Origin of the sequence: Fluviibacterium sp. S390, from assembly GCF_049800695.1 — a bacterium.
Taxonomy (GTDB): Bacteria; Pseudomonadota; Alphaproteobacteria; order Rhodobacterales; family Rhodobacteraceae; genus Meridianimarinicoccus.
The window spans coordinates 1-55,738 of the sequence record NZ_JBNAFN010000008.1 but is presented as its reverse complement, the minus strand read 5'-3'; the positions used below and the strand labels follow the sequence as shown (position 1 = coordinate 55,738).

The window sequence follows — 55,738 nt, the reverse complement described above, 5'->3', positions numbered from 1 at the left end:
GTTGATATCCAGATCGCTCAGCGGGTTGAAGAAGGCCACATCGACGTTCTGGTAGCGCACATCGAAATCTAGGGAATTGTCGCCGACAACGCGAAGATAGCCAAGATTGAACCGCCAGTCGTCGGCTTCGACATCATTTCCGAAGGTCGGCAGATCGGTTGCGCGGACATTGACCGCGCCGTCAAAGGTGAATTCGTCGGTCAGGGTCCGGCGTTCGATTCCGTAGCCCAGGATGTTGTTCCAGATCAGCGCGTTGCCGAGCGAATCCTCACGCAGGTCGTAGTTGTCGTTGAATTCCAGGTTGGTATTGTAGCTGGCCGTCTGCCGCCGTCCCGGCGCGCCCAGCGACAGGCGGCTGAACCCCGGCCGGGCACCCGTCAGGAAGAACTGGCGGAATGGCTGGTTCCGGTTCACGTTGCGAACCGCCGAATTGTTGATCGGGTTGGTCCCCGTGGAGAGGGCCGAAGTCGCGGTCTGGGCGGGAGTCGTCGACTGGGCTGCGGCGGTTACCGCCGCCACGCCCAGTCCCGTTGCCAGCCCCAGAGCGATGGCTGGGCGCATGCGTTTCACGGAAAGTCTTCCTCTCACTCGAACAGGCGGCGTTCGGGCACCAGGATGACGTCGCCGTCGCGCAGGCGGGCGTTGCCGGAAATCGCGGCGCCCTTGCCGGCTTCTTTCAGGTTGAAGGTATAGACCAGTTCCTGACCGGTTTTCGGATCGGTGCGGCGCAGCTGAACCCGTTTGGTTGCGGCGAAGTTGGTGAAACCGCCGGTCACAGCCAGCGCCTGCAGGAAGTTCAGGTCACTGTCGATGGTTTTCTCGCCGGGCTGGTTCACCTCGCCCAGAACGTAGATCTTGATCGACGACCCCGACGAACCGGCGACGGGCGGCGAGTTCAGCTGGGCGATCGACACGAAGACGGTGGGCTTGGTTGCGAAATTCGGGGCCAGGGCGGTGGCGAGGCTGCTTTGAACCTGGGTCACGGTGCGGCCAGAGGCGCGGATCGTCCCGGCGAAGGGAAAGGTGATGTTGCCGTCAGGCAGAACCATCGCGGTACGGTTCAGACTGGCGTCCTCCAGAACCTCGACGTTTACACGGTCCCCCACCTGCAATGTGTAGTTTTGCGCCGCGCTTGCGGTCGCCATCATCACGAATGCAATGATCCCGATCAGAAATCTCATGGCTCGCTGCCTCTCAGAAAGTTGTCGCCCTGGGGGCCGTTTGGGTGCAGCAAGCCACAGGGTCGGCAGGGGGGAAAGGCTTTTGTTGCCGCAGCGCCAATTCACCCGGCAATCGTCATTTGCGTGCAACAGGTTGACCGGCGTCCTTCGCGCAAATCCGGCACCTATCCCGCGTGGAAAAAATCATAGATGGTTTCCGCCAGCGCGTCTGAAATCCCGTCAACGGCCTTCAGATCGGAAAGATTTGCGCGTGTCACCGCTTTTGCCGACCCGAAGTGCGCCAGCAGCGCCCGCTTGCGCGCCCCGCCGACACCGGGCACATCGTCCAGCGGATTTGCGCTCATCGACTTGGCACGCTTGGCGCGATGGGTGCCGATGGCAAAGCGGTGCGCCTCGTCGCGCAGGCGCTGGATGAAATACAGCACCGGATCATTGTGGCGCAGTGCGAAGGGGCGCTGGCCGGGGCGGTGGAACTCTTCCTTGCCGGCATCGCGGTCGACGCCCTTGGCAACCCCGACCATGGCGATGTCGGGCACGCCCAGTTCTTCCAGCACCTTCTGCACGGCGCTGACCTGTCCCGGACCGCCGTCGATCAGCAGCAGGTCGGGCCAGCTGCCGCTCTGCCGGTCGGGATCTTCCTTGATGAGCCGCGACAGCCGGCGGGTCAGCACCTCGGTCATCATGCCGAAATCGTCGCCGGGGGTCAGCTCCTCGCCCTTGATGTTGAACTTGCGATAGGCGCTTTTCTCGAACCCGTCGGGACCGGCAACGATCATGCCGCCGACGGCATTGGTGCCCTGGATATGCGAGTTGTCATAGACCTCGACCCGTTGCGGTGGGGTGTCGAGGCCGAACGCCTCGGCCAGACCGCGCAACAGTTTGCCCTGCGTGGCGGTGTCGGCCATCTTGCGCGCCAGGCTCTCGCGGGCATTGCGGGCGGCACCGGACACCAGTTCGGCCTTCTCGCCACGTTTGGGTACGTCGATGGCCACCTTGCGCCCGGCCTTCTGGCTCAACGCCTCGGCCATCAGGTCGGGATCGTCGATGGGATGGGACAGGATCAGGCGGCGCGGTGGCTGCTTGCCGTCATAGAACTGCCCCAGAAACGCCTGCAGCACCTCGGACGCCTCGGCTTCGGCCACGCGCGGATAGAAATCCTTGTTGCCCCAGTTCTGGTTGGCGCGGATGAAGAACACCTGCACGCAGGCCTGCCCACCTTCCATGTGCAGGGCGACCACGTCGGCCTCGGGCACGCCGCGCGGGTTGATGCCCTGCGCGGTCTGCACCTGCGTCAGCGCCTTGATGCGGTCGCGCAGGATGGCGGCGCGTTCGAATTCCATGGCCTCGGCGGCTTCCGCCATCTGTGCGGCCAACGTTTCCTGCACCTTGGTCGAGCGTCCCGACAGGAAGCGTTCGGCATCGGCCACCAGCCCGGCATAGTCCTGTTCGCTGATCTCGCCGGTGCAGGGCGCCGCACAGCGCTTGATCTGATGAAGCAGGCAGGGGCGGGTCCGGCTGGAATACATCGCGTCCGAGCAGTTGCGCAGCAAAAACACTTTCTGCAACTGGTTCAGGGTCCGGTTCACCGCGCCGGCGCTGGCAAAGGGGCCATAGTAACTGCCCTTGACCGACTTGCGGCCGCGATGCTTGCGGATCTGCGGGAAGGGATGATCCTTGGTGACCAGGATATTCGGAAAGCTCTTGTCGTCGCGCAGCAGCACGTTGTAGCGCGGCTTGAGCTGCTTGATGAGGTTCTGTTCCAGCAACAGCGCCTCGGTCTCGGTGCGCGTGGTCAGGAACATCATCGACGCGGTTTCCGAGATCATGCGTTCGATCCGGCGGCTGTGTCCGGACGGGCGGGCATAATTCGAAACCCGCGCCTTCAGGTTGTGCGCCTTGCCCACATAGAGCACCCGGCTTTCCGCATCCAGCATCCGGTAGACGCCGGGCGAGCTGTCCAGCGTTTTCAGGTATTCCTGAATGCAATCATGGCCGGTTTTGGCGGGGGCGGGGGGCGGTGTTTCGGGCATGGATCCATCAACTCGATTCCCTCATGTCGCTGCAACCATTCGCGGTCGATCACAAGGGCGAACATGTCCACGGTTTCTGTGGATAACTCTGTTGGCAAGTTTCGGGGTATCCGGTTTTTCCCTTGTCAGGACGGCACTTCCCCGGTTTGCCTAAAAATTAGGCTGTTTTCCAAGTCATTGATTTCGCAGCTTAAAAAGTTCAACCAGAGTATAAGTGCATGAGAAGCTTAACGTTTTCGTGACAAGGATGTGACGGCCCGTGTGCGGTGCAAAACTTGCATTTGAGAATGGTCATTCAACCCCTTCTACATCCGGCGTTTTCCATGCCAGATGCTGGCCGCCATCGACGCAGAGGATCTGTCCCGTGACTGCCTTGGCCGTCAGGAAATACATCAACGCTCCGGTGATATCTTCGGAATTGGCCCCGCGATGCAGCGGGGTCAGGGCGCGTTGGCGGGCGAAATCTTCGGCCGACTGACGCCCCCCCCGCAGGGTCGGGCCGGGGCCGATGCCATTCACCCGTATTTTGGGCGCCAACCCCATGGCGGCGGTGCGCGTGAAGGCCCACAGACCCATCTTGGCGATGGTGTAGGTGCTGAACTCGGGGGTCAGCTTGTGCACGCGCTGGTCGATCATGTTGACCACCAGGCCGCGCGCGACGGGCTCGCCCTGCGCATCTGTGTCGGGCGGTGGCACCTGGCGGGCAAAGGCCTGGGTCAGGACGTATGGCGCGCGCAGGTTGCTTTCCAGATGCCGGTCCCAGCTGTCGCGGGTCGCGGTGTCCAGATCGTCGTGTTCGAAGATCGAGGCGTTGTTCACCAGAACCGTCAGCGGCGCGCCAAGCGCTGCAGAAGCGCGGCCGATCAGCGGTACGGTCTGCGCCTCGTCCAGCAGGTCCGCGCCCAGAGCGACGGCCTTGCGTCCCTTGGCCACAATCTCGGCGACCACCTTCTCGGCGGGACCGCGCGATGTGCCATAGTGGACCGCAACGTCATGTCCGGCGTCGGCCAGGGCCAGGGCCATGGCGCGTCCAAGGCGCTTGCCCGCTCCGGTGACAAGTGCAGCTTCGGCCATGGTGATCTCCTTCGGGTCAGACGAGCAGAATGCTCAGGTAGCCCAGATATATCACGGTCAAGAGCACACCCCAGCCACGCGTCAGGTTCCATTTCAGGAACACGAACGGTGCGATCAGCACAGAGGCCGCCAGCATCACCCACAGGTCCAGGCTCAGGAACTCGGGGTCGACCGGGATGGCGCCGAACAGGCTGGCCACGCCGATGATGCCCAGAAGGTTGAAGATGTTCGACCCGATGACATTGCCAAGCGCCACATCCGCCTTGTTGCGGAACGCGGCCATGACGGTGGTGGCCAGCTCGGGCAGCGAAGTGCCGATGGCGATCAGGGTCAGGCCGATCACGGTTTCGCTGATGCCGAAGCGGCGGGCGATGTTGATGCCACCGTCAACCAGCAGATCGGCACCCAGCGGCAGACCGATCAGGCCCAGCACCAGCAGCAGCGCGATGCGCCAGCCCGGCAGGCTGGGATCGGCGCCTTCCAGTTCCTCGGGATCTTCGGTGACAAGGGCGGCGGCATTGCGGTGATTGTGGGCGCGGCGCCCCTGATCCACCAGCATGAACGTCAGGCCCGCCAACAGCAGCACGCCGTGCATCCAGGTCAGCGGCCCTGCGAAACACAGCGCTATGAACACGATCGAGGCCAAGAGCATCAGAAGATAGCTGTGCCGCGTGTCGCAGCCCGAGGTGGCCAGCCCCTTCATCATCGCCGGTATCCCCAGCACCAGGAGGATGTTGGCGGTGTTCGAGCCGACCACGTTGCCAAGTGCGATCCCTGGCGCATCGTCCAGCACCGCGTTGATCGAGATCAGCAGTTCGGGCGCCGAAGTTCCGAAGGCGACGATGGTCAGGCTGACGATCAGGGCCGGAACGCCCAGACGCAGGCTGAGGTTGACCGCACCCTTCACCAGCGCGTCGCCGGCCAGCAACAGGATCACCAGGCCAAGCGCGACAAATACCCAATCCATCATGAAGATTTCTTGTCCTTGCAGGGGCAGGGGCCCTTGCCGATCCGGTAGGCACCGCACTTGGGGCACTTGCGCGCCTCAAGCTTGCGCTGTCCGGGCAGGCGCAGGCGACCGAACATGGCCAGAACCGCCATGCCGATCAGGAAGAAAGTGACGATCTTGACCAACATCAGAGCCCGAAGCGGGCAAACTGCGCGCGCTCCTCGATGCCGTGCAGCGCGCCTTCGACGGCCTGCACCCCGAACCGGCGCAGCAGGCCCTTCTTGGGTCCGTACTTCTGGAACTTCACCTTGGGACCGAAGCGTTCCTTCATCTTCGGAACCAGATGGCCGATGCCGTCCGCCAGCCCCACGGCGATGGCACGCTGGCCCAGCCAGACGTTGCCGTTGAACAGATCTTGATCAAGATCCAGCTTCGCGCCGCGCCGCGCCTTTACGTGATCGATAAAGGCCGTGTGGATGTCTTCTAGGATGACATTCAGCCGGGCGACGTCGTCTTCCTTTTCGGGGCGGAAGGGGTCCAGCATGCTCTTCGACGTGCCCGCGGTATGAACCCGCCGCTCGACCCCGTGTCGGGCGATGAACTCATGTGCCCCGAAGGAAGACGAGATCACGCCGATGGAGCCGACCACCGAACTGGGATCGACCCAGATTTCGTCCGCCGCGGCCGCCAGCCAATAGCCGCCCGAGGCGGCGACATCCTCGACGAAGGCAAAGACCGGAATGTCCTTTTCCTCGGCCAGCCGCCGGATGCGTGCGCCGATCAGCGAGGATTGGACCGGGCTGCCGCCGGGTGAATTGATCGACAGGGCCACGGCCACGGGCTTGTGCTTGGCAAAGGCGCGTTCCAGCAGCGGCGCGAGGGTTTCGTCGCTCAGGCCAGAGGTGCCGGAGCCGGCGCCGTTGATGATGCCGGACAGCCGGACGACGGCCACGCGCGGAGGGCGGTTCAGAAAGGGCACAAATTTCTTCATGCTCAGCACATAGAGTGCGCCCTGCCGAACAACAAGTTGTCCGCGCCTTCAATACGCAAAGGCCCCGGCAGTTTGCCGGGGCCCGTGTCCTGCTGCGCACAGATTGTGCACAGCGTCGCAGCGCGACCCTACCACAAGGCGACAAGGCCGCTGGCGGTGGTGCCCGACGACAGGATCTTGGTGGCGCGCATGGGCAGCATCGATCCGGCGGGCACGGCCGAGAAGGTCAGTTGCGCGCCCGACACCAGTTCGGCCCGGATGTCGCCGCCGCCGCCCACATAGACGGCGCGGCAGACATGGCCCAAGGGGTTGGAATCATGCGGTGCCACCATGGCCCCATCGATCGCGGGCGAGGTCAGGCCAGGGGCGGTATCAGCGAAAAGGTCAGCCATTGGGATCTCCGTTGTTGGCCACAGGGGGCCGGGGTCAGCGTGCAAGGTGTTGAACCGCCGGTGGCATCGGGCGCAGACTGTGCCAGAAGGGTAAGGCCACAAGCGGATGACGTCTTTATGCGGAACAACTGTCGGAAGATCGGTTTAACCTTCTGTAAAGCCACCGTGCGTTGCGCGGTTGCGCTGGTCTGTCTGGCGGGCGGCGCCGGGACGGGGATGGCGCAGGTCGCGGCCCCCGTGGCCGATGGCATTGCTCCTGTCACCTCGGCCAACACGCGCCGGCAGGCGCTGCGCGACCAGTGGCTGGTGGACCTGTTGCCCGATCCCGCCATGGCCGCCCTGCCCATCGTCGATCCGACCCGCAGCGACCCGGTGGCCGGGCAATTGCGACGGCTCTATGCACAGGGCAAGGCGGCGGGTCTGGCCGGGGTGCTGTATGACAATCGCGACCGTGGGCATTCGGCGCTGGCACCCGGCGCTTTTCCACAGATGGCCCGCGTGGTCTACGATCAGGCCTTCCTGACCCAGATGCTGGATCACGGGCTGGCGGGGCGGATGACATTCTCGCTTCCGGTGATCGGCAATTCCTCGACCGCCTTCACCAAGGGGCCGCTGGAACGGTCCATCGGGCGCATGGCGACCGGCAGCCAGGCCGACGCCAGCCGCGCCAACACGCTGTATCTGTCCAACCATTTCTACGTCTATCCCGAGCATCGCGATCACGATGTTGACAAGGGCGACCGGATGTTTGCCATGACGCCGCATTTCGCGTTGTCGCAGGGGTCGTCGCGCACCGACCGCCCGGTGATGGAAGCGGTGGCCGAGGCGCTGGCCGCCCTGCAACCGGAAACCCGCGCGCGGGCCGAGGCCATGGGACTGCTGGCGCCAACCGCCCAGATGATCCTGCGGCGCAGCTTGTCCGGCGTGCGCTCGGATGCCGACTATCTGACGGCGCGCGCGCATCCCACTGCGTTTGCGGGCAATCTGCTGCGGCCGTCGGTGATGGTGGCGCTGGCCAATTCCATCGCCCCGGATGCGCTGCCGCCGGTGGTGAAGCTCAGTGTGGTTCGGGATTTTTCGGGCGTGCCGGGCCGCGATTTCCTGGCTGGCAACCTGGGTGAAGTTTTGTTCACCACGTCCACGGCCATCGGGCGGGCATGGCGCGGGCTGTCCAGCCGTCGTGACATCACGCTGGATGTGACGGGCACCGAAGATCCTTCCGGGCGCGAGCTGACGTTCCATTGGGTGGTGGTAAAGGGCGATCCGGAAAAGGTGCGAATCCTTCCCGAGGATGCGCGCGGTGGCCGCGTGACCATCGAGATGGATTGGCATGATCCGGCAACGGTGGCGCCACCCACGACGCCGCGTCCTTCCCGAATCGAGGTCGCGGTGATTGCCGACAACGGCGTACATCTCTCGGCGCCGTCGTTCTTCTCGGTCAGCCTGCCGCTGTTCCAGAACCGCGACTATGCGCAGCCCGGCGATCCCGTCCCGCGATCCATGAATTACCGCACCGATCCCGGCGATCCCTATGCCGATCCGCTGATCTGGCCCAAGGCGGCCTGGACCGACAGTTTCGAGGCGGGAGCGTCTGGCGGTTGGGTGCTGCGCCGCGACCACGGTGGCGGCGCCGTCCTGACCCTGCGCAAATCAGGGCTGGGCTATGTCACGGCGAACGGCCCCGTCACGCATGTCGCGCGAAAGTCCCAGAAAGGGCCGCTGGTTCTGGTGACGGTCCGCGCCGATGGCACGGATCAGTAATAGGCGTTGTCGTAGCCGTAACCGCCTGCCGTGTAGCGCACCTTGTTCATCACCACGCCCAGCACGTTGGTCACGGCGGCAATCTGGGTTTCCGCCACGTCGATCTCCTCGATCGAGGTCACCTCGGCGGCGACGACCATCAGGCTGCAATCCACGTATTCCAGGAACCCGACGGTGTCGTCGGACGCCAGAACAGGCGGCGCATCGAACAGGATGATGTCGGGGGCATAGGTCTCTTCGACCTTCTTCAGCGCCTCCCGCGCCTTGCTGCTTTGCAGCAGTTCGGAGGAGTTCGCGGCGGGCACCTGGTTGGTGGCGAAGGCGAGGTTACTGCCATAGGCCACCATGTGGTATTCCGCCGGCTCTTGCCCGCTGAGCACGCGGGCGAAGGCCATGTTTTCCTTGATTCCCAGCACCCGCGCCATTTCCGGGCGGCGCATGTCGGTTTCGATGACCAGGATCCGCAGGTCGGTTTGCCGGGCCAGCGAGAACGCCAGATTCGCGGTCACGGTGGTCTTGCCGCAACGGGGCGTGGGCGAGGTCACCAGGATGCGATGCCAGTTGTTGGCCTTGGCCTGTTGCAGGATCTTGGTCCGCATCATGTCGATCTCGGCGGCCTGCTTGCCGCCGAAGAAGGACACAAGCCGGTTGGTGCGGTACAGTTCTTCGTTCGGGGCCAGTTGCGGCAGGGCGCGCCAGGCCGAAAGGACGGCGTCATCGACAGGGGCGGGTTTAACCGTGTCTCGCGTCTGCGCCTGGTCCGGGGCGGTCTCTGCAACCGGCGCGGCCTTGTCCTTCGGCGGCGTCTGCTGTGTGCCGATGGTTTCGTTGCGCCGTTCGCGTGCCCGGTTGAGGGCGTCTTGAAGTCGTTCCATTGCCAAGCCTTTGTTCAGAGCCCCGCCAGCACCCGCGTACGGGCACACAAGTGCGTCGCGATCAGATCATCGAATAGCCGACCCGGTTCAGAAACGGTTCCAGAATCGTTTCCAGGGGGACGACCAGCGTGTGGATGGCGTACATGCCAAGGGGGATGAAGATGATAAAGAAGGCAATTGCGCCGAATACCATCATACGTTTGACGAAGATTTCACGGTCGGTCCGGATATAGGGCAGCACCGCAATCGGGGTGATTCCCAGCTTGTTGGTCAGTTCCACCGGACGCCGGATCGACTTGTTCAGCAGTTCCATCAGCAGGATGATGCCCAGACCCGTGGCCATGCCGGCGCCGACGCCGCCTGCCATGATGAGCGGACGGTTCGGACTGGACGGACGGTCGGGGCGGATGGCCTGTTCGATCACCGAAATGCGCTGACCCTTGGCGAGCAGTTCTATCCGTTCGCCGGTGGCGGCCTTGGACAGGCGTGCAACGGCGGTGTTGTACTGGCCCTGCGTGTTGTTGAAGTCGCGCTGTAGCTTGGACAGGCCGACACCGTTGGCAGGGGCTTCGAGGATCAAGGCCTCGATCCCGGCAATCTCGGCGTTCAGTTCCTCGATTTCCGACCGCAGAAGTTCAACTTGCGAATCGAGGTCCGACAGCTGGGCGCGGAACTGCGCTTCCTGCTGGGACATCTTCTGATCTTCGACCTCATCGGCCAGACCGCTGGCCGTCACGGCTTCGGCGGCGACCTGATCTTCAATCTGCTTGACCTTGGCCGCCAGCATGGTGAGCTTGGGGTTGGTCTTCGAATAGATCAGTTCGGCATCCGACAGGGCCTGGCGTGCCGCTTCGAGCTGTTGCTGCCGGGGAGTCATCTGACCACCAGCCCCTGCGCCGGCAACGCCGCCGGTCAGGCGGAACAGATCTTCCAGCCGTTTCTTCTGATCTTCCAGAACCACGATCTGACGCGCGCGCGTATCGATCCCGGTGTTCAGGCTGGCAAGGCGATTGCGCAGGTATTCCAGGTGCTGGGGCAGGGCCAGACCGGCCTGGGCTTCGTATTCCAGAAGACGGGCGCTTTGGGTGTCCAGCTCGGTCCCGAGCCGATCCACTTCCTGTTCAAAGAACTCCAGGGTGTCGCCCGCCTGTTCGGTGCGGATCTCGACGTTTTCCTGAAGCACCAGGGTCACGAATTCGTTCGTGACTTCCGCAACCTTGGCCGGTGAATCGCCGCGATAAGTGATCGTCAGAAGCGTCGTGGCGGGTGCGTTTCGACGTGAGGACGGTTTGACTGTATTGGTGGCCCGGAAGGTGGTGCGGTTGCGCATATCCGTCACGATTGCAGTCGCGGTCGGCGCGCTGCCCTGATCGCTGTCCGCGTACAGCCCCAGACGGTTGGCCATGTCGAGCAGGTTGGCGCGAGTCAGAAGACGCTGTTCGATGATCTGAAGCTGTTCGGCCGCTTGTACCTGCACGGTAGAGGCGGCCAGAGCGGCCGGGATCTGTTCGGCTTCCACCAGCAGCGTCGCGCGGGCCTCGTATTCGGCGGGCAGCAACATCGCGATCGAGAAGCCGATCGAGGAGAACAGCGCCGTGATCAGGATGAAGTACGGGCTGCGGCGCATGAAAACGCGCAGGTAATATTTTAGGTCAAGCTTCATGCCTGATCTCCTTCCAGGCTCGAAGCACCAAAGAAGACGCCGTCTTTCAGCACGCTTTCAATGGTTTCTTCGGTCACCACATGTTCCTCTGCCGAGAAGGCATAGACCAATCCCAGATCGCAGATCTGGTTGACGAGGCGGGGGATGCCCCGCGAAAGTTCATAGATGCGATGGATCGCGCTGGGGCTGAATTCCTGCCCGCTGCCGCCCGCCACCCGCAGCCGGTGCGCGATGTAAGCGCCGACGTTGTCCTCGGACATGGCTGACAGGTGGAAACTGGATCCGACCCGCTGCACGAACTGCTTGAGTTCGGGACGCATGATCAGGCTGCGCAATTCCGGCTGCCCCACCAGGACAAGCTGCACCAGTTCGTCCTTGTTCGAGTTGATGTTGGTGAGCATTCGCAGCTCTTCCAACGTGTTCACGTTCAGGTTCTGGGCTTCGTCGATGATCAGAATCACCCGATGCCCGTTGGCATAGGACTCCAGCAGGAAATCCTGCAACTGCTGGAACAACTGCACGTAGGAGGCGTGCGGATCAAACTTCTGCCCGACCGAATGCAGCACCCACTGCAGCAATTCGCCCCGGTCGCCCTGCGCGTTCGAGATCAGGCCGATCAGCACGTCCTCGGGCAGCGTCTTGAGCAGATGTTGCAGCAGGGTCGTCTTGCCGGCCCCGATCTCTCCCGTCACCACGGTGATCGGAGAGCGCGTGAGGATGCCGTATTCCAGCATCGTATAGGCCAGTCGGTGCGACTTCGACCAGAACAGGAAGTCAGGATCGGGGACAAGCGTGAACGGACGCTCGTGAAACCCGAAGAACGTATTGTAAATATCTACTGGAGCAGTTGTATTCATAATCCCGCAGCCCGACCTGAAGTACCAGCAACCCGGCGTTGAGTTCCCGCCCTTCGGGCACACACACAAGCACACTTAACCTCACAGGGTCTTATGCGCAAACTCAAGCCGTATGAAGGATTAATCGCGGAAGAGTTCAAAAAGTCGCAAATATTCCAAGCGATGCATGTCGCTTTCCTGGCCGACCGCGGTCGGCTGTTCGGCCTCTGCCGGCCGATGAACTTGCCTGATGCATCAATCAAATGCTTGGCAAACAGGCGGTTGATCCGATTCCGGGCGAAAATTCGCCTCCCGATTGTGTGATTCTTGACACGGTTTGCGGTCCCGTGTTCCGCTTTAGGTAGTGTAACCAACTGTTTACCATGTGATTTCCAGTTTTCGTGAAATATGGGCCAAAAGCTGCTAAATATTGAAAGGATTGTCTTGGGCATGATAGGGGTCATGTTGTGCGCCTCACGGGGGAAAGACCGCTGGGCCACAACCTGTATGAGTGGTGAATAGAGTTAAATGAGGGTGAACGGTAGTGACGGCACATTTCCCGAACTCGTCAGACGTGATTAAAGGAATTGTGGATTACACGCCTCGGAAGAGCTTCTACCGCTCTTTCTTCAAGCGTGTGTTCGATATTCTGTTCGTGCTGGCGGCCTCGATCGTGGCGGTCCCTGTCACCGTGCTTCTTGCCCTGATGATCATGTCCGATGGCGGTTCTCCGTTTTTCGTACAGCGGCGCGTCGGCAAGGATGGCAAGATCTTCAACATGGTCAAGCTGCGCTCGATGGTGGTGGATGCCGACCGCAAGCTTGCCGCGTTCCTGTCGCAGAACGAAGAAGCCCGCGACGAGTGGAACCGCAACCAGAAGCTGAAGTCAGATCCCCGCATCACCTTCGTCGGACGGATCATCCGCAAGACATCGCTGGATGAACTGCCGCAGTTCTGGAACGTTCTGCTGGGCGACATGAGCGTCGTTGGACCGCGCCCGATGCTGCCGTCGCAACGGGATCTCTATCCGGGCCAGGCCTATTACGCGCTCAAGCCCGGCGTGACCGGTCTGTGGCAGGTGGGCGATCGCAACAACACGTCCTTCGCGGCGCGTGCCAGGTATGACGCCGACTATTATCGGATTGTTAGCCTGAAGACGGATATCTGTGTCGTGCTGAAGACCGTTCGCGTGGTCCTCCGCGGCACCGGGCATTGACCGCGCGCCCCTGCGCTGTTTGACGCAACCAGCCGCGGATTTCTCCGCGGCTCTTTTTATTCGGGGCCCAGAAGGATTACATACCAAAATATGCTGCAACGACAGGGATCCAGAATGCGCAACGCTTCCCGGCTTCTATCCGCCGTACTTTTGACCTCAGCGCTGGCTTTGTCCGCTTGTGACTCGGTCGAGGACAAGGCCGAAAAGAAATATGAGAATGCCGTGGAACTGGCGAATGCGGGAGAGGTTGCCAAGGCCTTGGTCGAGCTTCAGACGGTGTTCAAGCTTGACGGAGAGCATCGTGACGCCCGGATGATGTACGCCCGGCTGAAGCGTGATGAAGGTGACATTGAACAGGCCTTCGGACATTTCCTGCTGGTGACCGAACAGTATCCCGAGGATTTCGAGGCGCATTTTGAAATTGCCAAGCTGGCGGTGGACCTGAGCGCGTGGCCCGAGGCCGAGAAACACGCCCGTGCCGCGGCCGAGATCGACCCGGACTATCCGGATCTCCAGCCCCTGCTGGTGGCGGTGGACTACAGCGCCGCGTCGCGCAACGAAGACGAAGCCGCGCAGGTTGCCGCCTATGAACGTGCCCGCGAGGTTCTGGCCGCCCAGCCCGACTCGTTGGTCGGCTGGCAGATCGTGGTGGATCGCCTTGTGCGCGAGGGCAAGACCACCGAGGCGCTGGAAGCCCTGGACGAAGCGCTGGCGCATCGCCCCGACAACACCCAGTTCCATCAGCTCAAGCTGAACCTTCTGGCCCAGATCGAGGATTTCGACGGTCTTGGCGTGCAGTTGCAGGAGATGGTCGAACGGTTCCCGGAAAACCGCGAAGTACGGACCGCGCTGGTGCGCTGGTACATCGCCAATGAGGATCCGGACGGGGCCGAGGTGTTCGTGCGCGATCTGGTTGCCCAGGCGGGCGACGAGATCCCGCCGCGCATCGCGCTGGTGCAATTCCTGACCCAGGTGCGCGGCGGCGAAGCGGCGCTGGCCGAACTGGACAACCTGATCGAGGAAGGTCTGGCCGACGCCACCTTCCGCCTGATCAAGGCCAGTGTTCTGTTCGACATGGGGCAGCGTGACACTGCCATCGAACAGGTCGAGACCCTGAGCCAGCAACATACCGACGGCGGGGACGAGGCGCTCAACATCAAGACCACCCTGGCGCGGATGCTTCAGGCCGAAGGTGACAAGGCCCGGGCCGAGGAACTGGTCAACGAAGTGCTGGCGCAGGATCCGGGCGACACAAATGCCCTGAAACTGCGCGCGGCCTGGCTGATCGAGGACGACCAGGTGCGGGATGCGGTTCTGGCCCTGCGCACGGCGCTGGATCAGGCGCCGCGTGATCCGGAAACCATCACGCTGCTGGCCAGTGCCTATGAGCGTGGCGGCAACCGGGAACTGATGGCCGAAAGCCTGGCGCTGGCATTCGAGGCGTCGGGCGCGGCCCCGGCCGAGGCGCTGCGCTATGCCCAGCACCTCATCACCAACGAGAAATACCTGACGGCCGAAGATGTCCTGATCCAGGCCCTGCGCCTGGCGCCGGACAGCGTGCCGCTTCTGCGCTCCCTGTCCGAGGTCTACCTTGGCATGAACGACCTGCCGCGCGCCGAGCAGGTGGTCACCGCGCTGCGCAATGTGAACACGGATGACGCCGTGGCCCTGGCCAATGGCTTGCAGGCCGCGGTGCTGCAGCGCATGGCGCGCACCGACGAGAGTATCACGTTGATGCAGAACATGATCGAGGAGGGGCAGTCGAACTTGTCGGCCCAGACCGCGATCGTGCGCACGCGCCTGGCCAACGGCGAGTTGGAAGAAGCCCGCGCCTATATGAACCAGGTTCTGGCCACGACGCCCGAAGACAGCCCGAACTACCTTGGCGTTCAGTTCCTCAACGCGGCCCTGACCGCCACCGAGGGGCAATACGACGAGGCCCGCGCAATGTATCGCGACATCCTGGCCACCGACAATGCCATCGAACCGGTCTGGCGCGCGCTGGTGGCAACCGCGGTGCGGCAAGGGGCCCAGGACGACGCCGCCCAGATCGTGGACGAGGCGCTGGCGATTCTGCCCGAGTCGGCAAACCTGTGGTGGATCAAGGCCGGGCTGGTGGAGCGGGGCGGCGAGATCGACGAGGCCATCGGCATCTACGAAGACCTCTATGCCAAGGACTCCAGCTCGACGATCATTGCCAACAACCTGGCCAGCCTGATCACGACCTACCGAAACGACGACGAAAGCCTGCAACGCGCCTTCGTGATCGCCCGCCGCCTGCGCGGCTCGACCATCCCGGCGTTCCAGGACACTTACGGCTGGATCGCCTACCGCCTGGGCAACTATGACGAGGCGCTGGAGCATCTGGAACCTGCCGCCGTGCGTCTGACCGGCGATCCCACGGTGCAATACCATCTGGCCAAGACCTATATGGCCGTTGATCGTCCGGGTGATGCGCGCCCCTATCTGGAAAGGGCGGTTGAACTTTGGGATGGTTCGGAGTTGGATCTTGCAACGCAGGCGCGGCAGGAGCTTGCGGCCCTGACCAACGCGCCCGCGTCGGAGTGAACGGAAACCCATCGGCAGGGGCCGCGCTTGCGCTGGCCCCCTTGCCCCTGACGCGCCCCGCCCCGGCGGGCCGGAGGATCCAGACGTGACGTGGAACATCCCCAATATCCTGACCGTGATGCGCCTGTTCGCGGCCCCCTGCGTGGCGCTGATCTTCATGGTTCTGCCACGGCCGATGGCGGATTGGGCCGCACTGGTGATCTTCGTTCTGGCCGCCGTTACCGACTGGTTCGACGGCTATCTCGCGCGAAAGCTGAACCAGCAGACCCGCTTTGGCGCCATGCTGGACCCGATCGCCGACAAGGCCATGGTCATCATCTCGATCTGCGTGATCCTGGCATTGTCGGGCCTGGATCCCTGGCTGACCCTGCCTGCGGTCGTCATCCTGTTTCGCGAAGTGTTCGTGTCCGGCCTGCGCGAGTTCCTGGGGTCCGATGCCAGCCTGTTGCAGGTCACCAAGCTGGCCAAGTGGAAAACCACCGCGCAGATGGTGGCGATCCCGCTGCTGCTGTTGAGCCTTGGCTTGCAAGAGGTTCATTTCTGGTTGTACCGATCCATGGATCCGGCGGATTACGGCGCGTTGCTGGCGCAGGGACCGCAAGACTGGAATGCCACGTGGCGCGTGGTGCAGGGCGGCTGGCTGAGCGGGTTGAGTGGCCTTGTGATGTTCTATGTCGCGGCCTTTCTGACCGGGCTGACCGGGCTGGATTACTACCGCAAGTCATTGCGGTTCCTTGAAGATGAGGCTGGTGACGATGCAGCTTGAGGTGCTCTATTTCGCCTGGGTGCGCGAACGGATCGGCGTGCCGCGTGAAACCGTGCAGACCGAGGCACGCACCGTGGCCGACCTGGTGGCTGAACTGACCACCCGGGAAGAACGTTACGCCGCCGCTTTCGCCGACCTTTCCACCGTGCGCGTGGCGCTGGACCAGACCCTGTCGGGGTTTGAGGCCGAGCTTTCCGGCGTGCGCGAGGTCGCCTTCTTCCCGCCGATGACCGGGGGCTGAAAATGGATGTCCTGATCCAGTCCGAGGTGTTCGACGCCGGGGCCGAACTGAACCGTTTCTGCCAGCGCGCCGCAAACAACGGGGCCGGGGCCGTGGTCAGCTTTACCGGATTGGTCCGCGATCTGGCCGACAGCCCGCTGTCGCGCATGGAGATCGAACATTATCCCGGCATGACCGAACGCGCGATCGAGGCGATCCGCGCCGAGGCGGTCACCCGCTGGTCCCTGTCCGGGGCGCTGGTGATCCACCGCCACGGCCAGCTTGCGGCCGGCGATCCGATCATGATGGTGGCCACCGCCGCCCCGCATCGGGTGGATGCTTTCGCGGCAGCCGAGTTTCTGATGGATTATCTGAAATCCCGCGCGCCCTTCTGGAAGAAGGAAGTCACCGCGCAGGGGGCGTCCTGGGTTGACAGCAAGGCCGAGGATGAGGCCGCGCTGGATCGCTGGGCGTAAGCCCGCTTTGCGTGCGCCGCGTGTTCAATGCGTGCCCATGTTCTGTTTCGAGATGAAGGCGCGCAATTCCTCGGTCTCGTGGCGGGCCGTCTGAAGCCCCTCCATCGCCGCTTTCAACTCGGCCTCGGTCTCTTTCAGACGACCGTGCAGCCGCACTTCTTCCTCTTTCAATTCGGCCCGCGCCGCATCGCGGGCTTCCTCGGCGTCGTGCAGCGCCTCGGCCATGCTGTCCAACTCGCCCAGGGCGGCTTTCGACACGTGCGACAGGCGGCTGACCACCCAATGGGTCACGAATCCCAGGCAGAAGGCCCCGAACAGCAGGATTGCCGTGGCGATGATGAATTCAGTTCTGTCCATCTGTCTGCTCCGTTTCTGCCGCGGGCGCGTCGGGATCGGCCTGCGCGGTCTCATCGCTGGGGGCGTCGTCCGGGGCAAAGGGCCCGAACAGGGGATAGCGCAGGCTGAACTCGATCCGGCGGTTGGCCTCGCGTCCATCGGCGGTGTCATTGTCGGCCACCGGGTTCTCTTCGCCATAGCCGATCGCGCTGAGGTTGCTGGCCCGGACCCGCTCGGCAATCAGGGCGTTGAACACCGCGTCGGCGCGCGCCTGGCTGAGGGCGGTGTTCATTTCGTCCCGGCCCTGGCTGTCGGTGTAGCCGCCGATTTCCATTTCCACGTCGTCGCAGTCGCGCAGGACGGCGGCGATCCGGCGCACGATGCGCAGGCCGTCAACGTCCAGCTCGGTCGAGCCCGGCGCGAAAGTGATCTTGGTATTGGCCTGGATCTCGTTGATCCGCGCCAGGCAGTCCTCGGCGGAGGGCAGCGAGGCGACGGGATCCAGTTCCTCGACATAGGCAATATCCAGCAGCATCGGCATCGACGGGCCCAGCAGCGCGGTCAGATTGGTGGCCAGTGTGCCGGGCAGGGCCGGATCGCCGGTGGTGCCCTTCAGGGTCAGCATGTCCGGGGTGATGCTCAGGCGCCCGGTTTCCAGCGCTGCAAAGGCATCCAGCCCGGCCAACACCCGCGCCGACCAACCTTCGGGCAGGCCGGATTGCTGGCGCAGCGAGACATGCAGCATGTCGCGGGGGAACCGCGCCGCGACCAGCGTTTCGACCACGTTGCGGGCGTGGCGATCCACCGTGCTGCCCCGGATGATGGCCTGCCCTTCCGGGCTGAGTGTGGCCGAGAACACGGCTTCGGCAGCGGCGACCCCCTGAGCGACCCCTGGCACCGGGGCCACTGTCAGTTGGTAGGTGTCGGGCAGGTCGGCTTCGAAGGCGGCAAGGGCATGGTCCAGCGGTTGCGGCAGAACCTCGGCGCCCGGCGTGATCGAGATGCTGAGATCCGAGATCGTCAGAATGCCCGCACCGATCTGGGTCAGCGTGTCGATGCCGTGTGCTGTGACGCGATCCCATTGCGTATCCGGTGCGCCCATCGCGACCGCGCAGGTGTTGTCATCGATCTGCGCCCCGGCGTTGCGGGCTGCGGCCTCGATCTGCTGGCGCCCCTTTGCGGAACTGGCCGAGCAGGCTTCGAACCGGGGGCCAGCGTCGTCGATGCGGAACCGGGTCACGAAGGGCGATACCACCGGCGGCGGCACCGAGAAATCGGACACCAAAACGATCTGATCGCCGATCTGACTGGCCAAGCCTTCTTCAAGGTACGTCTTGGTCTCGGCATCCGGGGCCAGCCCGGTGACGGTCATCGCCTCGGCCGAAAGCTCTACCCGCGCGTTGTTCAGGCCGCGCACCACGGCGACGCCGGCCTTCACGGCTGTCTCCCACCCCTCGGGCGGGGCATCGGGGCTGGTGGACAGAAGGCCCGACACCGTAGTCACACCTTCGATTTCAGCCAGCGTGTCCAGCAGCATCGCCTTGGCCGCGCCGCCGCCGGGGATCAGCCCCAGCGCCGTCACCTTGGCGCCGTTGCGCATCAGTTCGAACCGGTATTCCGGGGGCGGCGGCGCGTCGGGGTCGGCTACGCTCATCCCGTCGCGCAGGTTGACGGGGTTCACCACCGCGCCCGCCGCGCGCAGGGCGCGGAATCGCTCGGCTTCGTCCGGGGCTTCGCCGCCCAGCCGCGCCTGCAACCCGTCGATCTCGACCGTGACCCAGTCGAAGCCGCCATTGGCCAGCGCGGTTTCCAGTGCCGTACCCGCGCGCTCTTCCACCAGTTCGACCGCATGTTGGGCCACCACCACGCAGGCCCCGGCGCCGAGGCCGAGCGTTACGAGGTTGAGGGCAAGGATCGCAATGGGACGCATGAGGACTTCCGACCGTCAGGGAGGCTCCGTGTCTTTACGAAGCCACGCGCGCGAGATCAATCAAAGCAAAAGGGCTAACGCAAAGGCAGCGGCAGGAATCAGCCCGGTGTCGCGGTTGCTGCGGAACAGCGACAGGCAGTTGTCGGCGTCTTCGGTCTGCAAGCGGCGCAGCTGCCAAAGCTGATGCGCGGCAAAGCCCGGCACCGCCAGAAACGCCAGGGCACCTGCCGCCGTCAGCCCCTGACCGGCAAAGGCCGCCCAGATTGCCAGCGCCATCAGTGCCACCGACCCCCACAGGAAAAGGGTCAACCAGCGATGGGTGTTGCTGCCGAACAGCCGGGCCGTGGATTTCACCCCGATCAGCGCGTCGTCTTCCTTGTCCTGATGGGCATAGATGGTGTCGTAGAACAGGGTCCAGACCAGCCCGGACAGGTACAACAGCACCGCCGGCCACCCCAGCCGCCCGTCATGCGCCGTCCAGGCCAGCAGCGCACCCCAGTTGAAGGCCAGCCCCAGGAAGACCTGCGGCCACCAGGTGAACCGTTTGGCAAAGGGATAGATCGCCACCAGCGCCAGCGAGGCCACGCCCAGAAGGATGGCATTCAGGTTGAAGCTGAGCAGGATCGCGAAGGCCAGCAGCGCCTGCAGGCCCATCCAGGCCACCGCCCCCCGCACGCTGACCTGTCCCGACGGAATCGGCCGCGACCGTGTGCGGGTCACGGCGGCGTCGAACTCGCGATCGGTGATGTCGTTCCACGTGCAGCCGGCGCCGCGCATCAACCAGGCGCCCAGCCCGCAGCCAAGCATGATCCACAGCCCGTGCCAGCCCAGCCCCGCGCCGCTGGCCGCCGACAGCAGGACGCCCCACCAGCACGGCAGCAGCAACAGCCATGTGCCGACCGGCCGATCCGCCCGGCTGAGACGCAAATACGAGCGCGCCCAGTCCGGCGCGCGATGGTCCACCCAGTTGCCGCGCACCGCGTCGAACACCTGTCCCTCTGGCGCTTGGGGCGAGTCGGTCATATCTAGGCCTCATGTCGAACGCGAAAACCGCAGCAAAGATCAGGCTCTATGTAGAGCATCCCTTGGCCAAGGGACAATCGGTTCCGCTGACGCGGGATCAGGCGCATTACCTGTTCGGGGTGATGCGGCTGACCGTGGGCGATGCGGTGCGGCTGTTCGATGGGGTGTCGGGCGAGTTCCGCGCCGAGGTGGCCGAGGCCGGCAAGCGCGGCGGTGTGCTGGTCTGTGCCGAACAGACCCGGCCCTTGCAGACGCCGCCCGACCTGTGGCTGCTGTTTGCCCCGATCAAGAAGGCGCGCACCGATTTCATCGTCGAAAAGGCCGCCGAGATGGGGGCCGCGCGCATCTGCCCGGTGCAGACCGCCTTCACCAACTCCGAACGGATCCGGCAGGATCGGCTGCAAGCCCATGCCATCGAGGCCGCCGAGCAATGCGGCGGCACCTTCGTGCCCGAAGTGACCGCCCTGACCCGCCTGTCCGCGCTGCTGGACGATTGGCCCGCCGACCGCCGGTTGATGTTCTGCGATGAGACCCGCGCGGGGGAGGGGCTGGGGCTGACCGTGGCCGGTCCGGGCCCCTGGGCGATCCTGATCGGTCCCGAAGGTGGGTTCAGCGCCGAGGAACGCACGCGGTTGATGGCGATGGACCAGGCCGTGCCGGTCAGCCTTGGCCCGCGCATCCTGCGCGCCGATACCGCTGCCGTGGCCGCCATGACGGTCTGGCAGCAGGCATTGGGGGATTGGGCGTGATCCGCCGATCCCGGTCCCGTCATTTGCATCCCGCGCCCGGGATTGCGAGGCTGGGCTGACGCGGATTCGGCTTGGCCGAGTCCCTATTGAACGATTTGCCGATGCCTGCGAGGTGCTGCATTGAAAGATTTCATCCGCCCGGAACTGCGCCACGCCTTCTGGCACGCGCGCGAGCTGATCGGCGGTCTCGCGGTGGCCGCCTTCGCCTTGTGGTGGATGCTCAGTTCCCATGGGATCATGTTCTGGACTTCGATCCCCGCCATGGTGCTGGGGGTGGTGCTTGTGGCGCTTGGCCTGCAGCGGATGCGGTTTCGTACCGATGGCAACGGGCCGGGCGTGGTCGAGGTGGACGAAGCGCGCATCGCCTATTACGGCCCGCTGGATGGCGGCGCGGTGTCGGTCCGGGCACTGGCCGAGGTGGCGCTGGACCCGCGCGGTCGGCCCGATCACTGGACCCTGCGCGAATCCGATGGCACGACGCTTCACATTCCGGTGACCGCCACCGGGGTCGAGGCGCTTCTGGATGCGTTTGCGCAACTGCCGGGGTTTCGGACCGAACGGCTGCTGCTGGCCCGGCAGGTCAACCAGGGCGCGGTCTACGTGGTCTGGCAGCGGCCCGGAGTCGATCCCCCGAAGGGCGATTGGCTGATGCCCGTGACCTCGTCCAAGCCGGGCGCGGATTGACACACGGGTCATTTCCTTTCACCTGTCAGGTTCAACTGACCAAAGTTCGGAGCCGCATCTCATGTCTATTCCCCAATCGGGCGGCGGTCCGATCGAACATCGCGATCAACTGGCCGCCTATCTTGCGGACGGGTGCAAGCCGAAGGACGATTGGCGCATCGGCACCGAGCACGAGAAATTTGCCTATTGCCGCGATACCCTGAAACCGCTGCCGTACGAGGGCGAACGCTCGATCAAGGCGGTGCTGGAAGGGTTGCGCGACCGCTTTGGCTGGGCGCCGGTGATGGAAGGCGAAAACATCATCGGGCTGGAGAAGGACGGTGCCAACGTCAGCCTTGAGCCGGGTGGACAACTGGAACTGTCGGGCGCGCCGCTGGAAACCATCCACGGCACCTGTGACGAGGTGAACACCCACCTGCGCGAAGTGCGCGACGTGTCGGATCATCTGGGCGTCGGCTTCATCGGGCTGGGCGCTGCGCCGATCTGGACCGGCGACCAGATGCCGGTGATGCCCAAGGGCCGCTATGCGCTGATGACCAGCTACATGGACAAGGTTGGCACTCACGGCAAACAGATGATGTACCGGACCTGCACTGTGCAGGTGAACCTCGATTTCGCCTCTGAAGCGGACATGGTTCAGAAGCTGCGCGTTGCGCTGGCCCTGCAACCTGTGGCCACGGCGCTGTTTGCCAATTCGCCCTTCTTCGAAGGCAAGGTGAACGGGCACAAGTCGTGGCGCTCGCGGGTGTGGCGGGATCTGGACCCGGATCGCACGGGCATGCTGCCCTTCGTGTTCGAGGACGGGTTCGGCTTTGACGCCTGGGTGGACTATGCGCTCGATGTGCCGATGTATTTCGTCTACCGCGACGGCAAATACATCGACGCGCTTGGCCAGTCGTTCCGCGATTTTCTGAAGGGCCAGCTTCCGGCGTTGCCGGGCGAGGTGCCGACCCTGTCGGACTGGGCCGATCACCTGACCACGATCTTCCCCGAAGCCCGGATCAAGAAATTCATCGAGATGCGCGGCGCCGACGGCGGCCCGTGGCGGCGACTGTGCGCGCTGCCGGCGCTCTGGGTCGGGCTGACTTACGATCAAGGCGCGCTGGATGCGGCCTGGGATCTGGTCAAGGATTGGAATGCCGAAACCCGCGAGGCCTGGCGCGTGGCGGCTTCGGTCGACGGCTTGCAGGCCCGCGTGAACGGTCAGCTCATGCAGGATCTGGCGCGCGAGGTCGTGGACATTGCCGAGGCCGGGCTGAAAGCGCGGGCACGCCCCGGCGCCAACGGGCTGATCCCGGACGAGACCCATTTCCTGAACGCCCTGCAGGAAAGCGTCGAATCCGGTCGTACCCCGGCAGACGAATTGCTGGGGCGCTACAATGGCGACTGGAACGGCGACCTGACGCGGATCTACGCCGACTACAGCTACTAGGGGGCGAAGGGGTCGTCCTTGTACCCCACGCCGGCCAGGTACAACCCCTGCGGCGGGCAGACCGGTCCGCAGGCGGCGCGGTTGCGCGCGTTCAGGGCGGCGGTCACATCGTCCGGGGTCCAGGCCCCGGCACCGACCCGCTCCAGCGTGCCGACGAAGCTGCGCACCTGGTTGTGCAGGAAAGACCGGGCGCGGACGTGGAACCGGTACTCCACCGCATCCGAGCGCGCGATTTCCTCGACCCTGAGTTCGTCCAGCGTTTTCATCGGGCTGTCGGCCTGACAAATGGTGGACCGGAAGGTCGTGAAATCATGGTGGCCCAGCAAACGGTCGGCCCCGGCCTGCATCGCGGCGCCGTCCAGCGGCTGCTTGACCTGCCAGACCAGCCCGGCGTCATGGGTGACCGGCGCGCGGCGCGCCAGCAGCCGGAACATATAGCGCCGCTCGGTTGCCGAGAACCGCGCGTGCCAGTCATCGGCCACCCGCGCGGCGGCCAAGATCGCCACCGGCGCGGGCTTGAGGTGATGGTTCAGCGCCTCGGACAGGCGGAACGGATCCCAGTCGCGCACCATGTCGCAATGGGCCACCTGGGCCAGCCCGTGCACCCCCGCATCCGTGCGCCCGGCGGCGGCGATCGTATCCACCGTGGGATCAAGCTTGCGCAGCGCCTGTTCCAAGGCCTGCTGCACCGAGGGCTGTTCTTTCTGGCGCTGCCACCCGGCGAAAGGGGCGCCGTGATATTCGATTTTCAAGGCAAAACGGGGCATGGCGGTCCTCTAGCGTCCCGCGCGCGCCTGTGCAACGCGCCCGCACTGGTAAAACGCGCGTCAAAGCCATATCTCGAAACAAAGGTCATTCGGGGGCAGATGTGGTGCTGGGCAGTATTACGGACGGGTTGGCGCGCACCGCCGACGGGCTGGTGCGCACGGTCGAGGATGCCGGGGCCAGCGTGTCTGAAACCTTCTTCGAACCGACGCTGCGGCTGGGGGTGACCGGGCTGGCGCGTGCCGGCAAGACCGTGTTCATCACCTCGCTGGTGGCCAATCTGATCGACCGGGGGCGGATGCCGCAACTGGCCGCCGCCGCCGAGGGCCGCATCCTGACCGCCTTCCTGCAACCGCAGCCCGACGATACGGTGCCGCGCTTCGACTACGAACAGCATCGCGCCGCCCTGTTGGGGCCCGCGCCGCACTGGCCCGACAGCACGCGGGCGGTGTCGGAACTGCGCCTGTCGCTGCGGCTGAAACCCACCGGCCTGTTGGGCGGGATGACCGGGCCACGGGTGCTACACCTGGATATTGTGGACTATCCCGGCGAATGGCTGCTGGATCTGGCGCTGCTGGACAAGGATTTCGCTACATGGTCGCGCGAGACGCTGGCGCGGCTGGACGAACGCCCGTCTGGGCAGGTGTATCGCGACGCATTGGGGGCTGTGGATGTCTCCCAACCCCTGGACGAACCAGCAGCGCAGGGTCTGGCGCGTGCCTTTACCGAGCATCTGCACGCGGCACGCAAGGCCGGGTTTTCGGATTGCACGCCGGGGCGATTCCTTCTGCCGGGCGATCTGGAAGGCTCTCCGGTGCTGACCTTCGCACCGCTGCCCGATGGCGCGGCGCCACGTGGCTCGCTGGCGCGGGAGTTCGAACGCCGGTTCGAAGCCTACAAGTCCAAGGTCGTGCGGCCGTTTTTTCGCAATCACTTTGCCCGTATCGACCGGCAGGTGGTGCTGACCGACGTGCTGGGGGCGATCCATGATGGCCCCCGCGCGGTCGAGGATCTGCGCCGGACCATGGCCGATATCCTGACCGCCTTCCGCCCCGGATCGTCCAGTTTCCTGTCACGCCTGCTGGGTGGCAAGAAGGTGGACCGGATGCTGTTTGCCGCCACCAAGGCCGACCATTTGCATCACAGCCAGCATGGCCGCCTGACCGCGATCACCGAGGCGCTGGTGCAGGACGCCAAGTCGCGGGCCGATTTCGCCGGGGCGCAAACGCTGGCCCTGTCGCTGGCCGCCCTGCGCGCCACGGTCGAGGAAACCCGCGAGCACAACGGCCGCAAGCTGGATCTGGTGCGCGGCCGGTTGCTGAAGGATGGCCGTCAGGCCGCCTTCTATCCCGGTGCGCTGCCCGATGATCCCGCTGTGCTGTTGGCGCCGGCGCGCAGCGGGGCCGAAAAGTGGCTGGACGGTGACTATGGGATCATGCGGTTTGCCCCGGCGGCCCAAAGCCTGAAACCGGGCGACGGCCCGCCGCACATCCGCATGGATCGCGCGGCGCAGTTCCTGATCGGAGATCGCCTGTGACCGGCTTCCATCTGCGCGATGCCCGGCCCGAGGACGCGCCCGCCATGGCCGCGATCCTGACCGATTGGCTGACGCGGACACCCTGGTTGCCGAACCTGCACACGCCATCGCAGAACCAGGCCTTTTGTGGCAAACTCATCGACCAGAAAGCCGTGACCGTGGCCGAACAGAACCGGCAAGTTGTCGGCTTTCTGGCGCAGCGCGCGGCCGAGATCGACGCCCTGTATGTTGCGCAACAGGCGCGTCGGCAGGGCATCGGGCACGCGTTGGTGTCCGCGGCCAAGGCAAAGCAATCGCGCCTGGACCTCTGGACGTTTCAGGCGAACCTTGAGGCGCGGGCGTTTTACGCGCGCGAGGGGTTTGTCGAACTGCGCCGCACCGATGGCCAAGGCAACGACGAAAAGTTGCCCGACATCCGCTATTCTTGGGAAAGGACACCGACGTGAGTGACCGCGATGGCCCCGTGATGATCGATCTGGAGGCCGAGGACGCGGCGCCAAGCCCGTCGTCTGCCCCGCCCGTTCCGGATCTGGACGGCACTTTGCCAAACGATCCGGCGGCGATGCAGCGGCTGGCCAGCATGGCGAAACAGTCGCGGCGCGGGGCGCTGTCCACGTGGTTCTGGGCCTTGCTGGGCGGCATCATGGTCTCGGGCCTGTCGCTGGCCGCCTGGAGCATGGTGGAAAGGCTGATCGCCAGCAGCCCTGTTCTGGCGGGCCTTGTGGCCGCCCTTCTGGGGGCTTTCGGGCTGGTCTGCCTGCTGATCGCGCTGCGCGAAGTGGCGGCTTTCGCCCGTCTGGGACGACTGGACAAGTTCCAGCACCGGGCCACCGCGGCCCTGGCCGACAATGATCTGGAGGCAGCCCGCAAGACCGCCCGCGACCTGACAGCCTTCTACCACGGGCGGGCCGAGCTGAAATGGGCGCTGGACGGGATGCCCGCCCGGATCGAGCAAAGCTTCGATGCCGACGCGGTGCTGGGCGTGGTCGAACGCGACCTGCTGCGCCCGCTGGATACCGAAGCCACCCGCGCCGTGGAATCGGCGGCTCGGCAGGTGGCCACCGTCACCGCGCTGGTGCCGCTGGCGCTGGCCGATGTGGTGGCCGCGGCCACCGCCAACCTGCGGATGATCCGCACCATTGCCGAGATCTACGGTGGCCGCGCCGGCACCTTCGGCACCTGGCGGCTGATGCGCGCCGTGCTGACCCATCTTGTGGCCACCGGTGCGGTGGCGGTGGGCGACGATCTGATCGGCTCGGTCGCCGGGGGGTCGGTTCTCAGCCGCGTGTCACGTCGTTTTGGCGAAGGCGTGGTCAACGGCGCGCTGACCGCCCGCGTGGGCGTTGCCGCGATCGAGGTCTGCCGGCCGCTGCCCTTCACTGCCGCCAAGCGCCCTTCGGTCGCGCGTCTGGTGAAACGGGCGCTGACCGGGCTGTTCGGTTCGGACACTCAACCCAGTTGAGGCACGCTGCCCGTTGGGCGGTGACGATCCTCGACCCCCAATCGCAGCCCGCGCCCGATGCGATGGGCCAGCGTGGTCCAGGCGTCGGCCTGCGGGGCGGGCAGCAGGCGGTGGGTGACGGTTTCGAACAGATCCAGCCACGGGCCGAAATGGTCCGGGCGCACATCGCCGGCGGCCAGATGCACCGCCATCGGGTTGCCGTCATAGCCGGGCTGTTTCAGCAGCGCCCTCTTCCAGAACCGGCCGATCTTGGCCTCATGCGCGGCCCACTCCTCGGCCCCGGTGCCCACATGGCCGTTAAAGATCGGCCCCAGCACCGGATGCACCCGGATCTCGGCGTAAAAGGCGCGGACCACGCGGTCGATGTCGGCTTCGGTCAGCGGGGCGATGGGGGTGTCGGTCATGGGACGTCCTGAACATGGGGTGACCCCTACCTGCGGTCTGGGCCGCCAAGCTGCAAGGTGGCCACTGGTCGCGCGGGAAAAACCGCGCCATGGTCGGGACCATGGAGGCCGGACCGATGAAATGCACCATCCTGACCGAAGATGCCGAGGGCATGTCGTTCTTCACCGACGGCACGATCGACATGGCCGAAAGGCTGTTTGCCCCGCCCGCGCCGCCGATGCCACGGTCAGACCCCGAAGCCTGTACGCAGATCATCCACGTCGCCTTTCCACCGGGATGGACCGGCCCGCGCCATCCGTCGCCGCGCCGCCAGATCGCCTATTGCCTGGCCGGGCGCACACGGGTCGAGGCCTCCAATGGCTCTGCGATCACGATGATCCCCGGTGATATCCTGCGGATGGAAGACACCGACGGCGCGGGCCATGTCACCACCTCGATCGGCGAGGACGAGGCGCGGTTCGTGATCGTTCAGCTGGAGTAAGCGCCGCGCCGCGCTCTCTTTACCTCGCCCACGGGCGGTCCTATAAGCGCGCCATGGAATGGACACTCGCCATCATTGCGCGAATTACCGGCCCGGTGCTCTGATCCGAGTTGCCGGGACAAGGCGTATGGACCTCTCGCGCCGCTCTCATTCCCCCAGATTTCCCGACCTTCAAGGACGCTGACCGATGTCGTCTGAAACGATCGACTACAAAGATAGTCTGAACCTGCCCAAAACCGATTTCCCGATGCGCGCGGGGCTGCCCAAGCGCGAACCCGACTGGCTGGCCCGCTGGGAGGACATGGATATCTATGGCCGCCTGCGCGACAAGGCCAAGGCCGATCCGTCGCGCCGCCCCTTCACGCTGCATGACGGCCCGCCCTATGCCAACGGCCACCTGCACATCGGCCATGCGCTGAACAAGACCATCAAGGACATGATCGTGCGCAGCCACCAGATGATGGGCCGTGACGCGCGCTATATCCCCGGCTGGGACTGCCACGGCCTGCCCATCGAATGGAAGATCGAAGAGCAGTACCGCAAGAAGGGCAAGAACAAGGACGAGGTTCCAGTCGTCGACTTTCGTCAGGAATGCCGCAAGTTCGCCGAGGGTTGGGTCGATATCCAGCGCGAGGAGTTCAAGCGTCTGGGCGTCACCGGCAACTGGGCCAATCCCTATCTGACCATGGATTTCCACGCCGAGCGGGTCATCGCCGAGGAATTCATGAAGTTCCTGATGAACGGCACGCTCTATCAGGGCTCGAAACCCGTGATGTGGTCGCCGGTGGAAAAGACGGCACTGGCCGAGGCCGAGATCGAGTACCACGATCATCGCAGCCACACGATCTGGGTGCCGTTCCGCGTGCGTCGGGGCGGCAATGCGCAGATGCCGGTTCAGAACGAAGGCGCCGACTATGACGGCGCAAACCAGGCGATCCTGGCCGACCAGTTGCACGCCGCCCGCGTGGTGATCTGGACCACGACGCCCTGGACGATCCCGTCCAACAAGGCGGTCGCCTTCAATCCGGCGATCTCTTACGGGCTGTTTGAAGTTGAGGAAACGCAGGACGAAAGCTGGACCAAGCCCGGCGATGTCTACCTGTTTGCCGACACGCTGGCCGCAGAGGCGCTGGAAAAATCCCGCGTGACCCGCTTCCGCCGTGTGCGCGATGTGAGCACGCAGGAATTGTCTGCCCTGACGCTGGAACATCCTTTTGCCGGTCTCGACGGGGCCGAGGGGTTCTGGGACTACGACGTGCCGATGATCGACGGCGACCACGTCACCGACGAGGCCGGAACCGGCTTCGTGCACACCGCCCCCAGCCATGGCGCCGACGACTACGACTGTTTCGTCAAACGCGGCTGGATGGACCGGATGACATATAACGTGGGCGAGGAATCCGAGTTTCTTGCGCATGTGCCGTTCTTCGCCGGGCTTCAGGTGTTTGACCGCAAGGGCAAGGAAGGCAAGGCCAACCGCGCCGTGATCGACAAGCTGGTTGAAGCGGGTGGTCTGATCGCGCGCGGGCAGGTCAAGCACTCCTACCCGCATTCGTGGCGCTCCAAGGCGCCAGTGATCTTCCGCAACACGCCGCAATGGTTCGCCGCCATCGACAAACCGGTGGGGGACGGTCTGGATGTCATGGGCACCACCATCCGCGAGCGCGCCCTGAAATCTATCGACGAACTGGTGCAATGGACCCCGCACACGGGCCGCAACCGCCTGTTTTCGATGATCGAAACACGTCCCGACTGGGTGCTGTCACGGCAGCGCGCCTGGGGCGTGCCGCTGACCTGTTTCGTGCGCAAGGGCGCCGAGCGGACCGATCCGGACTTCCTGCTGCGCGACCCGGTGGTCAACGCCCGCATCGCCGAGGCTTTCGAGGCCGAAGGCGCCGATTGCTGGTATGCCGAGGGCGCCAAGCAACGGTTCCTGGGGGCGGATCACAACCCCGACGACTTCGAGCAGGTCTTCGACATCCTGGACGTGTGGTTCGACAGCGGCTCGACCCATGCCTTCGTGTTGCGCGACCGCGAGGACGGCTCGGCCGATGGCATCGCCGATGTCTATATGGAAGGCACCGACCAGCATCGCGGTTGGTTCCATTCGTCGCTGTTGCAAGCCTGCGGCACGCTGGGCCGGGCCCCCTATCGCAACGTCGTGACCCATGGCTTCACGCTCGACGAAAAGGGCATGAAAATGTCCAAGTCGCTGGGCAACACCATCGTTCCCGAAACGGTGGTCAAGCAGTACGGCGCCGATATCCTGCGGCTCTGGGTGGCCCAGTCCGACTATACCGCCGACCAGCGGATCGGGCCGGAGATCCTGAAAGGCGTGGCCGACAGCTATCGCCGGCTGCGCAACACCATGCGCTTCCTACTGGGCTCGTTGAACGACTATTCCGACGAGATCCGGGTCGCGCGGGACGACATGCCGCCGCTGGAACAGCTGATCCTGCACATTGTCGAAAAGCTGGATCGGGAAGTGAAGGAAGGCTATGCCGACTTCGATTTCCAGGGCGTGTTCCAGAAGGTGTTCCAGTTTGCCACGGTGGATCTGTCGGCCTTCTATTTCGACATCCGCAAGGACGCGCTGTATTGCGACGGCATGGACAGCCTGGCCCGCCGGTCGGCGCTGACGGTGCTGGATATCCTGTTCCACCGGCTGACCACCTGGCTGGCACCGATCCTGGTGTTCACCATGGAAGAGGTCTGGCTGCAGCGGTTCCCCGGCGATGACAGTTCGGTCCACCTGCAAGACATGCCGGACACGCCGACCAACTGGCATGACCCGGTGCTGGCCGAATGGTCGCTGTCGCTGCGCGCCCTGCGCCGCGTTGTGACCGGCGCGCTGGAGCTTGAGCGTCAGTCCAAGACCATCGGTTCCTCGCTGGAGGCCGCCCCCATCGTCTATCTGACGCAGGAGATGCGCGACAAGATCGGCGACGACACCGAGAAGTTCGCCACCATCTGCATCACCTCGCAGATCGACCTGCGCGTCGAACCGGTGCCCGAAGGGGCCTTTACCCTGCCGGATGTGCCCGGTGTGGGCGTGGTCTTTGCCAAGGCCGAGGGCGCGAAATGCCAGCGCTGCTGGAAGATCCTGCCGGATGTGGGCACCCACAGCCACGCCGATGTCTGCGGGCGCTGCGACAGCGTTCTGAGCGCCTGACGCCAGCCTCGAACCCGAATATTGCGCCGTCCCCATGGGGGCGGCGTTTTTCGGTCAGCCCCGACGCAATCGCAGGGCCGCCAACCCGCCCAGGGCCAGCGCCAACAGGCCGGCGGCCGCCGGAAGCGGCACGGGCGAGGGGCCCGAGATGGCGTATTTCGTGCCATCGTCGATGTTGTTGAGATTTCCGTCCACCGCCAGATAGTCGCCCGGCGTCGGATCGTTGGGCAGCGGATAGATCTGCAAGGTACACTGCGTGGCCGCGCAGGTCGCGTTAGCGGTGGCGTTGGTATAGGTCGGAAACGCGCTGTAGTTCACGAAATCCCCGGCCGCCGGATCGTAGTCGAACGATCCTCCGGCATCGATGCGGGTGTCGAACAGCACGTTGAACATCTGCACCATCAGGTTGCTGACCGGGCCGCCGCCTGCGGGCGCGGTGAAGGTTCCGATGATGTTGTTGGATCCGGCCAGGCTGAAATCGATCTGGAAGGTGGCTGCCTTGGCTGACAGCGGCAGGATACTCAGGGCACTGGCAAGGATCACATGGGTCATGCGGGGCATGGTCTGTCTCCTCTTGATGTTTACCTAGGGTCAGAATAACGCGAATCGGCGCGCCTGTCCGGTTGGGAAAACAGGCATCCGCGATGCCCGCTCTGGTCAGCCCCGGCAGGCTTGGCTATGTCGGTCAAAACGTGGGGAGAGCAGCGCATGATCCTGGGCATCGGCACCGATCTGGCCAATATCGAACGGATTGCCGGGACGCTGGACCGCTTCGGCGACCGGTTCAAGACCCGCGTGTTCTCCGAGACCGAACAGCGCAAGGCCGAACGCCGTGCCGATGTGGCCGGCACCTATGCCAAACGCTGGGCCGCGAAAGAGGCCTGTTCGAAGGCGCTTGGCACCGGGCTCGCCATGGGCATCTCGTGGAAGGATATGGCCGTAACAAATCTGCCGTCCGGACAGCCGGTGATGCAGGTGACCGGCTGGGCCGCCGATCGGCTGGCCGCGATGACCCCGCCGGGGCACGAGGCCATCATCCATGTCACCCTGACCGACGATCATCCCTGGGCGCAGGCCTTCGTGGTGATCGAGGCGCGGCCGCTGTAGCCGCTACGCGCCTTCGGCGGTGGGCTGCAGCCAGTCGACCGGGGCCTCGGCGCAACCGGCGCGGCACCCGTGTCCGACGGCGATCGGAAAACCGGCGGAAAGGCTGGCCCGGAACATCCAAGGCCCGCTTCACAGAGGCACCACGACGCGACGCGCCACCCGGCGATGCACCGCCCCGTGGCATTGTTCCCGAATGACTCCTGTATTAGCGATTGTGCCATGGCGGACCGATCAACCCTTCCTTTCCCTTGGCCGGGACTGGCCCTTGCGCTTGGCATCGGCGCGCTTGGCGGTGCGCTGTTCTGGTGGCTGAACGTTCCGCTGGCCTGGATGCTGGGGGCGATGACGGCGACCGGGCTGGCGGCGCTGTTGCAGGTGCCGGTGCGTCTGCCTGACCGGCTGCGCAACCCGTTCATCGTGGTGATGGGGGCGATGCTGGGCACGTCTTTCAACGGGGACATGCTGGGCGGATTGCGCGATTGGCTGCTGCCGTTGGCGATCCTTGTGCCGTTCCTGCTGGTCGCCGGGGGCAGCGCCTTTGTGTACCTGTCGCGCGTGGCGGGCTTGTCCCGGCCCACGGCGTTCTACTCGGCCATGCCGGGCGGGCTGGTGGACATGATCCTGATGGGAGAGAAGGCCGGCGGCGATCCGACGACAATTTCACTGATGCATGCGGCGCGGATCTTCCTTGTGGTGATGCTGGTGCCCGTGCTCATCCAGTTCGTCACCGGCGCCGATCTGGCGGGCCGCAGTGTCACCTGGCGACCGCTGGCCGCATTGGGGCTGACCGGGGCGGCATGGTTCGCGGTCTCGGCCCTGATCGGTGCCCGGCTGGGGCGGCTGTTGCACCTGCCAGCGCCGTTGTTGATCGGGCCAATGCTGGTCAGCGCCGGGCTGCACGCAAGCGACATCACCGATTTCCAGGTGCCGTCGGTCATCCTGGCCGGGACGCAGGTGATTCTGGGCGCGGGCATCGGCTGCCGGTTTGCCGGAACCTCTCCGGCACGCATCCTGAGGGTGCTGGGGCATTCGCTGGGCGCCACGACCCTGTTGCTGATCACGACCATCCTGTTCGGCCTGGCGCTGGCGCATCTGACCGCTATCCCCTTTGCCGAGGCGCTGCTGGCCTATGCTCCCGGCGGGCTGGCGGAAATGAGCCTGATCGCCTTTACCCTGGGGCTGGAAGTGCCCTTCGTTGCGGCCCTGCACATCGCCCGGATATTCATGACCGTCACCGGGGTGACCCTGCTGGAACGGGCGTGCCGCCGCCGCTGACCTTGCCCGCCCGGGACGCGCAACTTGACACCCGCAGCCACGGGCCGCAAAGAAGCCCGAAGTCATTCCCGAGGCAGGATCCAGAACCATGGCAAGCAAGGCCGAAAAAGACGGCGGCATCGTCGAGACCATCAAGACGATCGTATACGCGCTGCTGATCGCAGGCGTGTTCCGCACGCTGTTCTTCCAGCCGTTCTGGATCCCGTCGGGCTCGATGAAGGACACGCTGCTGATCGGCGATTTCCTGTTCGTCAACAAGATGGCCTATGGCTATTCCCAGCACTCCTGCCCGTTCTCGATGTGTCCGTTCATTCCGGGCCGGATCCTGGCTTCGGAGCCCGAGCGCGGGGATATCGTGGTGTTCCGCCACCCGGTCACCGGCGCGGATTTCATCAAGCGCCTGATCGGCCTGCCCGGCGACAAGGTGCAGATGCGCAATGGCCAGCTGTTCCTGAACGGCGAACCCGTCCCGCGCGAGGAAGCCGGCCTTTTCGAGGAAGTGTTCGAGCCGCAGGGCCCGGTGGGCAACCGCCCGCAGTGCGAGAACGGCCCGGTGGGCATCGGCGGGTTGTGCACCAAGACCCGCTACACCGAAACCCTGCCCAGCGGCAAAAGCTATGACACGCTGAACATCCGCGACAGCGCGCTGGACAACACCCCGGTGTATACCGTGCCCGAAGGCAATTTCTTCTTCATGGGCGACAACCGCGACAACTCGAACGACAGCCGGGTGCCGCAGTCGGCGCGTGGCGTGGGCTTTGTACCGTTCGAGAACCTGATCGGCCGGGCTGACCGGGTGATGTTCTCGTCGGCGGGCAGGTCGATCTTCTATTTCTGGACCTGGCGCAGCGACCGGTTCTTCAAAGGGTTGAACTGAGCCTTGGCGCTGTCGGCGGAACAAAAGGACTTCGCGGCGCGGCTGGGGCATGACTTCAGCGCGCCCGCGCTGCTGCAAGAGGCGCTGACCCACCCCTCGGTGGCGACGCCCAACCGCAAGGACAATCAGCGGCTGGAGTTTCTGGGCGACCGGGTGCTGGGGCTGGTGATGGCCGAAACCCTGCTGGCTGCCGACCCGACCGCCCCCGAAGGCCAGCTTGCGCCGCGCTTCAACGCGCTGGTGCGCAAGGAAACCTGTGCCGATGTGGCCCGCGCTGTCGGGCTGGGCACGGTGCTGCGGCTGGGCCGGTCGGAAATGCTGTCGGGCGGGCGCCGCAAGGAAGCCCTGCTGGGCGACGCCATGGAGGCGGTGATCGCCGCCGTCTACAAGGATGGCGGGCTGGAAGCGGCGCGCCGCGTGATCCTGACCCATTGGGGCGACCGGATCGCCAATGTCGAGGCCGACGCCCGCGACCCCAAGACCGCCCTGCAGGAATGGGCGCAGGCGCGCAAGCTGGCGCCGCCGCGGTATGTGGAGACCGACCGCAGCGGCCCGGCCCACGCCCCCGTCTTTACCATCGAGGCCCGGCTGGACAGTGGCGAGGTCGAACGGGCCTCTGCCGGATCCAAGCGGCAGGCCGAACAGGCCGCCGCGCGCGCGCTTCTGACCCGCATGGAGGCGGGCACACATGACTGACACCCCTGACCAGACCCGCGCCGGGTTCGTCGCCCTGATCGGCGAGCCCAATGCCGGAAAATCGACCCTGTTGAACCGCATGGTCGGGGCCAAGGTCTCGATCGTCACCCACAAGGTGCAGACCACCCGCGCCCGCATTCGCGGCGTCGCGATGGAAGGTGCCAGCCAGATCGTCTTTGTTGACACGCCGGGCCTGTTCCGCCCGCGCCGGCGTCTGGACCGCGCCATGGTGGCTGCGGCCTGGGGCGGGGCGGCGGATGCCGATGTCGTCGTGCTGCTGGTCGAGGCCTATCGCGGCGTGACCGAGGGCGTCGAGAAAATCCTTGAGGCGCTGGCCGAACGTGCCGTGCCGAAGCAGCGCGTGGCGCTGGCCATCAACAAGATCGACCGGGTCGAGGCGCCGGTGCTGCTGGCACTGACCAAGGATCTGAACGACCGCTTTCCGTTCGTGCATACGTTCATGATTTCGGCCGAGAAGGGCCATGGCGTCGACACGTTGCGCAAATGGCTGGCCGAGGAACTGCCGGTGGGTCCGTGGTTGTATCCCGAGGATCAGATCGCCGATCTGCCCATGCGCATGATTGCCGCCGAGATCACCCGCGAGAAGCTGACCCTGCGCCTGCATCAGGAACTGCCCTATCAGCTGACCGTCGAGTCCGAGAAGTGGGAGGATCGCAAGGACGGCTCCGCCCGCATCGATCAGGTGATCTATGTCAGCCGTGACGGCCACAAGGGCATCGTGCTGGGCAACAAGGGCGAGACCATCAAGGCCGTGGGGCAGGCGGCCCGCGTCGAGATGGAAGAATTCCTGGGCCGCAAGGTGCATCTGTTCCTGCAGGTGCGCGTGCGAACCAACTGGCAGGAAGAATCCGAGCGCTATGACGAGATGGGGCTCGACTTCAAGGACGGCAACAGGTGATCCGTCTGGCTGCCGATCTTTGGGTGAAGGCCTATTTGCGGCGGCTTCAGATCGAACACATCCCGGCCTATATCGCGGCGAAGGGCGATCCGACCTCGGGGCCGGTGATCGTCAAGCTGGCGACGCTGGACGGCAAGGCGGTGGCCAAGCAGCGCTCGTATGACCTGATGACCGGCGAGCGCAGCTGGATGGTGCTGGCCGAAGGCCCCGAGGCCGAGGTCGACGCGGTGCTGGCCCGCCAGAAGGACCGCGACCGCGACCTGTGGATCGTCGAGGTCGAAAGCCGCGAGGGCCGCGACCTGCTGGATCATGTCGGCCTGACCTGATCACCGTTGCATCGGCCCCGGTTTGCGCCCTAGATCAGCCTCATGGATTGGCGCGACGAAGGGGTGCTTCTGACCATGCGTCGGCATGGAGAAAGTGCCGCGATCATCGAGGTTCTGACCGAAGCGCACGGCCGCCACGCCGGCATCGTGCGTGGCGGGGCCGGGCGGCGCATGGCTCCCGTGCTGCAACCGGGTGCGCAAGTGTCGGTGGCGTGGCGCGCGCGGCTGGAAGATCATCTTGGCGCTTTTACGGTGGAACCGCTGCGGTCACGCATGCCCGGTATCATGGGCGACCGGCTGGCGCTGGCCGGGCTGAACGCCGTTTGCGGCCTGCTGGCCGTGGCCCTGCCCGAACGCGAGGCGGTGCCCGGGATCTACGACCGCAGCCGCACCCTGCTGGACCTGATGCCGATCACCGAGGCCTGGCCGCTGGCCTATCTGCATTGGGAACTGGCGCTGCTGGAAGCGCTGGGGTTTGGCCTGGACCTGTCGGTCTGTGCCGTGACCGGGGCGACCGGGGGTCTGGCCTATGTCTCGCCCCGCAGCGGGCGCGCGGTGACCGCCAAAGGGGCCGGGGACTGGGCCGACAAACTGCTGCCGCTGCCGCCCTGCATGTTGCCCGGTGGCGATGGCGACAACGCCCAGATTGCGCAGGCGCTGGCCACTACAGGCTATTTCTGGAGCCAACACCTGACGCCACGTGGCCCCAAACCCCCGCTGCCCGCCGCGCGCCAGCGGCTGCTGGATCTGCTGGCGCGGGTCTAGGTTTCCGGCGGATCGGTCTTCACGAACACCAGTTCAGAGCCGTCCGGCCCGGTCATCACCAGGTTTTCGCCGTCCAGTCGGGCGCTTGTGGTCGCGCCGAACACCCGCAGAAACTCGGTCTCTTCGGCCATGTTCTCGCAGGCGGCGCGGGTCGAGACGATGGGGCCAATGGTAAAACTGTCTGCGGTGCCGTCCAGCGTGGCCAGGAAGCTGTTGCAGGGCGCGCGACCGGCGATGCGCCTGTCGATGGCCAGGCTGAAGCGCGCCAGCGCCGGGAAGCGTTCGCCGTTGAGCGTGGTCAGGCGCCAATGCTGGGCAGGCTCAAGCGGGTTGACCGGGCTTTGCGCAAAAGCGCCGCTTGCGGCGGTGGCCAGGGCAAGCGCAAGCGCGGCACGGGACATGAACATCTGAAATCTCCTGCAAGTCTGCGGCGGGTCTGCCGACGGCCCATGTTGCGGGAGATTTCCGCAAGTTCAAGAATTGAAGTTCAATTGCCAGTCCCGACATAGTGAGGGGCGCGGGGGGATCCTGTCGGGGTCTTTCTGTCCGTTCTTGTCGCAACCGGAGGCTTCACCATGATCATCATCGAGAAAATCGGCCCGCAGACCCTGTCGCTTGACCTGAGAGACCAGGTCAGTGCGTCGGATATCCAGGCGGTCGACGACGCGGTGCGCGATCTGTTGGAGGAAGACGGCAAGATAAACCTGCTGCTTGACCTGACCGGGATCAGCGATGTGTCTGCCGGGGCCGTGGCCGAGGATGTGAAGGTCGAAACCGCGCTGCTGCCACATCTGCGGCGGTTCGGGCGCATTGCCGCCGTGACCGACAAGCAATGGATCGCCACGGTGATGCGCGCCGCCGGTCACCTGATGCCGGGGCTGGAGTACCAGACCTTCGATCCCGACGATCGGCTGGCGGCCCGCACCTTTGTTCTGGACGAAGGTGCCGCGCCTGAAACTCCGGTGCCGGCGGTGCGCTTTCTGGATCCGCCGCATCCGCATGTTCTGGCCTACGAGATCGACGGTGTCATCCAGCAGTCCGATGCCGATGCGGTGATCGACCGGCTGAACACCATGCTGGCGGAAACGCCGGGCGAGGGGCGGCGCATTTCGCTGCTGGTGCGGGTGACCAATTTTGCCGGGTTTGCCCCGTCCATGCTGATCAGCGGCCCGCTCTGGACCGCCAAGATGGCCGCCATCCGCAACCTGCACCGCTATGCGCTGGTCGGCGCCGGGGGCTGGATGGAAAGCCTTGCCAAGCTGGCCGATCCCGTCACCACGGTCGAGATGAAAAGCTTCGATGCGGATGACGAGGACGACGCCCGCGAGTGGGTGTCCGAGGGGTTATAGGCTGACCGGTGACTTAGGGTGGGCCCCGGACGCCACCTGCAGATACAGAAAAAGGCGCCGGGGGGCGCCTTTTTTTGGGACGGAAGGGGGGAACTCCCGTCCTGACCAGAAGCGGATCAGCCCAGCAAACGCCGTGCGATCACTTGCGCCTGGATCTCTCCGGCACCCTCGAAGATGTTGAGGATGCGGGCGTCGCACAGAACCCGGCTGATCTGGTATTCCAGCGCGAAGCCGTTGCCGCCGTGGATCTGCAAACCGTTGTCCGCCGCCGCCCAGGCGACACGGGCGCCCAGCAGCTTGGCCATCCCGGCCTCAAGGTCGCACCGCTGGCCGTGATCCTTTTCCCAGGCCGAGAAATAGGTCAGCTGGCGCGCGATCATGATTTCCGTGGCCATCATCGCCAGCTTGCCCGACACGCGCGGGAAGTCTATCAGCGACTTGCCGAATTGCTTGCGGTCGATGGCGTATTGCATGGCGATATCCAGCGCGCATTGCGCCACGCCGATGGCGCGGGCGGCGGTCTGGATGCGGGCGCTTTCGAAGGTCTCCATGAGCTGCTTGAAGCCCTTGCCTTCCTCGCCGCCCAGCAGGTTCTCGCCCTTGACCTTGAAGTTGTCGAAGCCAAGCTCGTATTCCTTCATGCCGCGATAGCCCAGAACCTCGATCTCGCCGCCGGTCATGCCGGCGGTGGGGAAGGGGTTTTCGTCGGTGCCGGGGGTCTTCTCGGCCAGGAACATCGACAGGCCCCGATGATCGGTGGAATCCGGGTTGGTGCGGGCCAGCAGGGTCATCACATGGGTCCGGGCCGCATGGGTGATCCAGGTCTTGTTGCCGGTGATCGACCAGTCGTCGCCATCCATGACCGCACGGGTGCGCAGCGCGCCAAGGTCCGAGCCGGTGTTGGGTTCGGTGAAGACGGCGGTCGGCAGGATCTCGGCGCTGGCGATCTTGGGAAGCCAGTGCTGTTTCTGCGCCTCGGTGCCACCGCAGAGGATCAGCTCGGCGGCGATTTCCGACCTTGTGCCCAGCGAGCCGACACCGATGTAGCCGCGCGACAGTTCTTCGGACACCACGCACATCGAGGCTTTCGACAGACCGAAGCCGCCGAATTCCTCGGGGATGGTCAGGCCGAAGACGCCCATCTCGGCCAGTTCCTCGATGATTTCCATCGGGATCAGCTCATCCTTGAGATGCCACTCGTGGGCGTCGGGGATCACGCGGTCCACGGCAAAGCGGCGGAACTGCTCGCGGATCATCTCCAGCTCGTCGTCCAGCCCGGTGGTGCCGACGGTGATGTTGGCCGAATGCTCCTGCATCAGCGCCACCAGCCGGGTGCGGGCGGTCTGGCTGTTGCCGTGGCGCGACAGGGTGCGGATCGCATCGGTGTCCAGCCCGGCCAGCGCATCGGCGTCCAGCCCCAGATCATGGGGGCGAATGATTTCGCCCTGGGTCATCAGGATGCCGCCCGAGATCTGTTGCAGGTACTCGCCGAAGGCGATTTGCAGCAGCAGTTGCTCGGTCTCGCCGAACTTGCCCTCGGCCTGCACACGCTCGGCCCAGGCCTGCATCTGGCGCAGCGATTCCACGTAGGTGGCCAGCCATGCAAGACCATGCGCGGCGGTCTGGTTGGCTTCGATCAGGGCGCCGGAAACGCGTCCGTCGCGGGACACTTGCGCGCGCACGCTGTCCTTCGCGGCCTCCAGCAGCGCCTCGACAGGGGCGACGGCGGCACGGGTCAGGCTGAGCAGGTCATCGAGCACCGGCGCGGCACCGGATTCGGGCAGGGACTGGCCATCATGGGGCATGAATCGGTTCCTTTCATCTTTCGGGTGCCGGAATAATCATTTCGCAGTCGCAGCGCAACATTTTTTCAATATCGAATGGTAACTTGCAGCAATATGACCGCAACTTCTTTTGCGCTGCAGCGTCAGCTGGGGCAGACAGGGCGCAGTTGAGGAAGGGAAGACCTTGGACTCGTTATATTTTGCCCCGTCGCCGCTGATCCTCGGGGTGGCCGTGCTGGTGACGCTGGTGGCCTCTTTCGTCAAAGGGGCCATCGGGTTTGCCATGCCGATGATCATGATTTCCGGGCTGGCCAGCTTCCTGCCCGCCGAACCGGCGCTGGCGGCCCTGCTGATGCCGACACTGGTGTCGAACCTGTGGCAGGCGTTTCGCGGCGGTTTGCGGCCGGCGCTGCAATCGGCGCGCGAGTACCGTGTCTATCTGGGCGTGTTGCTGGTGGTCATTGCGCTGTCGGCACAACTGGTGCGCGGCTTGCCGCAGGGTGCTCTGTTCCTGACGCTGGGCCTTGTGGTCACGGTCTTTGCGTTGGTGCAGGTGGTAGGGCTGCGGCTGCATGTCCCGCCGCACCGGCGCCGTCTGGCCGATGTCGGGATCGGGACCGTGGCCGGGTTTTCCGGCGGTCTGGCGGGGGTCTGGGGGCCGCCGACGGTGATGTATCTGGCCGCCGTGGATGCGCCCAAGGTCGAGGCGATCCGGGTGCAGGGCGTGGTCTATCTGGCCGGGGCCATCGTGCTGGTGGCTGCGCATCTGCGCACCGGCGTGTTCAACGCCCAGACCGCGCCGCTGTCGTTCCTGCTGCTGGTGCCGATGGTTTTCGGAATGTGGGCGGGACAGCACGTTCAGGACCGGCTGGATCAGGCCCGGTTTCGCAAGGCCACGCTGGCGGTGCTGGTACTGGCCGGGCTGAACCTGGCGCGGCGGGGACTGGAAACGCTGGGGTAGGCTGCGCCTCGCCACGGGCAGTCCTGCCAGACGGAAAAACGCGCCCCTGGGGGCGCGTTTCGCGTTTCGAATGGATCGAAGCAGGGGTCAGATCAGGCGACGCCGCCGCCAATGGCCACGGCCTTCACGTCCTCGTCGATATAGGCGAGGTACTGTTCGAAATTGGCGGCAAACATTTCGACCAGTTTGCGGGCCTGTGCGTCATAGGCCGCCTTGTCTTTCCAGGTCGAGCGCGGATCCAGAAGCGTTGCGTCCACGTCGTGCACGGTCACCGGAACCTCGAAGCCGAAGTTCGGATCCTTGCGGAAGGTCGCGTCGTTCAGCGAGCCATCCAGCGCCGCGGTCAGCAGGTTGCGCGTGGCCTTGATCGGCATCCGGTGACCGGTGCCATAGGCACCGCCGGTCCAGCCGGTGTTCACCAGCCAGCAGGTCGCGCCATGCTTGGCGATCTTGTCGCGCAGGATCTGGCCGTATTCTTCCGGCCGGCGCGGCATGAAGGGCGCGCCGAAGCAGGTCGAGAACGCCGGTTGCGGCTCGGTCACGCCACGCTCGGTGCCCGCCATCTTCGAGGTAAACCCCGACAGGAAGTGATACATTGCCTGCGCCGGGGTCAGCCGCGAGATCGGCGGCAGAACTCCGAAGGCATCGCAGGTCAGCATGATGATGTTCTTGGGATGACCGCCCAGCGAGGTCTCGGAGGCGTTCGAGATGAATGACAGCGGATAGGCGCAGCGCATGTTCGGCGTCAGGCTGTCATCGTCGAAGTCCAGATCGCGGGTTTCGGGATCGTAGACCATGTTCTCGATCACGGTGCCGAATTTCGACGTGGTGGCATAGATCTCGGGTTCGGCTTCCGGGTCCAGACCGATGGTCTTGGCATAGCAGCCGCCTTCGAAGTTGAAGGTGCCGCGTTCGGACCAGCCATGTTCGTCGTCGCCGATCAGCACCCGCGATGGGTCTGCCGACAGGGTGGTCTTGCCGGTGCCCGACAGGCCAAAGAAGATCGCCGTATCGACCGGATTGTCAGGCGCGTGGTTGGCCGAGCAGTGCATCGGCATCACGCCCTTGTCCGGCAGGATGTAGTTCAGCAGGGTGAAGACCGACTTCTTGTTCTCGCCGGCGTATTCCGTGCCGCCGATCAGGATCAGCTTCTGCTCGAAGTTCAGCGCGATGACGGTTTCGCTGCGGCAGCCATGGCGTTCGGGGTCAGCCTTGAAGCTGGGGCAGTTGATGATGGTGTATTCCGGAACGAAGCTGTCCAGCTCCTCGCGCGCGGGGCGGCGCAGCAGGTGGCGGATGAACAGGCTGTGCCACGCCAGTTCGGTCACCATGCGCACGTCCAGCCGCAGGATCGGATCGGCCCCGCCGTAAAGGTCCTGAACGAAATAGTCCTTGCCCTTCATGTGTGCCAGCATGTCGGCATGCAGGGTTTCGAACCCTTCCTGCGACATCTCGGCATTGGCGTCCCACCAGATCTTGTCGGCGACATCGGGGGTCCGAACCACGTGCTTGTCCTTGGGGGACCGGCCTGTGAACTTGCCGGTGGACACCAGAAAGGTGCCGCCCTGGCCCAGTTCGCCCTCGTTGCGCTTCAGTGCCTGCTCGATCAGTGCGGGTTCAAGCAGGTTGTAATAGACCGTGCCGAGACCCACCATGCCCTGATCTTCGAGAGTTTGAGATGGGTTCACGCGTCCATGTGTCATCTGAGAATGCTCCAGGCACCGCGGTCTTGCGGCAGTCGATGATATCTTCAGGCGCTGCACACGGGGGTACTGAACAGATGTGTGAGGCAGCGCTGGCCGGACCAGCATGGACCGACCCCGCGCATATAGCATGAGGCCTCGCGCCCGAAACAGGCCGGAAATACAGGTTTAGCGCCATCAAGGACATGTTTGCGCAACCAAGTTAGCACAACTATGACGCCCAGTAGTCTTTTGTTGCCAAGGGGCGCGAAAACCCGCTCAACTCCTGTTGATTTCCTGACATGTCACAAGCACTTGCTGCGCTTGCGAAAGTAGGGGAAGCTAACGTCAACCAGAGGCCTTCATGATCGACATCTCTACCGATTCTCACGAAATTCGCCATGCGACCACGGTCGCGCTGTGCGGTGTTGCCGTGATGATCGAAGGGCCGTCCGGGTCGGGAAAGTCGGCCCTGGGGCTGGAACTGATGGCCTATGGCGCCGATCTGGTGGCCGATGATCGCACCTTGCTGCAGGGCGACGGCGACCAGGTGCTGGCCTCTGCGCCGCCGACCCTACCGGCGCGGATCGAAGCGCGCGGCGTCGGCCTGTTGCCCGCCCGCCTGGCAGGGCCAACGCCTTTGTGCCTGGTGGTGCGGATGGACAAGGTTGAAACGGCGCGATTGCCGGAACCCGTCACAACCTGTGTCCTTGGACGCAACGTCACCTTGATAGGTAAGTGCGAGACTGGTCATTTCGGTGCAGCTTTGATGCAATACATCCGGGGACATCACGAAAGCCTGCAATGAGTCACGCCACCGCCGCGCCATCCCAAGCCACTGCCCGGATCATCCTGGTGACCGGCCCGTCCGGAGCCGGACGGACGACCGCCGTGCGGGTGCTGGAGGATCTGGGCTGCGAGGCGATCGACAACCTGCCGCTGTCGCTGGTGCCGCGGCTGCTGGATGGCCCGGCCCTGGGCCGCGACCTGGTGCTGGGGGTCGATGTGCGCAACCGGGATTTCTCGGTGGCTGCCTTCCAGGATCTGATCGAACAGTTGCGCGGCGGCGGTGCGCGGGTCGAGGTTCTGTACCTGGATGCCGAGCCTGCGGTGCTGGAGCGGCGCTATTCCGAAACCCGGCGGCGGCATCCCCTAGCCCCGGCGGAAACCCCGGCGCAAGGGATCTTGCGCGAGCAAGAGTTGCTGCTGCCGATCCGGGCGCTGGCCGATATCCTGATCGACACTTCGGCGCAGACGCCGCACGATCTGAAGGCGGAACTGGGGCGCTTGTTCGAACCGGACGGGGCGCAGCGGATGGCGCTGGTGCTGCATTCGTTCAGCTACAAGCGCGGGATGCCGCGGGGGATCGACATGGTGTTCGACTGCCGATTCCTGAAAAACCCCTATTGGGATGTGTCGCTGCGTGCACTGGACGGGCGCGACCCGCGCGTTGCGGCCTTCATCGGCACGGATGACCGATATGCCCCATTTTTTGACAAAGTTAATGATCTTTCAGAATTCCTGTTGCCGGCCTACACGGCGGAGGGCAAGTCACACCTGTCGATTGGTTTCGGTTGCACCGGCGGGCAGCATCGCTCGGTCGCGCTGGCTGAAGCCCTGGCCCGGCGCCTTGGCGACAACGGGTGGAAGGTCAGTCTTCGGCATCATGAATTGGAACGGCGCAGTGCCTTGATGGCCGCGCAGGTGGCGGAGGCGCCCCGATGATCGGAATCGTCATTGTTGCCCATGGGGGGTTGGCGCGCGAGTATCTTGCCGCCGTCGAGCATGTTCTTGGGCCCCAGGACAACATGCGGGCGATTGCCATTGCCGTGCATGAGGATCGGGATGCCAAGCGCGCCGAGATCGAGGCCGCGGCCGACGCAGTGGACACCGGCGACGGGGTGATCGTGGTAACGGACATGTTTGGCGGCTCGCCCTCGAACCTGTCGCTGCCCGCCTGTGATCGTGCCAACCGGCGGATCATCTACGGCGCCAATCTTCCGCTGCTCATCAAACTGGTCAAAGTGCGCGACCGCACAGTCCCCGAAGCTGTGGACAACGCCTTGCACGCGGGGCGGAAATACCTTGATTGCTTCGACGCTTTCGGCAATTGACGTGCGGACATGACTGATTCCATTTGCAAGACGCTCCGCATCATCAATGAAAAGGGCCTGCACGCGCGGGCCTCGGCCAAATTCGTGGAGGTTGTCGAAGCCTTTGACGCTTCGGCCGAAGTGTCCCGTGACGGGATGAGCGCCGGGGGCGACAGCATCATGGGTCTGTTGATGCTGGCCGCGGCCAAGGGCACAACGATCACCGTGGAAATCAGCGGTTCCCAGGCCGAGGAGCTTGGCGGCGCGCTTGAGGCGCTGGTCGCCAACCGTTTCGGCGAGGAGATGTAATGGCCGACATCCAGGGGGCCAATATAGCGCAACGTGCGCGCCTGCGGGCCAGCCGTCGCGGCGAGCCGGTGACGCCGCCGGCGGACTATGTCCCCTATGACAAGCGCAAGCTGTCCTATGCTTCGACGTTCGACAACGGGTTCCAGACCACGCTGATCAAGTCGATGGAATGGGCCACCGGGAAGCTGACCCTGCTGCGCCTGATCCGCCAGTTCGAGCGCGAGGGCGTGCCCATGGGGCAGGCGTTCTGGCGCAAGGCGCTGGCGACCATGGGCATCGAGCTGACTACACCCGAGGACCAGATCCGCCGCATCCCAGCCGAAGGGCCGGTGATCATCGTGGCCAATCACCCGCATGGGCTGGTCGATGGCATGGTTCTGGCCGAATTGATCGGGCGGGTGCGTCAGGACTACAAGATCCTGACCCGCTCGCTTCTGACCGGGGTCGAGGAAATCCGGGAGTTCATGATCCCGGTGCCCTTCCCGCATGAGCCGGACGCGTTGCAGCAAAACCTGGAAATGCGCCGCCGTTCGATGGATCATCTGGCCGATGGCGGGGTCATCGTGCTGTTTCCTTCGGGCGTTGTGGCCTCGTCCGACACGCTGATGGGTCCGGCGGTAGAGCGGGACTGGAACCCGTTTACCGCCAAGATGATCCAGCGCAGCAAGGCCAAGGTGGTGCCGGTGTTCTTTCCCGGCCAGAACAGCCGCGCCTATCAGATCGCCAACCAGATGTCGGCGACGCTGCGGCAGGGGTTGCTGATCCACGAGGTCGTGCACGCGCTGAACAAGCCGCAACGCCCGGTGGTCGGCCCGCCGTTCGACGACGAGGCCATCCGGGTCTGGGGCTCAAATCCGCGCGGCTTCGTCGCGTGGCTGCGCGAACAGACCCTCGCCCTGCGCGACACCTGAGACCTAGATCTCGGACAGCAGACAGCCCGGATACAGACGTTCCACATCTTCGGCCCGGCACAGTTCCGTGGCATCGGTCATCACGGCGGCATTTGCGGCGGCGGTGCCGTGGTGCAGTGCCTCGGCCAGATCGCCGCCGCGCGACAGGGTCAGGGCGAAAGCACCTACGAAACTGTCCCCGGCGCCCACCTTGCTGCGCACCGGCACCGGCACCGGGCGGCACAGCACGCGGCGGGTTCCGTCGAACAGCACGTTGCCCTCGGCCCCGCAGGCAATGACCACCGCATCGGCCACGCCGCGTTGCGCAAGGTTCTCGGCCAGATCCGCCGTCGCTGCCGGGCTGTCCAACGTGGTGCCGGACAATTCCTCGGCTTCCTGGTTGTCGAACCGCAGCACCATGGGGCGCTGGTCCTGCGGTGTGCGCGCAAGACGCAAGAGGCCCGCGCCCGAGGTATCGATGATCATCCGCGCCCCGGTTCCTTCCAACGCCGCGCACATTCGGTGCGGCAGGCAAGGGGAAACGCCGGGCGGCAGCGAACCGCTGAGCACGGTCAGCGTGCCGGGACCGGGCAGGGTGGCGCACAGGTCCAGCAAGGCATCGACCTCGGCGTCGTGCCAATCCGGGCCGGGCATCACGAAGCGGTACTGATCGTTGTTGGACTGGTCGGTGACCGACAGGCTTTGGCGGGTTTCGCCCGGCAGGGGAAAGGCGCGCAGGCTGAGGCCTTCGGCAGTCATCATCTGCCGCACCGCTTCGCCAGTGGCGCCGCCAAGGGCCACCACGGCAAGGCTGTCGCCGCCCAAATGCCGGATGGCGCGGCTGACATTGATGCCGCCGCCGCCCGGATCCCGGCGCGGCGAGGCGCAACGCAGTTTGTCGCCTGCGCGGACCTGATCCACCTGCGAGGAGAGATCCAGCGCCGGGTTCAGGGTAATCGTCAGAATGGCCGGATGTGCCATATGCCTTTGCCTCTTGCCGCGCGGCGAAGGAACCGGGCGGAATTTCTTGAACGAATCATGCGAAGATCATGCTGAAAGGGAAAGCGTTTTCAGCCTCCCGTCGCGTTGCCTCAGGTGAACTTGCGATCCTTGGGAAAGCCGCGCGGCACCTGACGGCCCACACCCGCCCGTTTGCCCAGCCATTGCGCCACATCGGGTTCGCGGCGGGTCTGCCCGTTCGGCGTCTGCCAGCTGAGTCCCTGTTCCACATCGAAGGTCGTCAGATCGGCCAGACCGCCATCCAGTTCGAGGCTGCCCTGCCGTCCGCGCGCCATGTTGTATTTCTGCAGCCGGACGCCCTTGCCGCGCACCATTTCGGGCAGGTCCTCGACCGGGAAGGCCAGCAGCTTGCCGTTCTGACTGACCACCGCCACGTGATCGCCGCGCACCGGCCGACACAGCGCCGCGCGGGCAGGCTCCTTGACGTTCAGCGCCTGCTTGCCGCTGCGGGTCTGGGCCAGAACCTCGTCCTCGGTCACCACGAACCCATCGCCGGTGGTAGAGGCAAGGATCAGCTTGCGCCCCGGCACATGCAGGAACAGATCGACGATTTCCACGTCATTGGGCAGATCCACCATCAGGCGCAGCGGCTCGCCCATACCCCGGCCGCCGGGCAGGCTGACCGCCGAAAGCGTGTAGAAGCGCCCGTTTGAGCCGAACACCAGCAGCTTGTCGGTGGTTTCGGCGTGGAAGATGAACCGGCCTTCGTCGCCGTCCTTGAACTTCAGGGCGCTGTCCAGCGCCACGTGGCCCTTCATCGCCCGGATCCAGCCCATTTTCGAACAGACCACGGTGATCGGCTCGCGGTCGATCATGGCTTCCAGCGGCACCTCGGCCACTTCGGTCAATTCCGAGAACTTGGTACGCCGGGCACCGCCGGGCGCCTTGGCACCGAATTTCTTGCGCACCTCGCGCAGTTCATCCGAGATCCGGCTCCATTGCAACTCGTCGCTTTCCAGAAGGTCCACCAGATCGGCGCGTTCCATCAGCAGCGCGTCGCGCTCGTTGCGCAGCTCCATCTCTTCCAGCTTGCGCAGAGAGCGCAGGCGCATGTTGAGGATCGCCTCGGCCTGCACCTCGGTCAGGGTGAATTCCTCGATCAGCTTGGCCTTGGGATGGTCGTCATAGCGGATGATCTCGATCACCCGGTCGAGGTTCAGGAAGGCGACCATATAGCCTTCCAGCACCTCAAGCCGGTGGTCGATCTTTTCAAGCCGATGCTGCGACCGGCGGATCAGCACCTCGCGGCGATGGTCCAGGAACGCGCGCAGAACCTCTTTCAGCGAACAGACCTTGGGGGTGCGCCCGTCGATCAGCACGTTCATGTTCAGCGAAAAGCGGATTTCCAGATCGGACAGGCGGAACAGGGTGCTCATCAGCACATCGGCATCGACGTTACGCGACTTCGGCTCCAGCACGATGCGCACGTCATCGGCGCTTTCGTCCCGCACATCGGCCAGGATCGGCACCCGCTTGGCCTGGATCAACTCGGCCAGCTTCTCGATCAGCTTGGATTTCTGCACCTGGTAGGGGATTTCGGTGACCACGATCTGCCACTGGCCGCGGCCCATTTCCTCGATCTCCCAGCGTGAGCGCAGGCGGAACGCCCCGCGCCCGGTGCGGTAGGTTTCCAGGATGCTGTCACGCGGTTCGACAATGACGCCACCGGTGGGGAAATCGGGGCCGGGGATCAGGTCGACAAGGGTTTCGTCATGGGCGTTCGGGGCTTTGATGAGATGCAGGCAGGCCGCGCACAATTCATCCAGATTGTGCGGGGGGATGTTGGTCGCCATCCCCACGGCGATGCCGCTGGACCCGTTGGCCAGAAGGTTGGGGAAGGCCGCCGGCAGAACTTCGGGTTCCTGCAGCGTGCCGTCGTAATTGTCGCGGTAATCCACCGCATCCTCGGCCAGCCCATCCAGCAGGGCTTCGGCGGCGGCGGTCATGCGGGCTTCGGTGTAGCGGGCGGCCGCCGGGTTGTCGCCGTCGATGTTGCCGAAATTGCCCTGACCGTCGACCAGCGGGTAACGGATCACGAAATCCTGTGCCAGACGCGCCATGGCGTCGTAAATCGCGGCATCGCCGTGCGGGTGATAGTTGCCCATCACGTCGCCCGAGATCTTGGCCGACTTGCGGAAGCCGCCGTTCGATGCCAGCCGCAATTCGCGCATCGCGTAAAGGATGCGCCGGTGTACCGGCTTCAGCCCGTCGCGGGCGTCGGGCAGGGCGCGGTGCATGATCGTCGACAGCGCATAGGTCAGATAGCGGCTGCCGATCGCGCGGCGCAGCGGTTCGGAATGTTCTTGGGGCGTCTCGGGCGTGTCCATGCTGAGGGTTTAGCGGGCAGCGCGGGGGCGGTAAAGCGGCGCTTGCGGGCAAGGACATCCGGGCTAGCTCCATGCTGGTATCTCGGGACAGAATGGGTACGATAATCTGGCGGGTCACGAAGGAAGTGTACAAATGGGGTTCAAGCTGACGGTCCTGCTGGCGATGGCCATCTTCATCGCCTTCTATTTCGCGCCGGAGCCGGACAGCGGCCCGAAACCGCCGCATGTGTTGGAGCGGGCAGCGGAACTGCAGGAAAATGCCCCGCCACCGGTGGACCAGGCGCCGGAGCGTTCCGCGACGGTGACAGAAAGCACCCCCGCATCGGCCCCCGCGAACACGTCGATTTCACCCGACGCATCCCCAGATGCGGCCCCGGTCGAAGAAACAGCAGAACTGCCCGAAGTTTCCGCCGAAGAACTGGCCACGGAACTGGCCGAAAGGCTGCCCGCGCTGGGGCTGGGCGGGTTGAGCGGCTCCGGTACCGCCGGGGCGCTGGCCCTGTCGGATTCCGTGCGCGCCCGCAGCGGGACCGAGGCCGGTGCCGATCTGACCCGCCCCAGTGTCAGTGGCGGCGAGGTGGTCGCGGTGGCGGAAACTGACCCGCTGCCCGAGGCCGAAGATCAGCCCGCACGCGCACAGGTGCTGGGCACGTCGGTCAACCTGCGGGCCGGGCCGTCGGTTTCTGATGCGGTGGTCGGGCGCGTGAATTTCGGTGATGAAGTGGTGCTGCTGGGCGAGGAGCGCGACGGCTGGCGCAGCATCGCGCATCCGGACACCGGGCAGCCGGTCTATATGGCCAGCCGATTCCTGCAACCGCTGCCCTAGGCCCGGCTTGCGAACGCGCTGCCCGCGTGGCAGGTCAGGCCAGCCGCAATGAAAGGGCCGTCCCCGCCATGTCCCGCACGATTCTGATCACCGGGTGCAGTTCCGGCATCGGCGCCCATGCCGCCCGGGCGCTGCACGAGGCCGGGTGGCGCGTGTTCGCCACCTGCCGGGCCGAAGCCGATGCCGCCCGCCTGCGCGACGCGGGGCTGGAAGCCTTGCGGCTGGATTACCGCGACAGCGCCTCAATGACCGCGGCCGTTGACGAGATCCTGTCGCGCACCGGCGGACGGCTGGATGCGCTGTTCAACAACGGCGCCCACGCGCTGCCCGCCCCGGTCGAGGATATTCCGACCGACGGCTTGCGCGACCTGTTCGAGGTCAATTTCTTCGGTTGGCACGAATTGACCCGTCTGGTGCTGCCGGCGATGCGGGCGCAGGGGCAGGGGCGGATCGTCATGTGCTCGTCGGTGCTGGGCTTCGTGCCGGCGAAATGGCGCGGGGCCTATGTGGCCTCGAAATACGCCATCGAGGGCTATTCGGATGTGCTGCGGCTGGAAATGCGCGAATTCGGCATCCACGTCAGCCTGATCCAGCCCGGCCCGATTCGGACAGATTTCCGAAAGAACGCCATCCTCCAGTTCGAACGCTGGATCGACTGGCGCAATTCGCCGCGCGCCGCGCAATACGAGGCCAGCCTGCTGGACCTGTTGCACAAGGGTTCGGGCGACAGCCCGTTCCAATTGCCGCCCTCGGCAGTGACGCAGCCGCTGATCCATGCGCTGACGGCGAAACGCCCGCGCCGCCGCTACCGGGTGACGACGCCCACGCGGGTGATCGCCCAGGTGCAGGGGCTGTTGCCCGCCGCGGCGCTGGACCGGTTGTATGATCGGGCGTAAGGCAGCAGGCAAACGCGACGAAAAGGCCGCTCGCAATCCCGGCAGGGCCGACTAGATGCAGCGCATCCGGAGGAAACACGATGCTCAATGATCCCCTGTTTTTCGTGGTCGCAGCGGCCTGCCTCGTGGTGGTGGTCATTCTGGCCATTGGCATCGGTGGTTTTGGCCGGGGCGGCGAATTCAACCGCAAGCACGGCAACCGCCTGATGCGTTATCGCATCGCGGCGCAATTCGTTGCCATTCTTCTGATCCTGGGCTTCGTGGCCCTGCGCCGCATGGGAGGCTGACCATGGTCGTTCTGAACAAGATATACACCCGCACCGGCGACAAGGGCGACACCGCCCTGGGCAATGGCACGCGGGTGCCGAAGAACGCGGCAAGGGTGAATTCCTATGGCACCGTGGATGAGTTGAACGCCACCGTGGGGATGGCCCGGCTGCATGCCGAGGGCGCGATGGACACGCAACTGGCCGCGATCCAGAACGATCTGTTCGATCTGGGCGCCGACCTGTGCCGTCCCGACATGGCCAGCGATGCCGAGGCCGAGTATCCGCCGCTGCGGCTGGCCGCCAGCCAGGTTGACCGGCTGGAGGCCGAGATCGATGCGATGAATGCCAACCTGTCGCCGTTGCGGTCGTTCATCCTGCCGGGCGGCTCGGCGCTGGCCGCACACCTGCATCTGTGCCGCACCGTGGCGCGGCGGGCCGAGCGGCTGGCGGTGGAGCTGGCCTTCGCCGAGGAGGTGAACCCGGCGGCGGTGAAATTCCTCAACCGTCTTTCCGACTGGTTCTTCGTCGCCGCCCGCATGGCCAACGATTCGGGGGCGGCGGATGTGCTGTGGGTGCCGGGGGCGAACCGTTAACGCTCACAGCGCCAAACCCGGGTCTGAAAATGCAGTCCCCACGGAAAGAACGTTGCGGATTCCGGGGCGTTCGGATCGCTTTTTTGCTGTTGAAGCCCCTGTGGATTGTCTAGATCATGCGCCGAAGCAAACGCTGCTGGTGCAGAAAAACGAACGGAGACCGCCGTCATGAAGGTAATCGTACCCGTCAAGCGGGTGATTGACTACAACGTAAAGGTTCGTGTGAAGGCGGACGGGTCGGGTGTGGATCTGGCCAATGTGAAAATGTCGATGAACCCCTTCGACGAAATCGCCGTCGAAGAGGCCATCCGCCTGAAAGAGGCCGGTGTCGCCTCGGAAATCGTCCTGGTGTCCATCGGCGTGAAACAGGCGCAGGAAACCCTGCGCACCGGTCTGGCCATGGGTGCGGATCGCGCGATCCTCGTGGTGGCCGCCGAAGACGTGCACACAGATATCGAACCGCTGGCGGTGGCCAAGATCCTCGCCAAGGTTGTCGAGGAAGAAGCCCCCGGCCTCGTGCTGTGTGGCAAGCAGGCCATCGACAACGACATGAACGCCACCGGCCAGATGCTATCGGCCCTGCTGGGCTGGAGCCAGGCCACCTTTGCCTCGGAAGTGAAGATCGACGGCGACAGTGCGCTGGTCACCCGCGAAGTGGATGGCGGCCTTCAGACCATCAAGGTCAAGATGCCCGCCATCGTCACCGTGGACCTGCGCCTGAACGAGCCGCGCTATGCCTCGCTGCCCAACATCATGAAGGCGAAGAAAAAGCCGCTGGATCAGAAAACCGCCGAAGACTACGGCGTCGACGTGACCCCGCGTCTTGAGGTCGTCAAGACCAGCGAACCGGCGGAACGCGCCGCCGGGATCAAGGTGGGCTCGGTGGACGAGCTTGTGTCGAAACTCAAAGAAGCAGGAGTCGTATAATGGCTGTTCTCCTTCTTGCCGAAGTCACCAATGGCGAACTGGCGCTGGACGCCACCGCCAAGGCCGTGACCGCCGCTGCCCAGATGGGCGAAGTCACCGCGCTGTGTGCCGGGGCCTCTGCCGCCGCCGCTGCCGAAGAAGCCGCCAAGATCGCCGGCGTCACCAAGGTGCTGGTCGCCGAAGATGCCTCGCTGGGCCATCGCCTGGCCGAGCCGACCGCCGCGCTGATCGCCAGCCTCGCGGGCGACTACGACCACATCGTCGCCCCGGCCACCACCGACGCCAAGAACGTGCTGCCCCGCGTGGCCGCGCTGCTGGATGTCATGGTGATCTCGGATGTCTCCGGCGTCGTCGATGCGGACACGTTCGAGCGGCCGATCTATGCCGGCAACGCCATCCAGACGGTGAAGTCGAAAGACGCCAAGAAAGTCGTCTCGGTCCGCACATCGACCTTCGACGTGGCGGGCGAACAGGCCGCAGCCCCGATCGAGACCATCTCGGTCGGCGACAACCCGGCGCTGTCGGAATGGGTCGAGGACAAGGTGGCCGAAAGCGACCGTCCCGAACTGACCTCGGCGGGTGTCGTTGTGTCCGGGGGCCGCGGTGTCGGCTCGGAAGAGGACTTCAAGCTGATCGAAGCCCTGGCCGACAAGCTGGGCGCTGCCGTCGGTGCGTCCCGTGCGGCGGTCGATTCGGGATTTGCCCCGAACGACTGGCAGGTGGGTCAGACCGGCAAGGTCGTGGCACCCGAGCTGTACGTCGCCGTAGGCATCTCGGGGGCGATCCAGCACCTTGCCGGGATGAAGGACAGCAAGGTCATCGTTGCCATCAACAAGGACGAGGAAGCGCCGATCTTCCAGGTCGCCGACTATGGCCTTGTGGCCGACCTGTTCCAGGCAGTGCCGGAACTGACCGAGAAACTGGGCTGATCGCTCAGCTACGCGGCCCTTCGGGGCCGCGTGCGCAACCGGGGCCAGACGCCCTGTTGCCGTGGCTTGGATGCTCGGGTACCACGGCCCGCAACGCCCCTCACGAGAGCCACCGATGACGTTGCTTCGCCTTCTTCCGACCCTGCTGGCCCTTGCGGTCCTGTCCGCCTGTACCACCGAACTGGATCCCGAAATCCAGAAGACGGGTCTGGGGGACTTCAGCCTTGACCGCCTTGTGGTGGTCATGGACGACAAGCCGCAAAGCGGGTTCCATTCCCGCAAGGTGTCCAACGACACGCTGAAGGCGGCGGTGGTCAAGGCGGTCGAGCCGCGCCTGTCGCGCTTTGACGGCGAGGGCAGCTATTCCATCGGCATCAAGGTGCAGGGCTATATCCTGGCCCATCCCGGCGTGCCGGTGCTGCTGGCGCCGCGCTCTACCCTGTTTTTGTCGGTCAACGTCTATGACGACGCGCCGCGCCGCCTGAACCCCAAGCCCGAGAACCTGACCGTCTGGGAAGATGCCGGCGGCGATACGGTGGTGGGCTCCGGCTATACCCAGACCGGCGAGGAGCAACTGGCCGAACTGGCTGACAACGCCGCCATCGAGATCGAACGTTGGCTGCGCGAGAACCCGCAATGGTTCAAACCCAAGCCCGGTGCCGTCCGCGCAGACGCGGCCCCGGACGAAGGCTGAGCCCCACCCACCGCGCCGGGACTGCAACTGGCGCTTGATTTTCCCCGCTGCGCTTTGTAACGAGCGCGCGATGTTAGACCCGGGCACGTTGATCGCCCCAAGGAGGCCATCATGGCAAAGGAAAAGTTTGACCGCAGCAAGCCGCACGTGAACATTGGCACGATCGGCCACGTTGACCACGGCAAGACGACGCTGACCGCGGCGATCACCAAGTATTTCGGTGATTTCAAGGCCTACGACCAGATCGACGGCGCGCCGGAAGAGAAGGCCCGTGGCATCACCATCTCGACCGCGCACGTGGAATACGAGACCGACAACCGCCACTACGCGCACGTCGACTGCCCCGGCCACGCCGACTATGTGAAGAACATGATCACCGGTGCCGCGCAGATGGACGGCGCGATCCTGGTGGTGAACGCGGCCGACGGCCCGATGCCCCAGACCCGCGAGCACATCCTGCTGGGCCGCCAGGTTGGCATCCCGAAGATGGTCGTGTTCATGAACAAGGTCGACCAGGTGGACGACGAGGAGCTGCTGGAGCTCGTGGAAATGGAAATCCGCGAACTGCTGGAAAGCTACGAGTACCCGGGCGACGAGATCCCGATCATCGCCGGATCGGCGCTGGCCGCGATGGAAGGCCGTGATCCGGAAATCGGCGAGAACAAGATCCGCGAACTGATGGCGGCCGTGGATGAGTACATCCCGACCCCGGACCGCGCCGTGGACCAGCCGTTCCTGATGCCGATCGAGGACGTGTTCTCGATCTCGGGCCGCGGCACCGTGGTTACGGGGCGTGTCGAGCGTGGCGTGATCAACGTCGGCGACAGCATCGAGATCGTCGGCATCCGCGCCACCACCACCACCACCTGCACCGGTGTGGAAATGTTCCGCAAGCTGCTGGACCGTGGTGAAGCGGGCGACAACATCGGCGCGCTGCTGCGCGGCATCGACCGTGAAGGCGTGGAGCGCGGGCAGGTTCTCTGCAAGCCGGGTTCCGTGACCCCGCACACCAAGTTCGAAGCCGAGGCCTATATCCTGACCAAGGAAGAAGGCGGCCGTCACACGCCGTTCTTCGCGAACTACCGTCCGCAGTTCTACTTCCGCACCACCGATGTGACCGGCACCGTGACGCTGCCGGAAGGCACCGAGATGGTGATGCCGGGTGACAACCTGAAGTTCGAGGTCGAGCTGATCGCCCCGATCGCGATGGAAGAAAAACTCCGCTTCGCCATCCGCGAAGGCGGCCGCAC

General features: G+C 64.9%; 58 protein-coding genes (1 of these 58 cut by a window edge). 36 read left to right on the top strand and 22 right to left on the bottom strand.

The genetic code is table 11. The features are described 5' to 3' along the window. The 8 genes from ACP15K_RS08550 to ACP15K_RS08515 form a co-directional block, all read right to left on the bottom strand. On the bottom strand, positions 1-570 hold the beginning of the coding sequence (locus ACP15K_RS08550) for a hypothetical protein (protein WP_193139893.1). It extends 954 nt beyond the left edge of the window; only the first 570 of its 1,524 coding nucleotides appear in the window; its start codon is at positions 568-570; its stop codon lies off the left edge, out of view. A 14-nt stretch (positions 571-584) separates the two neighbouring features. Further along, positions 585-1,181, bottom strand: coding sequence for a polysaccharide biosynthesis/export family protein (locus ACP15K_RS08545; protein ID WP_193139891.1), 597 nt, complete (start codon positions 1,179-1,181; stop codon positions 585-587). A gap of 164 nt (positions 1,182-1,345) precedes the next feature. Continuing rightward, positions 1,346-3,211, bottom strand: a complete 1,866-nt coding sequence (uvrC, locus tag ACP15K_RS08540; RefSeq protein WP_424990287.1) for an excinuclease ABC subunit UvrC — start codon at positions 3,209-3,211, stop codon at positions 1,346-1,348. A 291-nt stretch (positions 3,212-3,502) separates the two neighbouring features. Further along, positions 3,503-4,285: an SDR family oxidoreductase gene (locus ACP15K_RS08535; protein WP_424990286.1), complete on the bottom strand. Its 783-nt coding sequence runs from the start codon at positions 4,283-4,285 to the stop codon at positions 3,503-3,505. Positions 4,286-4,301: 16 nt separating this feature from the next. Then, complete coding sequence (locus ACP15K_RS08530; protein WP_424990285.1) at positions 4,302-5,255, bottom strand: calcium/sodium antiporter; 954 nt, start codon at positions 5,253-5,255, stop codon at positions 4,302-4,304. Further along, positions 5,252-5,422 carry a hypothetical protein gene (locus tag ACP15K_RS08525; protein WP_193139882.1) on the bottom strand — a complete coding sequence of 57 codons (171 nt, stop codon included), beginning with the start codon at positions 5,420-5,422 and terminating at the stop codon, positions 5,252-5,254. Before ACP15K_RS08525 ends, ACP15K_RS08530 begins: the two co-directional genes overlap by 4 nt. Beyond that, on the bottom strand, positions 5,422-6,225 hold the full coding sequence (locus tag ACP15K_RS08520) for a S49 family peptidase (protein ID WP_193139881.1): 804 nt from the start codon (positions 6,223-6,225) through the stop codon (positions 5,422-5,424). The genes ACP15K_RS08525 and ACP15K_RS08520 overlap by 1 nt, the downstream gene beginning before the upstream one ends. A gap of 128 nt (positions 6,226-6,353) precedes the next feature. Further along, positions 6,354-6,617, bottom strand: coding sequence for a spike base protein, RCAP_Rcc01079 family (locus tag ACP15K_RS08515; RefSeq protein WP_193139879.1), 264 nt, complete (start codon positions 6,615-6,617; stop codon positions 6,354-6,356). A gap of 165 nt (positions 6,618-6,782) precedes the next feature. Between ACP15K_RS08515 and ACP15K_RS08510 the strand changes: the two genes are divergently transcribed. Continuing rightward, positions 6,783-8,378 carry a hypothetical protein gene (locus ACP15K_RS08510; protein WP_424990284.1) on the top strand — a complete coding sequence of 532 codons (1,596 nt, stop codon included), beginning with the start codon at positions 6,783-6,785 and terminating at the stop codon, positions 8,376-8,378. On the opposite strand, the gene ACP15K_RS08505 is transcribed toward ACP15K_RS08510, so the two are convergent. The 3 genes from ACP15K_RS08505 to ACP15K_RS08495 all read right to left on the bottom strand — a co-directional run bounded on the left by ACP15K_RS08505 (position 8,372) and on the right by ACP15K_RS08495 (position 11,773). Next, a complete protein-coding gene (locus ACP15K_RS08505; RefSeq protein WP_424990283.1) occupies positions 8,372-9,253 on the bottom strand; it encodes a CpsD/CapB family tyrosine-protein kinase in 882 nt (293 codons plus the stop codon). The genes ACP15K_RS08510 and ACP15K_RS08505 overlap by 7 nt on opposite strands. A gap of 61 nt (positions 9,254-9,314) precedes the next feature. Then, the gene (locus ACP15K_RS08500; protein WP_193139873.1) at positions 9,315-10,916 is read right to left on the bottom strand and encodes a GumC family protein; all 1,602 of its coding nucleotides are present in this window, start codon (positions 10,914-10,916) and stop codon (positions 9,315-9,317) included. Next, the gene (locus ACP15K_RS08495; RefSeq protein ID WP_193139871.1) at positions 10,913-11,773 is read right to left on the bottom strand and encodes an ExeA family protein; all 861 of its coding nucleotides are present in this window, start codon (positions 11,771-11,773) and stop codon (positions 10,913-10,915) included. The genes ACP15K_RS08500 and ACP15K_RS08495 overlap by 4 nt, the downstream gene beginning before the upstream one ends. A gap of 553 nt (positions 11,774-12,326) precedes the next feature. Between ACP15K_RS08495 and ACP15K_RS08490 the strand changes: the two genes are divergently transcribed. The 5 genes from ACP15K_RS08490 to ACP15K_RS08470 all read left to right on the top strand — a co-directional run bounded on the left by ACP15K_RS08490 (position 12,327) and on the right by ACP15K_RS08470 (position 16,998). Next, positions 12,327-12,968, top strand: a complete 642-nt coding sequence (locus ACP15K_RS08490; RefSeq protein WP_319022420.1) for a sugar transferase — start codon at positions 12,327-12,329, stop codon at positions 12,966-12,968. A gap of 168 nt (positions 12,969-13,136) precedes the next feature. Then, entirely contained in the window at positions 13,137-15,536 is a 2,400-nt protein-coding gene (locus ACP15K_RS08485; protein WP_424990282.1) for a tetratricopeptide repeat protein, read from the top strand. Positions 15,537-15,621: 85 nt separating this feature from the next. Then, positions 15,622-16,302, top strand: a complete 681-nt coding sequence (gene pgsA / locus ACP15K_RS08480; RefSeq protein ID WP_193139865.1) for a CDP-diacylglycerol--glycerol-3-phosphate 3-phosphatidyltransferase — start codon at positions 15,622-15,624, stop codon at positions 16,300-16,302. Then, positions 16,277-16,543: a molybdopterin converting factor subunit 1 gene (gene moaD, locus ACP15K_RS08475; protein ID WP_424990281.1), complete on the top strand. Its 267-nt coding sequence runs from the start codon at positions 16,277-16,279 to the stop codon at positions 16,541-16,543. Before pgsA ends, moaD begins: the two co-directional genes overlap by 26 nt. A gap of 2 nt (positions 16,544-16,545) precedes the next feature. Further along, a complete protein-coding gene (locus ACP15K_RS08470) occupies positions 16,546-16,998 on the top strand; it encodes a molybdenum cofactor biosynthesis protein MoaE (RefSeq protein WP_424990280.1) in 453 nt (150 codons plus the stop codon). Between the two features lie 24 nt (positions 16,999-17,022). Here ACP15K_RS08470 and ACP15K_RS08465 read toward each other — a convergent pair whose 3' ends face one another. The 3 genes from ACP15K_RS08465 to ubiA are packed head-to-tail and all read right to left on the bottom strand — an operon-like array spanning position 17,023 to position 20,287. Then, positions 17,023-17,355 carry a hypothetical protein gene (locus tag ACP15K_RS08465; RefSeq protein ID WP_193139862.1) on the bottom strand — a complete coding sequence of 111 codons (333 nt, stop codon included), beginning with the start codon at positions 17,353-17,355 and terminating at the stop codon, positions 17,023-17,025. Beyond that, positions 17,342-19,264 (bottom strand): OmpA family protein, encoded by a 1,923-nt coding sequence (locus tag ACP15K_RS08460; protein WP_424990279.1) that lies wholly within the window; start codon positions 19,262-19,264, stop codon positions 17,342-17,344. The genes ACP15K_RS08465 and ACP15K_RS08460 overlap by 14 nt, the downstream gene beginning before the upstream one ends. 60 nt (positions 19,265-19,324) lie before the next feature. After that, positions 19,325-20,287 carry a 4-hydroxybenzoate octaprenyltransferase gene (gene ubiA, locus ACP15K_RS08455; protein ID WP_424990278.1) on the bottom strand — a complete coding sequence of 321 codons (963 nt, stop codon included), beginning with the start codon at positions 20,285-20,287 and terminating at the stop codon, positions 19,325-19,327. 11 nt (positions 20,288-20,298) lie between these two features. Here ubiA and ACP15K_RS08450 point away from each other — a divergent pair, with 11 nt between their 5' ends. From ACP15K_RS08450 to ACP15K_RS08440, 3 genes are all read left to right on the top strand, one after another. Next, positions 20,299-21,036, top strand: coding sequence for a 16S rRNA (uracil(1498)-N(3))-methyltransferase (locus tag ACP15K_RS08450; RefSeq protein ID WP_424990277.1), 738 nt, complete (start codon positions 20,299-20,301; stop codon positions 21,034-21,036). 120 nt (positions 21,037-21,156) lie between these two features. Further along, positions 21,157-21,720: a hypothetical protein gene (locus ACP15K_RS08445; RefSeq protein WP_424990276.1), complete on the top strand. Its 564-nt coding sequence runs from the start codon at positions 21,157-21,159 to the stop codon at positions 21,718-21,720. A gap of 61 nt (positions 21,721-21,781) precedes the next feature. Then, complete coding sequence (locus ACP15K_RS08440; RefSeq protein WP_193139852.1) at positions 21,782-23,152, top strand: glutamate--cysteine ligase; 1,371 nt, start codon at positions 21,782-21,784, stop codon at positions 23,150-23,152. On the opposite strand, the gene truA is transcribed toward ACP15K_RS08440, so the two are convergent. Then, positions 23,149-23,919, bottom strand: a complete 771-nt coding sequence (truA, locus tag ACP15K_RS08435) for a tRNA pseudouridine(38-40) synthase TruA (RefSeq protein ID WP_424990275.1) — start codon at positions 23,917-23,919, stop codon at positions 23,149-23,151. The genes ACP15K_RS08440 and truA overlap by 4 nt on opposite strands. A gap of 101 nt (positions 23,920-24,020) precedes the next feature. Between truA and ACP15K_RS08430 the strand changes: the two genes are divergently transcribed. Genes ACP15K_RS08430 through ACP15K_RS08420 form a run of 3 tightly spaced genes read left to right on the top strand, consistent with a single transcriptional unit; the run spans position 24,021 to position 26,916 of the window. Continuing rightward, positions 24,021-25,454, top strand: coding sequence for a YcjX family protein (locus tag ACP15K_RS08430; protein ID WP_394355439.1), 1,434 nt, complete (start codon positions 24,021-24,023; stop codon positions 25,452-25,454). Then, complete coding sequence (locus ACP15K_RS08425; protein WP_424990274.1) at positions 25,451-25,900, top strand: N-acetyltransferase family protein; 450 nt, start codon at positions 25,451-25,453, stop codon at positions 25,898-25,900. Before ACP15K_RS08430 ends, ACP15K_RS08425 begins: the two co-directional genes overlap by 4 nt. Next, the gene (locus ACP15K_RS08420; RefSeq protein WP_424990273.1) at positions 25,897-26,916 is read left to right on the top strand and encodes a YcjF family protein; all 1,020 of its coding nucleotides are present in this window, start codon (positions 25,897-25,899) and stop codon (positions 26,914-26,916) included. The genes ACP15K_RS08425 and ACP15K_RS08420 overlap by 4 nt, the downstream gene beginning before the upstream one ends. On the opposite strand, the gene ACP15K_RS08415 is transcribed toward ACP15K_RS08420, so the two are convergent. Continuing rightward, positions 26,904-27,320, bottom strand: a complete 417-nt coding sequence (locus tag ACP15K_RS08415) for a group III truncated hemoglobin (RefSeq protein ID WP_193139846.1) — start codon at positions 27,318-27,320, stop codon at positions 26,904-26,906. The two genes, ACP15K_RS08420 and ACP15K_RS08415, sit on opposite strands and share 13 nt — an antisense overlap. 89 nt (positions 27,321-27,409) lie before the next feature. Between ACP15K_RS08415 and ACP15K_RS08410 the strand changes: the two genes are divergently transcribed. Both ACP15K_RS08410 and ileS read left to right on the top strand, forming a co-directional pair. Continuing rightward, positions 27,410-27,802: a cupin domain-containing protein gene (locus ACP15K_RS08410; RefSeq protein WP_424990272.1), complete on the top strand. Its 393-nt coding sequence runs from the start codon at positions 27,410-27,412 to the stop codon at positions 27,800-27,802. Between the two features lie 187 nt (positions 27,803-27,989). After that, a complete protein-coding gene (ileS, locus tag ACP15K_RS08405; protein ID WP_424990271.1) occupies positions 27,990-30,974 on the top strand; it encodes an isoleucine--tRNA ligase in 2,985 nt (994 codons plus the stop codon). A 54-nt stretch (positions 30,975-31,028) separates the two neighbouring features. Here ileS and ACP15K_RS08400 read toward each other — a convergent pair whose 3' ends face one another. Beyond that, on the bottom strand, positions 31,029-31,535 hold the full coding sequence (locus ACP15K_RS08400) for a hypothetical protein (protein ID WP_424990270.1): 507 nt from the start codon (positions 31,533-31,535) through the stop codon (positions 31,029-31,031). A 147-nt stretch (positions 31,536-31,682) separates the two neighbouring features. On the opposite strand from ACP15K_RS08400, the gene acpS reads away from it, so the two are divergent. From acpS to recO, 7 genes are all read left to right on the top strand, one after another. Next, positions 31,683-32,081 (top strand): holo-ACP synthase, encoded by a 399-nt coding sequence (gene acpS, locus ACP15K_RS08395; protein ID WP_193140130.1) that lies wholly within the window; start codon positions 31,683-31,685, stop codon positions 32,079-32,081. A gap of 219 nt (positions 32,082-32,300) precedes the next feature. Then, on the top strand, positions 32,301-33,356 hold the full coding sequence (locus tag ACP15K_RS08390; protein ID WP_193139838.1) for an AbrB family transcriptional regulator: 1,056 nt from the start codon (positions 32,301-32,303) through the stop codon (positions 33,354-33,356). Positions 33,357-33,444: 88 nt separating this feature from the next. Beyond that, positions 33,445-34,233: a signal peptidase I gene (lepB, locus tag ACP15K_RS08385; protein WP_193139837.1), complete on the top strand. Its 789-nt coding sequence runs from the start codon at positions 33,445-33,447 to the stop codon at positions 34,231-34,233. Positions 34,234-34,236: 3 nt separating this feature from the next. Continuing rightward, the gene (gene rnc, locus ACP15K_RS08380; protein ID WP_193139835.1) at positions 34,237-34,929 is read left to right on the top strand and encodes a ribonuclease III; all 693 of its coding nucleotides are present in this window, start codon (positions 34,237-34,239) and stop codon (positions 34,927-34,929) included. Further along, entirely contained in the window at positions 34,922-35,848 is a 927-nt protein-coding gene (gene era, locus ACP15K_RS08375) for a GTPase Era (RefSeq protein ID WP_424990269.1), read from the top strand. The genes rnc and era overlap by 8 nt, the downstream gene beginning before the upstream one ends. Continuing rightward, entirely contained in the window at positions 35,848-36,174 is a 327-nt protein-coding gene (locus ACP15K_RS08370; RefSeq protein ID WP_424990334.1) for a DUF1491 family protein, read from the top strand. The genes era and ACP15K_RS08370 overlap by 1 nt, the downstream gene beginning before the upstream one ends. A 42-nt stretch (positions 36,175-36,216) precedes the next feature. After that, positions 36,217-36,939, top strand: a complete 723-nt coding sequence (gene recO, locus ACP15K_RS08365) for a DNA repair protein RecO (protein WP_424990268.1) — start codon at positions 36,217-36,219, stop codon at positions 36,937-36,939. Here the strand turns inward: recO and ACP15K_RS08360 are convergent. After that, positions 36,936-37,346, bottom strand: a complete 411-nt coding sequence (locus ACP15K_RS08360; protein ID WP_424990267.1) for an META domain-containing protein — start codon at positions 37,344-37,346, stop codon at positions 36,936-36,938. The genes recO and ACP15K_RS08360 overlap by 4 nt on opposite strands. Before the next feature lie 168 nt (positions 37,347-37,514). Here ACP15K_RS08360 and ACP15K_RS08355 point away from each other — a divergent pair, with 168 nt between their 5' ends. After that, positions 37,515-38,288 (top strand): STAS/SEC14 domain-containing protein, encoded by a 774-nt coding sequence (locus ACP15K_RS08355; protein WP_424990266.1) that lies wholly within the window; start codon positions 37,515-37,517, stop codon positions 38,286-38,288. A 116-nt stretch (positions 38,289-38,404) separates the two neighbouring features. On the opposite strand, the gene ACP15K_RS08350 is transcribed toward ACP15K_RS08355, so the two are convergent. After that, positions 38,405-40,093 carry an acyl-CoA dehydrogenase family protein gene (locus tag ACP15K_RS08350; protein ID WP_193139824.1) on the bottom strand — a complete coding sequence of 563 codons (1,689 nt, stop codon included), beginning with the start codon at positions 40,091-40,093 and terminating at the stop codon, positions 38,405-38,407. A 163-nt stretch (positions 40,094-40,256) separates the two neighbouring features. Between ACP15K_RS08350 and ACP15K_RS08345 the strand changes: the two genes are divergently transcribed. Then, complete coding sequence (locus tag ACP15K_RS08345; protein WP_424990265.1) at positions 40,257-41,033, top strand: sulfite exporter TauE/SafE family protein; 777 nt, start codon at positions 40,257-40,259, stop codon at positions 41,031-41,033. A gap of 92 nt (positions 41,034-41,125) precedes the next feature. Here ACP15K_RS08345 and ACP15K_RS08340 read toward each other — a convergent pair whose 3' ends face one another. Further along, a complete protein-coding gene (locus ACP15K_RS08340) occupies positions 41,126-42,736 on the bottom strand; it encodes a phosphoenolpyruvate carboxykinase (protein ID WP_193139820.1) in 1,611 nt (536 codons plus the stop codon). A gap of 343 nt (positions 42,737-43,079) precedes the next feature. Between ACP15K_RS08340 and ACP15K_RS08335 the strand changes: the two genes are divergently transcribed. The 5 genes from ACP15K_RS08335 to ACP15K_RS08315 are packed head-to-tail and all read left to right on the top strand — an operon-like array spanning position 43,080 to position 46,028. Then, positions 43,080-43,523: an HPr kinase/phosphorylase gene (locus tag ACP15K_RS08335; RefSeq protein WP_193139818.1), complete on the top strand. Its 444-nt coding sequence runs from the start codon at positions 43,080-43,082 to the stop codon at positions 43,521-43,523. Then, positions 43,520-44,440 (top strand): RNase adapter RapZ, encoded by a 921-nt coding sequence (gene rapZ, locus ACP15K_RS08330; protein WP_193139816.1) that lies wholly within the window; start codon positions 43,520-43,522, stop codon positions 44,438-44,440. Before ACP15K_RS08335 ends, rapZ begins: the two co-directional genes overlap by 4 nt. Next, entirely contained in the window at positions 44,437-44,829 is a 393-nt protein-coding gene (locus tag ACP15K_RS08325) for a PTS sugar transporter subunit IIA (protein WP_193139814.1), read from the top strand. Before rapZ ends, ACP15K_RS08325 begins: the two co-directional genes overlap by 4 nt. A gap of 9 nt (positions 44,830-44,838) precedes the next feature. Continuing rightward, positions 44,839-45,117: an HPr family phosphocarrier protein gene (locus ACP15K_RS08320; RefSeq protein ID WP_193139812.1), complete on the top strand. Its 279-nt coding sequence runs from the start codon at positions 44,839-44,841 to the stop codon at positions 45,115-45,117. Then, a complete protein-coding gene (locus ACP15K_RS08315) occupies positions 45,117-46,028 on the top strand; it encodes a lysophospholipid acyltransferase family protein (protein ID WP_193139810.1) in 912 nt (303 codons plus the stop codon). Before ACP15K_RS08320 ends, ACP15K_RS08315 begins: the two co-directional genes overlap by 1 nt. A gap of 3 nt (positions 46,029-46,031) precedes the next feature. Here ACP15K_RS08315 and ACP15K_RS08310 read toward each other — a convergent pair whose 3' ends face one another. Together ACP15K_RS08310 and parC are read right to left on the bottom strand one after the other, a co-directional pair. Then, the gene (locus ACP15K_RS08310) at positions 46,032-46,988 is read right to left on the bottom strand and encodes a 1-phosphofructokinase family hexose kinase (RefSeq protein WP_424990264.1); all 957 of its coding nucleotides are present in this window, start codon (positions 46,986-46,988) and stop codon (positions 46,032-46,034) included. Between the two features lie 110 nt (positions 46,989-47,098). Continuing rightward, a complete protein-coding gene (gene parC, locus ACP15K_RS08305) occupies positions 47,099-49,354 on the bottom strand; it encodes a DNA topoisomerase IV subunit A (RefSeq protein WP_193139806.1) in 2,256 nt (751 codons plus the stop codon). 133 nt (positions 49,355-49,487) lie between these two features. Here parC and ACP15K_RS08300 point away from each other — a divergent pair, with 133 nt between their 5' ends. The 8 genes from ACP15K_RS08300 to tuf form a co-directional block, all read left to right on the top strand. Then, positions 49,488-50,180, top strand: coding sequence for an SH3 domain-containing protein (locus tag ACP15K_RS08300; RefSeq protein ID WP_193139804.1), 693 nt, complete (start codon positions 49,488-49,490; stop codon positions 50,178-50,180). Positions 50,181-50,248: 68 nt separating this feature from the next. Further along, complete coding sequence (locus tag ACP15K_RS08295) at positions 50,249-51,076, top strand: SDR family NAD(P)-dependent oxidoreductase (protein ID WP_193139802.1); 828 nt, start codon at positions 50,249-50,251, stop codon at positions 51,074-51,076. 80 nt (positions 51,077-51,156) lie between these two features. Next, the gene (locus tag ACP15K_RS08290) at positions 51,157-51,363 is read left to right on the top strand and encodes a twin transmembrane helix small protein (RefSeq protein WP_193139799.1); all 207 of its coding nucleotides are present in this window, start codon (positions 51,157-51,159) and stop codon (positions 51,361-51,363) included. Positions 51,364-51,365: 2 nt separating this feature from the next. Then, positions 51,366-51,938, top strand: coding sequence for a cob(I)yrinic acid a,c-diamide adenosyltransferase (locus ACP15K_RS08285; protein WP_193139797.1), 573 nt, complete (start codon positions 51,366-51,368; stop codon positions 51,936-51,938). 168 nt (positions 51,939-52,106) lie between these two features. Next, entirely contained in the window at positions 52,107-52,865 is a 759-nt protein-coding gene (locus tag ACP15K_RS08280) for an electron transfer flavoprotein subunit beta/FixA family protein (protein ID WP_193139795.1), read from the top strand. Further along, the gene (locus tag ACP15K_RS08275; RefSeq protein ID WP_193139793.1) at positions 52,865-53,794 is read left to right on the top strand and encodes an electron transfer flavoprotein subunit alpha/FixB family protein; all 930 of its coding nucleotides are present in this window, start codon (positions 52,865-52,867) and stop codon (positions 53,792-53,794) included. The genes ACP15K_RS08280 and ACP15K_RS08275 overlap by 1 nt, the downstream gene beginning before the upstream one ends. Positions 53,795-53,909: 115 nt before the next feature. Further along, the gene (locus tag ACP15K_RS08270) at positions 53,910-54,488 is read left to right on the top strand and encodes a hypothetical protein (protein ID WP_193139791.1); all 579 of its coding nucleotides are present in this window, start codon (positions 53,910-53,912) and stop codon (positions 54,486-54,488) included. Positions 54,489-54,599: 111 nt separating this feature from the next. After that, positions 54,600-55,738 (top strand): elongation factor Tu (gene tuf, locus ACP15K_RS08265; RefSeq protein ID WP_424990263.1); only part of this gene is annotated, 1,139 nt, incomplete at its 3' end.

Coding starts and splice junctions, on each gene's coding strand:
- rapZ (WP_193139816.1), top strand. CDS start 43,520: ATGAGTCACGCCACCGCCGCGCCATCCCAAGCCACTGCCCGGATCATC.
- era (WP_424990269.1), top strand. CDS start 34,922: ATGACTGACACCCCTGACCAGACCCGCGCCGGGTTCGTCGCCCTGATC.
- ACP15K_RS08390 (WP_193139838.1), top strand. CDS start 32,301: ATGGCGGACCGATCAACCCTTCCTTTCCCTTGGCCGGGACTGGCCCTT.
- ACP15K_RS08350 (WP_193139824.1), bottom strand. CDS start 40,093: ATGCCCCATGATGGCCAGTCCCTGCCCGAATCCGGTGCCGCGCCGGTG.
- ACP15K_RS08290 (WP_193139799.1), top strand. CDS start 51,157: ATGCTCAATGATCCCCTGTTTTTCGTGGTCGCAGCGGCCTGCCTCGTG.
- ACP15K_RS08535 (WP_424990286.1), bottom strand. CDS start 4,285: ATGGCCGAAGCTGCACTTGTCACCGGAGCGGGCAAGCGCCTTGGACGC.
- ACP15K_RS08310 (WP_424990264.1), bottom strand. CDS start 46,988: ATGGCACATCCGGCCATTCTGACGATTACCCTGAACCCGGCGCTGGAT.
- ACP15K_RS08325 (WP_193139814.1), top strand. CDS start 44,437: ATGATCGGAATCGTCATTGTTGCCCATGGGGGGTTGGCGCGCGAGTAT.
- ACP15K_RS08340 (WP_193139820.1), bottom strand. CDS start 42,736: ATGACACATGGACGCGTGAACCCATCTCAAACTCTCGAAGATCAGGGC.
- ACP15K_RS08295 (WP_193139802.1), top strand. CDS start 50,249: ATGTCCCGCACGATTCTGATCACCGGGTGCAGTTCCGGCATCGGCGCC.
- ACP15K_RS08280 (WP_193139795.1), top strand. CDS start 52,107: ATGAAGGTAATCGTACCCGTCAAGCGGGTGATTGACTACAACGTAAAG.
- ACP15K_RS08545 (WP_193139891.1), bottom strand. CDS start 1,181: ATGAGATTTCTGATCGGGATCATTGCATTCGTGATGATGGCGACCGCA.
- ACP15K_RS08285 (WP_193139797.1), top strand. CDS start 51,366: ATGGTCGTTCTGAACAAGATATACACCCGCACCGGCGACAAGGGCGAC.
- ACP15K_RS08415 (WP_193139846.1), bottom strand. CDS start 27,320: ATGACCGACACCCCCATCGCCCCGCTGACCGAAGCCGACATCGACCGC.
- ACP15K_RS08440 (WP_193139852.1), top strand. CDS start 21,782: ATGTCTATTCCCCAATCGGGCGGCGGTCCGATCGAACATCGCGATCAA.
- ACP15K_RS08525 (WP_193139882.1), bottom strand. CDS start 5,422: ATGTTGGTCAAGATCGTCACTTTCTTCCTGATCGGCATGGCGGTTCTG.
- ACP15K_RS08450 (WP_424990277.1), top strand. CDS start 20,299: ATGTCGAACGCGAAAACCGCAGCAAAGATCAGGCTCTATGTAGAGCAT.
- ACP15K_RS08355 (WP_424990266.1), top strand. CDS start 37,515: ATGATCATCATCGAGAAAATCGGCCCGCAGACCCTGTCGCTTGACCTG.
- ACP15K_RS08500 (WP_193139873.1), bottom strand. CDS start 10,916: ATGAAGCTTGACCTAAAATATTACCTGCGCGTTTTCATGCGCCGCAGC.
- ACP15K_RS08465 (WP_193139862.1), bottom strand. CDS start 17,355: ATGGACAGAACTGAATTCATCATCGCCACGGCAATCCTGCTGTTCGGG.
- uvrC (WP_424990287.1), bottom strand. CDS start 3,211: ATGCCCGAAACACCGCCCCCCGCCCCCGCCAAAACCGGCCATGATTGC.
- ACP15K_RS08470 (WP_424990280.1), top strand. CDS start 16,546: ATGGATGTCCTGATCCAGTCCGAGGTGTTCGACGCCGGGGCCGAACTG.
- acpS (WP_193140130.1), top strand. CDS start 31,683: ATGATCCTGGGCATCGGCACCGATCTGGCCAATATCGAACGGATTGCC.
- moaD (WP_424990281.1), top strand. CDS start 16,277: ATGAGGCTGGTGACGATGCAGCTTGAGGTGCTCTATTTCGCCTGGGTG.
- parC (WP_193139806.1), bottom strand. CDS start 49,354: ATGGACACGCCCGAGACGCCCCAAGAACATTCCGAACCGCTGCGCCGC.
- ACP15K_RS08505 (WP_424990283.1), bottom strand. CDS start 9,253: ATGGAACGACTTCAAGACGCCCTCAACCGGGCACGCGAACGGCGCAAC.
- ACP15K_RS08460 (WP_424990279.1), bottom strand. CDS start 19,264: ATGCGTCCCATTGCGATCCTTGCCCTCAACCTCGTAACGCTCGGCCTC.
- ACP15K_RS08275 (WP_193139793.1), top strand. CDS start 52,865: ATGGCTGTTCTCCTTCTTGCCGAAGTCACCAATGGCGAACTGGCGCTG.
- ACP15K_RS08270 (WP_193139791.1), top strand. CDS start 53,910: ATGACGTTGCTTCGCCTTCTTCCGACCCTGCTGGCCCTTGCGGTCCTG.
- ileS (WP_424990271.1), top strand. CDS start 27,990: ATGTCGTCTGAAACGATCGACTACAAAGATAGTCTGAACCTGCCCAAA.
- ACP15K_RS08495 (WP_193139871.1), bottom strand. CDS start 11,773: ATGAATACAACTGCTCCAGTAGATATTTACAATACGTTCTTCGGGTTT.
- ACP15K_RS08530 (WP_424990285.1), bottom strand. CDS start 5,255: ATGATGGATTGGGTATTTGTCGCGCTTGGCCTGGTGATCCTGTTGCTG.
- ACP15K_RS08300 (WP_193139804.1), top strand. CDS start 49,488: ATGGGGTTCAAGCTGACGGTCCTGCTGGCGATGGCCATCTTCATCGCC.
- truA (WP_424990275.1), bottom strand. CDS start 23,919: ATGCCCCGTTTTGCCTTGAAAATCGAATATCACGGCGCCCCTTTCGCC.
- ACP15K_RS08515 (WP_193139879.1), bottom strand. CDS start 6,617: ATGGCTGACCTTTTCGCTGATACCGCCCCTGGCCTGACCTCGCCCGCG.
- ACP15K_RS08315 (WP_193139810.1), top strand. CDS start 45,117: ATGGCCGACATCCAGGGGGCCAATATAGCGCAACGTGCGCGCCTGCGG.
- ACP15K_RS08335 (WP_193139818.1), top strand. CDS start 43,080: ATGATCGACATCTCTACCGATTCTCACGAAATTCGCCATGCGACCACG.
- ACP15K_RS08320 (WP_193139812.1), top strand. CDS start 44,839: ATGACTGATTCCATTTGCAAGACGCTCCGCATCATCAATGAAAAGGGC.
- recO (WP_424990268.1), top strand. CDS start 36,217: ATGGATTGGCGCGACGAAGGGGTGCTTCTGACCATGCGTCGGCATGGA.
- ACP15K_RS08520 (WP_193139881.1), bottom strand. CDS start 6,225: ATGAAGAAATTTGTGCCCTTTCTGAACCGCCCTCCGCGCGTGGCCGTC.
- ACP15K_RS08410 (WP_424990272.1), top strand. CDS start 27,410: ATGGTCGGGACCATGGAGGCCGGACCGATGAAATGCACCATCCTGACC.
- lepB (WP_193139837.1), top strand. CDS start 33,445: ATGGCAAGCAAGGCCGAAAAAGACGGCGGCATCGTCGAGACCATCAAG.
- ubiA (WP_424990278.1), bottom strand. CDS start 20,287: ATGACCGACTCGCCCCAAGCGCCAGAGGGACAGGTGTTCGACGCGGTG.
- ACP15K_RS08400 (WP_424990270.1), bottom strand. CDS start 31,535: ATGCCCCGCATGACCCATGTGATCCTTGCCAGTGCCCTGAGTATCCTG.
- ACP15K_RS08360 (WP_424990267.1), bottom strand. CDS start 37,346: ATGTTCATGTCCCGTGCCGCGCTTGCGCTTGCCCTGGCCACCGCCGCA.